This window comes from Pseudomonas bharatica, assembly GCF_048586865.1.
GTDB classification, from domain to species: domain Bacteria; phylum Pseudomonadota; class Gammaproteobacteria; order Pseudomonadales; family Pseudomonadaceae; genus Aquipseudomonas; species Aquipseudomonas bharatica.
This window is the reverse complement of sequence record NZ_JBMAWR010000001.1, coordinates 225,596-283,045: the sequence shown is the minus strand read 5'-3', so window position 1 is coordinate 283,045 and position 57,450 is coordinate 225,596. Positions and strand designations below refer to the sequence as shown.

Below are 57,450 nucleotides of genomic sequence, written 5' to 3'. Positions count from 1 at the left end.
TATCACCGAGCGGCGCCAGGCCGAGGAGCGCGTGCGCGAAGGCGAGGAACGCCTGCGCCTGGCGGCCGAAAGCACCCAGGACTTCATCATCCTGACCATGGATGCCCAGGGCCTGATCACCACCTGGAACCGCGGCGCCGAACGCACCTTCGGCTACAGCGAGGAAGACGTGCTGGGCCGCAGCGCCGAATTGATCTTCCTGCCCGAAGACCGGGAAAACGGCGTGCTCCAGGAAGAACTGCGCCTGGCCCGCAGGGATGGCCGTGCCGACGACGAGCGCTGGTTGCAGCGCAAGGACGGCAGTCGCTTCTTCTGCAGCGGCGTGACCACCGCCCTGCACAACGGCCAGCACGGCTTCGCCAAGATCGGCCGGGATGTCACCGACAAGAAGCGCCAGGAGTCCGAGCAGGTCTGGCAACTGCAGCAGAGCCGTAACACCAGCAAGCTCAAGGACGAGTTTTTCGCGGTCATGTCCCATGAGCTCAAGCACCCGCTCAACCTGATCCAGCTCAACGGCGAACTGATGACCCGCCTGCCCCTGGTGCGCGGCAATGCCGTGGCCGGGCGGGCGCTGGATACCATCCTTGGCGCGGTACGCAGCCAGGCGCGGATCATCGACGACCTGCTCGACCTGTCCCGGATCAATACCGGCAAGCTCAAGCTCAACCGCGGGCCGGTGCTGCTCCAGCAATTGCTCAGCGATATTGCCGCGGTGGCCAAGGACGACGCGGCCGAGGAACGTATCCTTATCGAACTGCAATTGCCCGAGGATGCCCAGGAACCCCTGGTGATCGACGCCGACCCGGTGCGTATCGAACAGATCATCTGGAACCTGCTGAACAACGCCCTGAAATTCACCGATGCCGGCGGTCGCATCTGCCTGCGCCTGGTAGATGAAGGCAGCCATGTGCGATTCGACGTGCAGGACACCGGCCAGGGTATCGCCGCCGAATCGTTGCCGCTGATCTTCGACCTCTTCGGCCAGGTGCCGGAGCACCGCCACGGGCAGAACCGTGGCGGCCTGGGCATCGGCCTGGCGCTGGTGCGCGAGCTGGTGGAGGCGCATCACGGCCGGGTCGAGGCCAGGTCTGCCGGGCTGGGACTGGGTGCGACCTTCAGCGTCTGGCTGCCGCACTACAGCCGTGACGAACAGCCAATGGTCGGCGAGCTCGACCTGACACCGGGCGATTTCAGCGGGCTCAAGGTACTGATCGTCGATGACTCCGAGGACATTCTTGAAATCATGAAAGCGCTGATGGAGCTGGAAGGCGCCGAGGTGACCCTGGCAAGCAACGGGCTCGAGGCGCTGGAGCGGCTGGACGGCGATAGCGTCTTCGATCTGGTGTTGTCCGACCTCGGCATGCCGGTGATGAACGGGCTGGAGCTCATAGGCCGGATACGCGCCGACTCACGCTTCAACGCGCTGCCCGTGGTTGCGCTGACCGGCTTCGGCGCCAGCCAGGACAAGGCCGAGGCGCTGACGGCAGGGTTCAATGCCCACGTCGACAAGCCGGTGGCGTTCGAGGTGTTGCAAGAGACGGTGCGGGCGGTGCTGGGGCGCTAGGGCGCTAGGCGCCGGACTCGGGGTCACTGGCCGGCACGCCCCTGGGTTCCTCCTGCTCGTCGCCAAGCGAGGGGTCGGCGTCCGGATCCGGTGCCTTGTCGTGCTCGTCGGGAATCTCGACCTGCGGTCTTGACGGTTCCAACTGGCCGGGTGGCATGTCGTGATCGGGCATGCGGGTTCTCCTGAGAAAAAGGGCCGCGAAGCGGCCCTTGGTAGCTTAAGGCTTGGTCGTTTCCGAATGGTCTTTAGGGGTGGTCGGAACGCCGCCTGGACCAGGCACCACCGGATCGGTCGCATCGCGGGTGGTCGCCCCCGAACCTACCGAACTGCCCCCATGGGCTGCAGCCAGTTGGCGGGCTTTTTCCAGGTGAGCCTTCAGGGTGGGCAGGGTCTCGGCGGCGAATGCCTTCAGTTCCGCGTCCTTGCCATCCTTCGCGTAGTCATCGAATAGCTTGATGGTCGCTTCATGGGCGTTGACCTGGTTGTTGGCATAGGCCTGGTCGAACGACTTGGCGCCGCGCAGTTCCAGGATCATGGCCTTGGCCTTGTCGATCAGGTCGGCGTCGCTCGACACTTCAAGCTTCTTGCTTGCGGCCAGGGACTTCAGCTTCTCGTTGGCCGCGCCGTGGTCCTTGAGCATCATCGCCGCAAAGGATTTCACATCCGCTGCGGTGCCTTTCTCCTGGGCCAGCTTGGCCGCTTCCACCTCGGCGACGCCCTTGGCCGAGGCGTCCTCGACGAAGTCATCGGCATCCTGGGCGGCATGCACCGCGCCCGCCAGGGTGAAAGCCAGGGCAAAGCCCGCGCTACGCAACAGTGTATTCATCGTTGAATCCTCGCTTCAGTTCCGGTTCTGGTGTTGCAACCTGTTTAGGTGTCGCTAACTGTTCTGAGCCGAAGGCTTGGCCCGAGGTTCATCTTTTTTGCCCGGGGGCTATGATGGTTGCCCTTTTTGCACACGCCACCGTCCCCCCCATGAAGAAACTGGACAACTACAAGACCATTGCCGACTGCATCGCCACCCTGCTGTTCCCCCACGCGGAGGTGATCGTTCACGATCTGGCCAGCCAGACGGTCGTGCATATCGCCAACAACTTCTCCAAGCGCCAGCTTGGCGACGATTCGGCGCTGGACGAACTGCCCGGTGACTTCGACCAGGCATCCAGCCTCGGCCCCTATGAAAAGCTCAACTGGAACGGCCAGAAAATCCGTTCCATCACCAGCGTGCTGCGCGATGAGGCAGGCAAGGCCGAGGCCTTGTTGTGCATCAACCTGAATTTCTCGGTGCTGGACCAGGCCCGCGAGGCACTGAACGCCTTTTTCCAGGTCAGTCGCCTGCTGCCCCAGCCGGAAGCGCTGTTCCGCGACGACTGGCAGGAGCGCATCAACACCTTTCTCCACGCCTGGCTCGCCGAGCGTCAGCTATCGCTGAGCCTCCTGGGGATGAAGGACAAGCGCGCGCTGGTCGAAGCCCTGTATGCCGAAGGGGCTTTCGAGGGGCGCAGCGCTGCCGACTACGTGGCCAGCGTTCTGGGCCTGGGGCGGGCGACGGTGTTCAAATGGGTCAAGCTTTTGCGTGAGAGTGCTCCTATAACTCATTGATTTTCAGGAGATTATGTGGGAGCGGGTTTACCCGCGATTGCAATGGTGAATTCACCATCGCAATCGCGGGTGAACCCGCTCCCACAGGGTACGCGTTGTTCTTTGAAAGAGACTTGTTGTCTACGGTGGACTTTAAGGCTATAAATGGCTTTACCCGGGTCCTACCAACCTGCTTCAAGAAAGCGAGACAACGTTATGAAGATCAAGGAATTTGGCGTCGAGATCTGGATGAACGCCTATGAGACCCAGTGCCGCTACAACCTGGCGGAGACCTGCGTCGACTCCATAACCATCGGCCAGTTGCTGGAGTTCGCCGGCAAGACCGGGACCATCCTCGGCGAATTGCTGCCGATGAAGATGACCTACGGCGCCATCGAAGGCTCTGAGCGCCTGCGCGACCTGATTGCCTCGCTCTACGACAATCAGCAACGGCACAACGTGATCGTTACCCACGGCGCCATCGGCGCCAACGCACTGGTCTATGAAACCCTGGTGGAGCCTGGCGACCATGTGGTGTCGGTCGCACCCACCTACCAGCAGCACTATTCGATTCCGCAGAGCTACGGTGCCGAGGTGTCGATCCTGCGCCTGCGCGAAGAAAACGCTTTCCTTCCCGATCCCGACGAGTTGCGCGGTATGGTCAGGGCCAATACCAGGGTCATCGCCCTGAACAACCCGAACAACCCGACCGGTTCGCTGATGGACCGGGCGCTGCTCGAAGAGGTCGTCGAGATCGCCCGCTCGGTGGACGCCTGGCTCCTGTGCGACGAGGTGTATCGCGGTACCGACCAGCATGGCGATGGTTTCACCGTATCGATCGCCGACCTGTACGAGAAAGGCATCAGTACCGCGAGCATGTCCAAGACCTACTCCCTGGCCGGGCTGCGCCTGGGCTGGATCGTCGCGCCGCAGGCGCTGATCCATGCCGTGTCGATCCATCGCGACTACAACACGATCAGCGTCGGCATGCTCGACGATCACTTCGCCTGCATCGCCCTGGAGAACCGCCGGTACATTCTCGATCGCGCCCACGCCATCACCCGGGAGAACCTGGCGCTGCTGGAGGCCTGGGTGGAGAACGAACCGCGGGTGTCCTGGGTCAAGCCCAGGGCCGGTACCACTGCCCTGCTCAAGATCGACGTGGACATGCCGTCACGAGCGTTCTGCGTGAAGCTGCTGGAGACCAAGGGGGTGATGTTCACACCGGGCAGTGCCCTGGATATCGAGGGGTATGTGCGCATTGGCTTTGCCAATGATCGGCAGGTGATGGAGCAAGGGTTGGCGCTGGTATCGGAGTTCCTCCGGGAGATCTGAGCCATCGGGTTCCAGGACCGCCAGGCGGCCCTGGAACCATCCGCCTCACGGCAACGGATTGCCCCCGGTCACCCCGAACACCTCCCCGGTGATATAGCTCGATTCCTGCGACGCCAGCAGCACGTACAAGGGGGCGCATTCGGCCGGCTGGCCGGGCCGTTTCATCGGCACCTGCTCGCCGAAATGCGGGATCTTTTCCGCAGGCTGGCCGCCGCTGGGCTGCAGCACCGTCCAGATCGGCCCAGGCGCTACCGCATTGACCCGGATACCGCGCTCGACCACCTGCTTGGCCAGGGCCTTGGTGAAGGCAACGATGGCCGCCTTGGTCGTCGCGTAGTCCAGCAGCGTCGCCGAAGGCTGGTAGGACTGGATCGAGGCGGTGTTGATGATGGTCGCCCCCGCCGGCATCAAGGGCACGGCCGCCTGGCAAAGCCAGAACAGTGCGTAGACATTGGTCTTCATGGTCGCGTCGAACTGCTCGCTGCTGACCTGCCCTACGTCCTTGCGCGCCACCTGCTTGCCGGCCACGTTGACCAGGATGTCCAGGCCGCCCAGTTGCTCATGGGCCTGGTCCACCAGGCTTTTGCAGAACTGCTCGTCCTTGAGGTCGCCGGGAATGGCGACGGCGCGACGGCCCTCCGCCTCGATCAGCTTGACCACTTCCCTCGCGTCGGCCTGTTCGACCGGCAGGTAATTGAGCGCGATATCCGCCCCCTCGCGGGCAAAGGCAATGGCCACCGCGCGACCGATGCCCGAGTCGGCACCGGTGATCAGCGCCCTGCGCCCGGCCAGGCGACCGAAGCCCTTGTAGGTCGCCTCGCCGTGGTCCGGTTCGGGATTCATCTTCGCATCCAGCCCTGGCGCCGGCTGCCCCTGGGCCGGAAACGGCGGCTGCGGGTATTGGGTCAGCGGGTTTTGCATGCTGAACTGATCGTGTTTTTTCGTCGACATCGGAACACCTCCACGGAACGGAAAACGTCAGGCTCGTGGAGGTGAGAGCGAATGCGGCCGGGGAAGGTTTGTCCGGGCCGGGATCAGTACCGACAGGCGGTCAGTCCGCGGCGTTGCGCCATTCGCGGATCTGTTCGATGGATGCCGTGACGCCGCCGCATACCACCACCAGCACGCGCCGATACCGGCGTAGCGCTTCGCTCGGGGCATAGGCCAGGGCCAGGGCGGCGCCACAGGCCGGTTCGACCAGCACGCGGTGATCGGAGAGGAAGCGTTCGCAGGCATCCAGCGCCTGAACGTCGCTGACCACGTGGCTGATCACGTTCATCTGCTGGCTGATCCGGAACGCCTCGTCGCACACTCGCTTGGCGCCAAGGCTGGTGGCCACGGAAGCGATGCTGTCGATGCTGACCAGTTCGCCCTTGTCCATGGCCGCCGCCAGGGATGCGGCGCCGCGGGTTTCCACCGCGAAAACCGGCACATCGGACCAACCATTGCGCCGCAATCCTTCACCGACGCCCGACAGCAGGCCGCCGCCGCCGACCGCCACGACCACGGCATCGGGCTTCATTCCGGCCTTTGCCACTTCATCCACCAGGCTGGCATGCCCCTGCCAGAGCAGCGGGTTGTCGAACGGATGGATGAAGGCATCATCGGCGCCCACCAGCGACAGCGCCAGTTCATTGGCCTCCTGCCACAGCTTGCCGTGGACGATCACCTCGGCGTTTTCCTGGCGGATCAACCGGCGCGCGCGTTCGGTGGTGGTTTGCGGTACGACCACGGTGACCGGCAAACCCAGGCAGCGCCCGGCGTAGGCCACGGCGATCCCGGCATTGCCGCCCGACGAGGAGACGAAGCGGCGCTTGCCCTGGCGGGCAAAATGCTCGCAGGCCAGGCCGATCCCGCGCAGCTTGAACGACCCGCAAGGCTGCAGGGCGTCCATTTTCAACCAGATCTGCTGCCCGTTCGCCAGGCTCAATGGCCGCGACTCCAGCAGCGGCGTATCGATATGCAAGCTCATTCGGCCACTCCCAGGTACAAGGTGCCGCGCATGTACAGCGCGCCCCGTCCACTGATGATGATCCGGCCGTTGCCCGGCAACTCGCAGTGCAACTGCCCCTGGCGTGCCCCGCCCTGGCGGGCGTTCAGGCGGGTCTTGCCCAGTCGCTGCGACCAGTAGGTCGCCAGCGAGGTATGGGCCGAGCCGGTTACCGGGTCTTCGTTGACCCCGACCTGCGGCCCGAACCAGCGCGAGACGAAATCGAATTCGCCCACGCCCGGCGCGGTCACGGCCACACCCCGTACGTCATGACGGCTCAGTGCCGCGAAGTCCGGTTGCAGTCCTTCGACCACCTCGGCGCTGGCCACCACGGCGATGTAGTCGTCGCTGCGGTGCAGTTCCAGAATCTCGCAGCCCAGGGCCTCGGCCAGCCCCTCCGGCAGTGGCGCCGGCTGCGGATCCTTGAGCGGGAAGTCCAGCGCCAGGCGCTCCCCGTCACGGCTGACGCGCAATTCGCCGCTGCGCGTGAAAAACCGCAGGGTCTGCTCGGTGGCGCCGAGTTCGTTGAAGAGCACCCAGGCCGAGGCCAGCGTGGCATGGCCGCACAGGTCCACTTCCGTACCCGGGGTGAACCAGCGCAGCCGGTAGCCCTCGCCCTCGGCGACGAAGTAGGCGGTCTCCGAGAGGTTGTTTTCCTCGGCGATGCGCTGCAGGGTCGCGTCGTCCAGCCAGTGCTGGAGCGGGCACACCGCGGCCGGGTTGCCGCCAAAGATGCCGTCGCTGAAGGCATCGACCTGATAGATCGGAAGTTGCATGGGATTCCTCATCCGTTGCGGATTTCTTCGAGATAGTTGTAGACCGTATAGCGGCTCACCCCGAGGGCTGCGGCGGCCTTCTCCACTGCGCCCTTGACGATGAACAGCCCGCCGTCGTGCATCTGCCGCACCGCTTCGAGCTTCTGCGCCTTGCCAAAGCGTACGCCGCGGGCACGGGCGTCCTGCAGGGCGCCGTCGATGATGCGGGTCATCAGCTGTTCCAGGTCAGGGGTTTGTGCCGGGGGCTGGGCAGGGTCCTCGGCGGTAGCCAGCAGTTGCTCCAGGCAGGCCTGCGCAGCGGCGATGCCGCTCAGATCGGTGTTGACGCACAGGCTGGCGAAGGGCTCGCCGGCAGCATCATGGAAAACCGCGGTGGCGCTGCGAAAGGCTTTGCCGTCGTGGCCCAGGGTCGGGTAATTGCCGATCACCACCGGCGCCTGGCTGCCCTTTTCCAGGGCGGCGTGGAGCACAGCGTCGAAACCGCGGTCATGGCGAGGTCCGGCAAGGATCGGACTGCCTACCTGGCGGCCGCTGAGATGACCATTGACGATGGCCAGCACCGAGTGTTCAGGGCGTGTCAGGTCGTGCAGGACCACCTCGGTATTACGGCCCAGTACGGTGCCAAGCATGCGCACCGTGGCGTGGAGGACGTTGAGGACCAATTGGCGTTCTGAGGGCATGGGGAAACTGTCCGTTGCAGGCGGACAGGGAAAATATCAACACCAAGTTGATATTTCAACAAAAGGCCAGTTTTTCAGGCTGCGATGTCGCCCAGAGAACAGTTCCAATGCATGACGCGTATCCTGTGGGAGCGGGTTTACCCGCGATTGCTGTAGTGAATTCAACATAGCAATCGCGGGTAAACCCGCTCCCACAGGGTCCTTGCAAATCAAAGAGTTATGTTTTGCTCTACCGACCTCTGTGGGGGACGGTGGGGCCTACTTTTCTGCCTCGACCACCTGGTTCAGCACCTTGCCGTCGATGGTCAGCGACGCCGTGTTGAACATGCCTGCGACATAGTCCTTGGCCGCCTGCTCCTGGCGCTGGGCACGCAGGGCATCGCGCAGTTGCGCGCGCATCTCGTCGAAGGTCGCGGTACGCGCCGGCATTTGTTCGGTGAGCTTGATGATATGCAGGCCCAACGAGCTTTGCAGCGGCTCGCTGACGCTGCCCACCTTCATTTTCGACACCGTGCCGCGCACTTCTGGCAACAACTGGTTCAAGGGTTGCAGGCCGGTATCGCCACCGCGGGTGTTGCTGCCGGCGTCCTGTGAGTAGGACCGTGCCAGTTCGGCGAAGTCGGCATCGCCGGCCTGGGCCCGCTTGGCCAGTGACTGGGCCTGCTTGCGCACCGATTCCAGGGCGTTTTCATCCGGCACGGCAAGGAAGATCTGGCTGACACGGTACAGCGCTGGCACCTGGAAGCCCGCCTTGCCGTTTTCGTAGGCCTGTTTCAGCTCCTCGTCGCTGGGATAGTCCTGTGGCACCGCAGTCACGCTGTTGAGGTAGCTACGCAGCACGATCTGCTCGGTCGCCGCGCGGGTCTGGGCCTGTACTTCCGGGCGCTTGGACCAGCCTTTGGCTTCGGCCTGCTGGTACAGGGCCTTTTCCGCGAGCCGGGCGCGAATCCAGGTTTCCAGGGCCGGCCGGTCGTTGCTCAGTTGCTGACGCGCTTGCACCGGCAATTGCGCGAACAATGCCTTGAGCTCCTCGGCGTCGATCTTCTGCTCACCAAGACTGGCCAACGCAGTGCCGCCCTGCCCCGCTTCAGGTACCGCGCGACTGGCCGCGACCGGATCGGTACCCGGGCGCAGCGCCAGCCCCACTGCCAATGCCAGGACGGCCAGGGCCCCGACCCCGGCCCAGAGCTTGCGGCTCACGACGCGCTGGCCGTTTCGGCGGCGGCCTGGGTGGCAGCAGCGTTGCGGCTGAAGTCACGCAGGTAGGTGACGAACTCCTGCAGCACGCGGTCCCACAGCAGCAACGAGCCCGCCAGATGCTGCGCACTGACGCCGTCGGCGACCACCACGTCCTGCTCCAGGACCAGGAATTCACCCTGGACCGACAGGCGCGAAAAGCGACGGGAATAGTTCCATTGGTTGGCCAGGTTTTCCGGCAGTTCGCCTTGTACGCGCAAGGCGCAGCTGAAGGTGAAGTCGAGGAACTCGCCCGTTTCCTTGCCCTGGTTGCCGAAGCGCACCGAGTAACCGATGCCCTGGCTGGCGGTCTGCAACTGCACGACCTGGTTCTGTTCGATGCGATTGACCCGGCACCCCGCGTCCTGCAGCAAGGTGGTCAGGGAATCGGCGGTGACGAACTGGATCAGGGTGGTTTCAGTCATGAATCAACTTCCTTGTGCGGTTAATGGTTTGAACTGCAAGGCAAAATTTGTAGCACATTGATAGTAGTCGGTATAGCGCGTACGCAAACCTTCCTGCGCCGATCCAGGCTGCCGTTCATCCATTTCGTGGTCCATCGCCCAGGCGCCTGAGCAATCCGTCCTCGGTCAGCAACGGCGCGAAATAGCGCCCCTGGCCCTGAAGGCAACCCATTTCCATCAGCAGCAGATGCTGTTCGGCGCTCTCCACGCCGGTCACCGTGATGCCGAGGCCCAGCCTGCTGGCCATGTTCAGAGCCGCCCTCAGGACTGCGCGATGGCGCGGGTGGTTTTCCAGCTCATGCATGAACCGGGCGGAGGTCCGGATCTCGTTGAACGGCAACTGGCACAGGCGCTGCAGCGAGCCGGCGCGGGTGCCGAACTCGCCCAGCACCAGTGCGCAACCGAGCAGGCGCAAGCGAACCAGGCCTTCGAGGTGAATCATCGAGGGTTCCGCCGGGCCATCGAACACCAGTTCGAAACCGATACCCTGCCCCATCGAGCGCTGGAACTGCATCAGCGACTTGATCCTGCGGGTCAGGCTGCGATTGTCCAGTTGCTTCAGGTGCAGGGCGAAGCACATGCGCAGTACCTGGCCGCGCGACATCAAGGCCCGTTGCAGCTCCAGCCCTTGTTCGAGCAACACCACCAGCAGATCGTCGAGCAGGCCGCAGTGCTCGACCATCGGCAGGAAGCGGTTTTGCGCCAGTGTGCCGAGGTTCGGATGCTGCCACTGGGCAATCACGTCGACGCCGCGAATCTCGCCGTTGCCCAGGTCACAGCGCGGCAGGTAGCAGGCGACGAATTCCTTGTACGACAGGCCGCGGCGAATATCCGCCTCGCTGATCGGCGCTGCCCGCTGCGGCGCCGGCAGCGACAGCACAACGGGCTGGCGGCCGAGGTCCAGGGCCTGGCGCATGCTGCCCAATTGCAGCGGCTTGCCGACATCGCCAAGAAAGGCCAGGCCCAGGCCGTTGACCAGTTGTGCCATGGCCCGACGTACTTCCGGGTGCAGGCCGCTGCTGACGATCACCCCGCCGATCAGCGCCGCCTGCGCTGCACGATGGATGAATTCAAGGCCGTCCATGCCCTCCATGCGCACATCGCAGACCACCAGGTCCACCCGACCGATGCGGTCAAGCAAGGCCAGGGCCTCGCTGCCGCCGCAGGCTTCGAAGATCTCCCGGCAACCCAGCTGGCCGAGGATCTTCACCGCGATGGCGCGCTGGAACGACTGGTTTTCAAGAATCAAGACACTCAATGACTTGGCAGGCACGTCCACTTTCCTCACAAAGGTCCCAGGCCTCACGGTGCTATCGCTTCGCTGCGGTTGAATCAGGCGACTTCCCTGCAGCAGCCGAAAAATCTCCTGTACTCGCTCATGCCTGGCACACCTGTTCCAGACGCTGGCCAAGGCTGGTCATGGCCAGGCGCAGGTCGTCCACCAATGGGTCGATAGGCTGCACCGGACGCTGGCCGTTGACCGCCTGCTCGATGTTCTCGCAGGCACGCAGCAGGCGGCGGGCCTTGATGATCCGTGCGCCGCCCTTGACCCGGTGCACCAGGTCGGCCAGCCCGCCGAGGTCGTCGGGGTGCAGCTGGAGCAGGCGGACAAGGTCGTCACGGTTGCTGACCAGCAGATCGCGCAGCAGGTCCTTGATCGCCTGGTCGTCACCGCCCGTAAGCTGGCGCAGGCCCGACAGGTCGTGGCCCGCTCCCAATCCACCCTCGGCGCCGGGTTCCACGGTTCGCCGGCCCCTGGCACAAGGTGCCAGCCTGGCGGCCAGTTCCGTGAGATCGAGAGGTTTGAACAGGCAATCGTCCATCCCCGCCAGCCGGCAGCGCAGGCGTTCCTCCGCCTGCGCATTGGCGGTACAGCCCAGCAGCAGCGCGGCCGGCCTGGCCTTGCGCCGCTGGTCCTGGCGAATCGCCCTGACCAGGGCGTAGCCGTTCATGCCGGGCATGTTGCAGTCGGTGATCAGCACGTCGAAGTGCTGGCGCAACCAGGTGCGCAAGCCTTCGTGGCCGTCGGCTGCGGTGGCCACGCGGTGACCGAGGTAGCTCAATTGCTGTTGCAGCAACAGGCGGTTGGGCGGGTAATCGTCCACCACCAGGATGTCCAGCGCGGCCATGTCGCCGGCCTCGGGCTGCGGCAGGCTGGCCAGCACCCCCGGGCAAGGGGTCAGGCGCGGCAGGTCGAGATGCAAGCGCGCCTGCGTGCCGACGCCGAGGGTGCTGCACAGCTGCATCTCGCCGCCCATCATGGCGCACAGCGCATGACTGATGCTCAGGCCCAGCCCCGATCCGCTGCGCGCGCCCTGCTGGTTGTTGCTGGCCTGGCGGAACGGACGCCCCAGTTGCTCCAGTTCGTCGGCCGGAATGCCGACCCCGGTATCCTCCACCGAGAGGTGCAGGCCAACCCGTTCGCCGCCGATATCCAGGGCCAGGCTCACGCAGACCTGGCCCTCGTCGGTGAACTTGATCGCATTGCTGATCAGGTTGGAGAGTATCTGCTTGAAACGCAGCGGATCGAGCAGTACCTGCACCGGACCCTGGCCGTCCATGTCCAGCTTCAATTGCAGGCGCTTTTGCCGGGCCTGGCCCTCGAACAGGCGTACCGTGCTTTCCACCTCGCGATACAGGTCGACCTGCTGCGGTGATAGGGTCAGATGGCCCGACTCGATCCGCGTGATGTCGAGAATGTCGCCGACCAGGTCACGCAAACCCCGTGCCGCGCCGGAAGCGACCTCCAGGGCCAGGCGGTCGAGAACACCGTCCTCGGACTTGCGCAGCGCCAGCTCCAGCATGCCCAGCAAGGCGTTGAGCGGATTGCGGATTTCGTGGCTCATGGTCGCCAGGAAGTTGGTCTTGGCCCGGTTGGCCGCCTCGGCGTCGTCCTTGGCCACCTGCAGTGCATCGTAGAGCTGCTGGCGCTCGGAGATATCGATCCAGCCTCCAATCAACCCGTTGACCTCGCCGTCGCTGCCGCGGTACGGCAGCATCCAGTGGTAGATGGTGATGCGCCGGCCGCCGAGCACCAGTTCGCGATCCTCGACCACCGCCTCGCCAAGGGCGATGACCTGGCGGTAGGCCTCGCGGCAATGCCGGGCCTGGGCGGCGCCGATCAACCATTCCGGGAGTGCCTGGTCGATTACCGCTTCGAAGGAAACGCCAAGGGCGTCCAGGTAGCTGACGTTGCAGGTGATCAAGCGGCCCTTGCGGTCGCGCACGTAGATCGGGTTGGGCGTGCCGTCGATCATGACCCGCATGAATTCCACCTGTTCGTTCAACGCCTTTTCCGCCGCCTGGCGCCTGCGCACCTGCCGGCGCAGGCCGCGGATCCAGTACACCGCGAGAAACAACAGGGCCGCGGCCATCAGGAAGGTCTGCAGGATCATGCCGCGGTACTTGCGCCAATAGGTGTCGGCGACGATCACCTCGTTGCGCCAGCGACTGGTCAGCTCGTCCATTTCCTGTGGGCTGATGCTCAGCAGTGCCTTGTTCAGGATCGACAGCAGCTGATGGTCATCGCGCCGGCCGGCGAAGGCGAAATGCAACGCCGGCACCGGCAGCGCGGCACTGATCTGCAACTGCCCGCGGTAAAAGCGGGCGATGCTGTAGCGCGCGCCTATCAGGCTCACCACCGCACCATGGGCTTCACCGCTGGCGACCCGCTCCAGGGCCTGCAGCGGGCCGTCGTTCCACAGCGGGCGAATACCCGGGTGCTGCTCGCGCAGGTAGTCCTCCAGCACGCTGCCCTCGACCAAGGCCAGGCGTTTGCCCTCCAGTTGGTCGAGGCTGTCCAGACGGGTCCCGTCACGGGTTACCAGGACCAGGCTGTTGCTCAGCCAGGAGCGGGTGAAACCCACCTGCTGCTGGCGGCGCTGGCTGAATGGCAGCGCCGCCAGCAGATCGACCTCGTTCGCCTCCAGGCGCCGGGCCATGTCGTAGAAACCACCGTTATCGACGATATCGAAGGCCAGCCCGCTGCGCTGGGTGATGAGGTCCAGCAGGTCGGCGGTGATACCGCGAAATGCGCCGTTGTCGTCGCGGTAACTGATTGGCAGGAACTGGTCGTCGATGGCCACCCTGACCCGTGGATTGCGCTGCAGCCAGTCCTGCTCGGCCAGGGTCAGGTCCAGTTGTTCGCGCTCGATGAACTCGCGGGTGCCGGCGTTCCAGCGTTGCAGGATGTCCAGGCGGGTCAGTTCGGGAATCTGTGCCAGGGCCAGGTTGACCAGATCCTTCAGGCGCCGGTTCGCGGGGTTCAGGGCAAAACCGTAATGGCCATCCTGAAAGGGATCGGCCGGCGTCAGCTGCAACTGGTTCAGGTAGCTCTTGTGCAACAGGTAGCGCGTGCCCAGGGCGTCGCCGAGAAACACATCGGCCTGACCGAAGGCCACGGCGCCGAGGGCGTTAAGCATCGATGGGTAGAAGGTTGGCAACGCCTGGGGGAACAGCTCGCGCACATGCGCCTCGGACAGATAGCCCTCGCGCAGGGCCAGGCGCACACCGGGTTTGCGCAGGTCCGGGGCTTGCGCGCTGTCACTGCGACTGGCCAGCATGGGCCGGTTCTCCGCATAAGGGCGTGACAGCAGCAAACCGCTGCGAGCTGCTTCGTCGGCATTGGCGGTGCCGAGCAGGTCGATTTCGCCGCGGTTGAGCGCATCCAGGGCGGCGCTTCGGCTGGCATAGCGGCGTACACCAATCTCGACGCCGAGCAATTCTCCCAGCAGGCCGGCATAGTCGGCGGTCAGACCCTCGTAGTCACGTCCGGTGGTGGTGATATCGAACGGCACCCGGTCCGGACGGCTGACCCCCAGCCACAGGGTGCGCCGCGCCCGGAGCCACTGCCGGTCATCATCCTTGAGGTGCAGGTGCAGGCCGTCACCGAGGCTGGAGCGGGCCAGCAGGCTCGGTGTTTCACCCCAGCCCAGGGCAGCGCCAAGCCATAGGCAGGGACCGAGCACGAGCAGCCACCTGAGGATGCGTTTTATCGGCCTGCGCCCGTCAGATAAGTTCATGACGCCTAGCCAGATCGGCCAGGTCGACCTGGGAATCGACCCGCAGCTTCTCCAGCAGGCGGGTCTTGTAGGTGCTGATGGTCTTGTTGCTGAGCAGCATGGCTTCACCGATCGCCTTGTTGCTCAGGCCACGGGCCAGTTGCTGGAGAATCAGCAACTCGCGATCGGTCAGGCGCTCGATGCGTTGCGACTCGGTGGCCTGGCAGTCGTAGCGGTTAACCGAGCTCAGGGACACCTCGGGAAAGTAGGTGTAGCCGGACATCACCGCCATCACCGCCTTGCGCAACTCGGTCAGGTCGTCATTCTTCGAGACGAAGCCCGAGGCTCCCAGGCGCATGCAGCGCAAGGAGAAGTAACCGGGGACCTGGGAGGTCAATACCAGCATCTTCATGGCCATGTTCGCCGCCTTGACCCGGGTGATGATCTCCAGCCCGTCCATACGTGGAATGGAGATATCGAGAATGGCGATATCCGGTTCGTGCTCACGGATCATGCGCAAGGCATCGACGCCGTTATCGGCCTCGGCGACGATGATGATGTTCTCCTGACGCAGCAGCATCCTCACGCTGGCGCGAATGAACGGATGATCGTCCACGATCATGGCTCTGTACATGAATCCCTCACTTTCTGGGTGACGTACCTGTCGGCGGGTAATACTGAATGGCAACCAGTCGCAATAGCATCAAAGTGCCACCACCTTATGGCCAGCAGTATCGGTTGCCGGACAGGCCTATGTGCATCGGACAATTCCCATCTGGTTGAGGGAAATTTCCGATAGCGCGCTTCAACCCTTGATTTCGACACGTCGCCGCTCTTCTCCCTCGATCAATTCGAAGCGGTACACCCGCCCCGGCGCCCGGGCGAACAGCCGGGATACGCCGGGGCGGATATGGTGCTTGGTGGCTACGGCACATTGCTTGCCGCTGCGATCACAATCATTGAAATGATCGAGCACCACGGTGGCGCTGCCCTGGTTGCTGACCCGGAACTGATCGTCCAGCTCGGCGATATCCGTGTCATAGCGGGTTTGCTGGGGACGGATGAACAGCAGCGACCCGTAGCCGGCCAGGATGTTGACCCCGGCCTTGAGTTCCTGCTCGTAGCGCTCGGCCTCTTCATCGCTGATGGCGAAGCCATCGCCGTGCTCGGGCAGCACCGGCACGAAGCGCAAGCGGAAGTAGCGCTCCTGCTCGCGTGCGCCGCGGTAGAGCAGGCGCACGGCCTGCATGCCTCCGGCCGGGACGATCAGGCGGGCCGGGCTGGCGATCAGCGGGCGTTCGGCCACGGGCAGGTGTTCATGGGAGATTTCCCGGGCGGGCCCCTGCCCGTCATGGATCACCTCGACCACGCTGACCTTGACGAAGGCGGTGGTGTCGCCCAGGTTGCGCACGCGCTTGAGCAAGGTGCTGGTACCGCCGTCGAGGTAGTCGTAGAGACCGCCGACATTGATCTGCGGGCCGGCCTGTACCGTCCCCGCCAGCAAGGCCAGGGCCAGAGTGAACAGCAGGTTTTTCATGAGCGCTCCTGAGCAAAACCTAGAAATCGGCATCGAACACCACCGTGACATCGCCCTCGTAGCGGGCGCCGGGATAGCGGGTCATCTCGCTGACCGCGCTCTTGTCCACCTGGAAATGCAGGCTGCCACCGCGGTTGATTGCCGGTTGCGTGGCGTCCATCTGGATTGCCGTGGCCTCCCCTACCGGCAACGGCAGGCGGCTGACCGGCTGGCCGTTATGCAGGATGACGCTGGGCAGGGTCAGCGCGACCTGCACCGGCACCTGGTGGTCGTTGGCGTCGTTGCGGATGGCGCACTGGCCGCCCAACGGGTACTCGCAGCGGGTGTGCACGGTGAACGGCCCCGACGACCAGATGCGCAGCGGCAGGTCGCGGTACAGGCGCTCGGGCAGGCGTTTATTGTTCAGCCATTGCGTCCAGCCGCCCGGTGGTTCAAGCACCACCCGCTCGGAGCCGGCCGGGAAATCGATGACGAAGGCGTGGACCACGTCCAGTTCGAAGTTGATGGTCAGGGTATTGCTATTGAGGTTGCTGACGTCGTTGCCGAAGTCGAAGTCGGCGCCCGGGCCCACCTGGTAGGTGACCTGCCCGCGGTACATGCCTTGCTTCATGCGCAGTGGCGACGGGGTCACCAGGCGATAGGCCACGCCGAAGTCACTCACCGACACGTTCCGCTCCATTCCAGGGCTTCCGGGGCTACCGACGGGATAGCAATAGTCCGGATTCCCGGGGTTTTTCACACTCCACAGGTAAGATGCCCAGGCCCCCGTTCCCAGGGTGTACAGATAATTGCAGCCGCCCCGTACATAAAGCGTGTACACCGGGCTGTTGCTGGTCGTTGCAACGTACTGGCTGATGGCGAAGATTTCGAACGTCAACTGGTACGCCTCCCCCGTCAGCTCATGGGTCACCGTCACCGTGCGGCGCCCTGGCACCCTGATGTAGAACAGGTCGCGGTGGTCCGGCGCGCTGTGAGTGGTCTTCTTGTCATAGGTAAGCGGGATCCCGACGGTTTCCACGCCGTTGCAGTAATGCGGCCAGCGCCCGCAGAACGCGGCCTGCGGCGTTGTATTGATGAATTCGTTGCCGCCGCCGTGATACTCCGCGGTGACGGTGACCTCCGCCGCCTGTGCGTGCAAGGCGAGCAGCAGCACGAGCAGGGCAAGGCCGATCAACAGGGTTCTGGTCATGATGGATTGCTTGCAAGGCATCAAGCGTCACCTCCCGGGTTGCGTGGGGCATTCGCTGCGAGGCTGTCGGGCGAGCAGACCTGGTCGCCAGCCAGCACGACGTCGTCCTGGCGCTGGGCGCCGGTGTCGAGGCGCAGCAGGCACAGGCGCTGGCCGCCCTGGCGGACTTCCAGGGTTGGCGTCGATTCGCTCATTTCAACGGCGAAGAAGCCATCCGCTTCGCTGACACTGCGGCTGGCATGGTTGATGACCATGGCGCCGCGCAGCGGCTGGCCATGGTGGTCGAGCAGGCGGCCCAGCACGGTCACCGTGCGCATGACCCGCAGCGTGCGGTAGTCGACACCGCCACGGTTGAGGTGATAGCTCAGTGAGGACGGCTGGATCACCGCCGTCGGTGCGCCTTCGCCTTCGAAGTCCAGTTGCACGCTGCCGGACTTGTAGGCACTCACCGGAATGACGTTGCGCCCCGGCCTCAGCAGGCTGGTGTGGCCGTCCAGGTCGTCGACCCGCAGCTTCAGCTCCGGGTAGTCCGATTCCACGTCGACGATCAGCCCCGCCTCGTAAGGCAGGTATTGGCCACTCAGGGCTGCCTTGCCGCCACCGATGGCCAGGGTGCTTTCCAGGTTGAGGCCGCCGCTCACTTGATTGTTGTAGGAGGAATTCTGCACATAGGCGTCGCCATGCAGCGCGCGGTTCTCGAACTGCGCATTGGCGGCCAGGCCGACACCGTAGCGGTCACCGTTGAGCGTTCCGCCGACGCTGCGCAAGGTGCTGCCGTCGATGTCCTGCTGGTAGGTCAGCGAAGTGTTCAGGTCACGCCCGCCATCGCGCGACGTGCGGGTGCCGACACTCCCGGAAATGCGCCGGCCGGGACCGCCCAGGCTCATGCTCAGGCTGAAGTTGACGCCACGGTTGCGCTGGTTGCCGCTGCTGGAGTTGCCCGGGCGGTCGAACAGCGCCACCCGCCAGTTGGCATCCGAGCCCATCACCTGGCCATGATGCGACCAGCCTAGGTCAAGGGCTACGCCGCTGTTGCCGTAGCCTCCGTCGCTGTGGCTCAGGCGCACGGTCGCGGTACTTTTGCGGGTGACGCGCTGGCTGACCGACAGGGATGACTGGCGCAGCTCGCGACTGCCTGTCTGGTCGCGGTCGCGCCCATAGTCCTCGCTGTTCTCATAGCTATCCAGGCGGCGCTGTCGCGGGTATTCGAGCCAGGACCGGTTGTGGCTGAGGACCACGCTGCCCGACGCGTGGTGCCACACACCTTGCAGGTCGTAGCCATTGCCGCGCTGGTCGGTGTGGAACACATTGCCGAACACCTTGAGGCGGTCAAGCGCATCCCAGTCCAGCGAGGTGCCATACTGCATCTGTCCATCGATGCGCTGGGCCGAAGCCCCGGCCACCAGGCGCGGGTGCAGCAGGTAGTTGGTGATGACACCGGCGGCCAGGCCGCCGTAGTCCTCGTCGTCCCAGTTGCTGAGCAGTTCGCTCTGCTTGCCCAGGTACAGGTTGTAGCGCCAGGGCGAGGCGTTGTTGCTCCAGTTGTTGGGCTTGTAGATGAATTCCTCGTTGCGCGAAGTGACCTGGCCATCCTCGACCAGACGCACTTCCACCTCGTAGATGCCCCCCGGCAGCACGCGCGTATCGATGGCCTGCAACCCGGGCTGTACAGGCTGGCTGTTGATCAACTGGCCATTGCGGTAGATCTCGACGATGCCGGGACGGTTGGGGGTGACATAGATGGGCGTGGCGCTGGCCTTGCCGTTGTCGATCGCCAGGCTGTCGCTGCTGCCGTACATCAGGCCCAGGGTGGTGTCCGGACTGTTGCCGAGCAGGCGCGGTTGGCGACTCATGGCCTGGGCGCCGGGGGTGAAATAGCCGAGCCGGAAGAAGTTGTCCTGGTGCACGCGTTCGGCGAACAGTTCGTCCACCCGGTGCCGGGTTTGCGGCCGGTCTTCGTTGCTGCGGTCGACCTGGGCCTCGGCCACCGTGGTCCAGTTGCCGACACTGCCCTGCCCGCGCAGGGCGTAGCGGCCGACGGTTTCCTGGCCGTCGCGGCTGAGGTTGAGCTGGTTGCGCAGGATCACGCCCTGGCTGCCCTGTTCGGGCAAGACGTGCCAGGCCGCCTGCTGGTCGCGTTCGGCATTGCGGGTCAGGATCGACAGCTGCGAATTGACCAGGCTGTAGTGCACTGCCACCAGGTCCTGGGGGCAGGCCTTGATGCAATTGCCCAATGCCTGCCCGGCCTGCAGTACCTCGCCCCAGCGCTGGCGCACGGTTTCCGGTTCGCGGCTTTCGTGGGTTTCGGTGAATTCCAGCAGTTGAACCCGTTCGTCACGGCTCAGTACCACCATGGCTTCGCCGAGCAGGCGACCGTCAAGGTCGATGCGCACGGCAAGGGGTACATCGAAAAAGTGTTCGTCGAATTCCTTCGGCAATCCTTCGGCCTGTCGCAGGATGCCAAGCTGACTGGTATTCCCCGTCTCTTCCCTGGCGCTGACGTCGGTCAGCCAGACGGCGGCCATGCAGCAGCCCACCGCCATTCGTATGGATGTCGCAAGAGACATGTGTGATTGCTCGTCGCGGATGGAAGCATGACCGATCACCCCCGGCCCGACATGGGGAGCGCCGGACCGGGGACGATCGGAAAGGGAGGGACTGGCCCGGGTTTACTCGGCGGTGGTCTCGAACATCATGTTCACCACGCCCAGGTAGTTGCCCGGGACATAGCCGCCGGTACCTGCAGCCTTGGCAGCTACCTCGAAACCGACGATGGCGCCGGGCGCGGCCAGTTCCTTGCTGATCACCTCGGCGGAGGTGAGGGTCAGGGACTTGCCGGCGACGCTGACGTCCAGGCCGATGGTGTCGGCGCCACTGGTGATGGTCGCCGGGTTGGTCAGGTAGGCCGAGATCGGTCCGGTGGTGCTGCGTACCTGGAGCTGCTTGCGAATCGGTTGCAGGGTTTGCTGGAAGGAGTTCCAGGCCATGTCCTGCGGCTCGTTCATCCAGTTGCCGCCTACCGGCTCGACGTAGAAGCTTTCGGTCGGGATGCTCGCGGTCACGGTGACCTGTTTCTCGATCGGGTCGGCGGCCAGGGCGGTACCAGCCGCCATCATCAATGCCAGTGGGAGTGCGAGAACGCTGTATTTCATGACCAATTTCCTTGTTGGGTGGCAAATTTTCCGATCGCCCGGCGAGAGCGCCGGACGGGGCGAATTATTTGCTATCAAGGGAAATGGCTTACATCAGACGTATCCCAGCGAGACGAGGAAATTTCCCACCGTCTTCCGTTGAAAGGCGGTGAGGGACTACCCCAGAGTGGATAGGACAAGCAGAGACGATTGCGTAGGAGCTGGTTTACCTGCGCCTACACTGACCGCGTTGGCAGGAAGATGCTGAAGCGCGCCCCGCCCAGTGCGGACTGCCCTACCGTCAACAGCCCCCCCTGGCTCTCGATCACCCGCCTGCTGATCGCCAGGCCCAGGCCAAAGCCGCCAGTGGCCCGGTCGCGGCTGCGATCCAGGCGATAGAACGGCTGGAAGATTCGCTCGCGTTCCTGCTCGGGTATGCCGATGCCGTCATCCTCCACGCTGATCAGGCAGTTGCCCTGTCCGTCCAGGCTCAGGTCCAGCAACAGGCGCCGGTGGCAGTAGCGCATGGCATTGCGGATCAGGTTCTGCACCGCCCGCGCAGTCATCCGCGGGTCGAGGGCGAAGCGCTGGTCGCCGCCGCGCACTTCCCAGCAGATATCCCGGCTGTCCAGCTCTTCGGCAAAGCTGCCGAGCACGCTGTCGACGAACTCCAGCAGCGACACTTCCACCCGCTCGACGCTCTGCCCGGGCGTTTGCAGGCGGCTATAGGACAGCAGTTCGAGCACCAGCTCATCGAGTTCGCGGACGTGCCCGACCAGTTGCATCAGGCGCTTGCGGCTGGCTGCCGGCAGTTCGTCGTACAGCAGTACCAGGCCGAAATCCAGGCGGGTCAGCGGCGTGCGCAACTCGTGGGACACTGCGTTGAGCAGCTCGCGCTGCTGGGTGAGCAATTGCTCAAGATCATGGGCCATGGTGTCGAACACTGCGGCCAACGCGCCGATATTCGAGCGCGGCGAAATCAGCGTGCGTTCGGAGAGCTGGCCCTGGCCAAGCAACTGCGCCGTGGCCTTGAGCCGCTGCAGGTCGCGCCAGTGCGGCCATAGCCAGAGCAACAGGCAGCCAAGCAGCGCGGCGCCGATCAGCACAGTGATGCCCCAGGACAGCAGGTTGATGTCCAATGGGTCCGGCGGATTGCGCAGGGCCACCAGCCATTCGCCGCCAAGCGGGGCGATGGCGGTCTCGTAGTAGCCCCAGTCGCCCAGGCGCACTACGTTGTTGCCGGCATCGAGACGCTCGCGTTCCGCCTCGCTCAGGCCCATTTGTTCGCGGGTGCGCAGTTCGATCGCCAGCGGTGCGAAATCCGCCGCCAGCGCTTGCGCCACCCGCGGCCATTGGTTTTCCGGGACCTGGCGAAACTGCTTGACGATCAAGCTCTGCACGCCCCGGGCCTGGTCGAGGTTGTAGGCGACGTAACGCTCGTTGAACAGGTGCAGGATGGCGTCGGGGATCAGGAAAATGCCGCCGGCGTAGGCAACGATGGTCAACAGGTACAGGCGAATCAGGATCTTGAGCATGGCAGGGCCTCAGACTTCCCATTCCACACGGCTGAACAGGTACCCCTTGCCCCACACCGTCTTGATCTTGCGCGCTTCGCCGGCGTTGTCATCGAACTTGCGCCGCAGCTTGGAGATCGCCACGTCCACCGAACGGTCGGTACCGTTGAACTCGATCCCTCGCAGGTGCTGGAGGATGTGGTCGCGGCTGAGCACCGTTCCAGCATTGCGGGCCAGCACCACCAGCAGATTGAACTCGCCACTGGACAGCTCCACCGGCAGGCCGCGCCAGGTCACGGTGCGTTCGGCCAGGTCGATGCACAAGGCGCCGACCAGGATGCGATCGCTTTCCAGATGAGGCTCGGCAATGCTGCTGCGGCGCAGCAGGGTACGCACCCGGGCCAATAGCACCCGCGGTTCGCAGGGCTTGGTCACGTAGTCGTCGGCGCCCATCTCCAGGCCCAGGACCTGGTCGTGGCTGTCGTCGCGGGCGGTCAGCATGAGGATCGGCAAGGTCTGCGACTCGCCGCGCAACAGCCTGCAGACCTGCAGGCCATCGAGGCCCGGGAGCATCAGGTCGAGAATCACCAGGTCGGGCTTGTCCCGGCGCACCTGCTCCAGCACCAGGTCACCGCGGGCGATGACGCTCACGGTGAACGCATTGCGTTGCAGGTAGCTGGCGATCAGTTCGGACAGGGCGCAGTCGTCTTCGACCAGTAGGATAGTGGGCATGGTTCGGATTGTTCGGTGGGCGTGGAAAGTCGGCAGGATATAGAAGCGGCAAAGGTAAGAAGTTATTTCTTCACACTTTTTAACAGACGTTCTACAGAGCTTCACAGCCCGGGGCCGCGTGCCTGCGTACCATGCGACGGTCATTTATGGAAGATCCCTATGTTTCCTTCAAGCCCCGCCCGTCTGCGCCTTTTTCCCTTGGCTGGTGCCTTTCTCCTGCTTGCTGCCTGTGGCGCCGAACAGGCCGCCGAAGACGCGCAGATGCCCGCCCCCAACGTTTCGGTGGAAACCGTGCAGGTTCAGGCGCTGGCCATCAGCAGCGAACTGTCCGGTCGTATCCAGGCGCCGCGCATTGCCGAGGTGCGGGCGCGGGTGGCCGGTGTGGTGCTCAAGCGCGAGTACCGTGAAGGCAGCGATGTGAAGCAGGGCGATGTGCTGTTCCGTATCGACCCGGCCCCCTTCCAGGCCGACTACGACAGCGCCCGCGCGACCCTGGCCAGGGCCGAGGCCAATCGCTACCAGGCCAGGTTGCAGGACCAGCGCTACGCGGAGCTGATTGCCATCGATGCGATCAGCCGCCAGGACCGCGACAACGCCCGCGCCGCAGCGATGCAGGCGGAGGCCGACGTGGCCGCGGCCAAGGCCGCAGTGGAACGGGCCAGGCTCAATCTAGGTTATGCGACGGTCACCGCACCGATCTCCGGCCGCATTGGTCGCGCGCTGGTAACCGAGGGCGCGCTGGTGGGCCAGAACGAAAGCACCGCGCTGGCGACCATCCAGCAACTCGACCCGATCCATGCCGACGTCACCCAGTCGACCCGCGAAATCAACGCTCTGCGCCGTTCGTTGCGGGCCGGCCAATTGCAGCAGGTCGGCCAGGAGGAGGCCAAGGTCACCCTGATCCAGGACGACGGCACGCCCTACCCGCTCCCCGGCAAACTGCTGTTCTCGGATATCGCCGTGGACCCGGGGACGGGTCAGATCACCTTGCGCAGCGAGTTCCCCAACCCCGATCTCGACCTGCTGCCGGGCAGCTTTGTCCGCGTGCGCGTCGAGCAGGCCGTGCAGCCCCAGGGCATCAGCGTGCCGCAACAGGCGATCCTGCGCGACAGCGCCGGCCAGCCACGCGTGCTGGTGGTCGACGACGAACACCGCATCGTCGAGCGTGCGGTGGTTTTGGGCGCTGCGCAGAACAATCGCTGGATCGTCAGTGACGGCCTGAGCCCGGGCGAACGGGTGGTCACCGAAGGCCTGCAGCACGTCAAGGCCGGTGACCAGGTGCAAGTCACCCCCGCCGCTTCCGCCCACCAGCCCATCGTCCAGAATTCCGGCCAGTGAGGGCCTGATCCATGCCACGGTTTTTCATCGAACGCCCGGTATTCGCCTGGGTGGTCGCCCTGTTCATCCTCCTCGCCGGCGCCCTGGCCCTGCCCAAACTGCCAGTGGCCCAGTACCCCAACGTCGCGCCGCCGCAGGTGGAAATCTATGCGGTGTATCCCGGCGCATCGGCACAAACCATGGACGACAGCGTGGTCAGCCTGATCGAGCAGGAGCTCAACGGCGCCGATCACCTGCTGTATTTCCAGTCCCAGAGCAGCCTGGGCAGCGCTACCATCACCGCCACCTTCGAGCCCGGGACCAACCCGGAGCTGGCCCAGGTGGATGTGCAGAACCGCCTGAAGATCGTCGAGTCGCGCCTGCCCCGGGCCGTGACCCAACAAGGCCTGCAGGTGGAAAAGGTGTCCACCGGTTTTCTCCTGCTGGTGACCCTCAGTTCAGAGGATGCACGGCTCGACGAGACGGCCCTGAGCGACTTTCTCGCGCGCAACGTGATGAACGAGATCCGCCGCCTGCCTGGCGTAGGCAAGGCGCAACTGTATGGCTCCGAGCGGGCCATGCGCATCTGGATCGACCCGCGCAAGCTGATCGCCTTCAATCTTACGCCCGAGGACGTCAACGCTGCCGTTGCCGCGCAGAACGCCCAGGTGGCACCGGGCAGCATCGGCGACCTGCCCGGTCGGCCAGGCCAGGAAATCACCGCCAACGTGCTGGTCAAGGGGCAGTTGTCGAACCCCGAGGAGTTCGCCGCCATCGTCCTGCGCGCCAATCCGGACGGCTCCAGCGTGACCGTCGGCGATGTCGCCCGGGTCGAGATCGGTGCCCAGGAATACCAGTTCGGCACCCGCCTCAACGGCAAGGCGGCCACTGCGTTCAGCGTGCAACTGGCGCCGGGAGCCAACGCCATGCAGACCGCGACTTTGGTGCGCGAGAAGATGGACGAGCTGTCGCGCTACTTCCCGCCAGGTGCGAAATACGACATACCCTACGACACCTCGCCCTTCGTCAAGGTCTCCATTACCCAGGTGATCCACACCCTGGGTGAAGCCATGGTCCTGGTGTTCCTGGTGATGCTGCTGTTCCTGCAGAACATCCGCTACACCCTGATCCCGACCCTGGTGGTGCCGGTGGCATTGATGGGCACCTTCGCCGCCATGCTCGTCCTGGGGTTCTCGATCAACGTGCTGACCCTGTTCGGCATGGTCCTGGCCATCGGCATCCTGGTGGACGATGCCATCGTGGTGGTGGAAAACGTCGAGCGAATCATGATGGAGGAAGGCCTGCCGCCGAAGGAGGCGACGCGCAAGGCGATGGGGCAGATCAGCGGTGCCATCGTCGGCATTACCGTGGTGCTGGTGGCGGTATTCCTGCCGATGGCCTTCATGAGCGGATCGGTAGGCGTGATCTACCAGCAGTTTTCCATGTCCATGGCGGTGTCGATCCTGTTCTCGGCCTTCCTCGCCCTCAGCCTGACCCCGGCCCTCTGCGCCACCTTGCTCGAGCCGGTGGCCAAGGGCGAACAGCATGCGCGCCGCGGCCTGTATGGCTGGTTCAACCGGCGTTTCGAGGCCATGAGCGACGGTTACCAGCGCTGGGTGGTGCAGGCCATCGCCCGTAGCGGCCGCTACCTGCTGGTCTACGCCCTGCTGTTCGCCGCGCTGGTGTTCAGCTTCGGCCAGTTGCCGTCGTCGTTCCTGCCGACCGAGGACCAGGGCTACACCATCACCGACGTGCAGTTGCCGCCAGGCGCCAGCCGCGAGCGTACCGAGCAGGTGGCCGCGCAGATCGAGGAGCACAACGCTGCCGAACCCGGAGTGGGCGATACCACGGTAATTCTCGGTTTCAGCTTTTCCGGCAACGGGCAGAATGCGGCGCTGGTGTTCACCACGTTGAAGGACTGGTCGGAACGGGCCGCCGATGACGCTGCAGCGGCCATCGCCGAGCGCGCCACCATCGCCTTCAGCCAGTTCAAGAATGCCATCGCCTACTCGGTGCTGCCGCCGCCGGTGGACGGCCTGGGCACCTCGACCGGTTTCGAGTTTCGCCTGCAGGACCGCGGTGGCCTGGGCTATGCCCGGCTGATGGCGGCGCGCGATCAGTTGCTGGCCGCTGCGGAAAAAAGCCCGGTGTTGGTCAACGTGCGCGAGAGCGCCCTCGCGGAAAGCCCGCAGGTGCAACTGGAGATCGACCGCAAGCAGGCCAATGCGCTGGGCGTGTCCTTCGCCGATATCGGCACGGTGCTGAATACCGCCGTGGGCTCCAGCTACGTCAACGACTTCCCCAACCAGGGCCGCATGCAGCGGGTGGTGGTTCAGGCCGAGGGCGACAGCCGCAGCCAGGTCGAGGACCTGCTGCAGATCCACGTACGCAACAGCAGCGGCAAGATGGTTCCGCTGGCAGCCTTCGCCAAGGCAAGCTGGGTATCCGGGCCGGTGCAACTGACCCGCTACAACGGCTATCCGGCGATTGCCGTGAGTGGCGAACCGGCGCCAGGCTACAGTTCGGGCCAGGCCATGGCCGAGATCGAGCGACTGGTGGGCGGGCTGCCGCTGGGCTTCGGCCTGGAGTGGACCGGATTGTCCTTGCAGGAACGCTTGTCGGGTAGCCAGGCGCCATTGTTGATGGCCCTGTCGCTGCTGGTGGTGTTCCTCTGCCTGGCGGCCCTCTATGAAAGCTGGTCGATCCCGACCTCGGTGCTGCTGGTGGTACCGCTGGGAATCCTCGGCGCGGTGCTGGCCGTGACCCTGCGCGGCTTGCCCAACGACGTGTTTTTCAAGGTCGGCCTGATCACCCTGATCGGTCTGTCGGCGAAGAACGCCATCCTGATCATCGAATTCGCCAAGAGCCTGGTGGATGAAGGGTATGACCTGGTGGACGCGACGGTCCGGGCGGCACGCCTGCGCTTGCGGCCGATCGTGATGACCTCGCTGGCCTTCATCCTCGGGGTGGTGCCGCTGGCCCTCGCGACCGGAGCCAGTTCGGCCAGCCAGCAGGCGATCGGCACCGGCGTGGTCGGCGGCATGCTCAGCGCGACCCTGGCGGTGGTGTTCGTACCGGTGTTCTTCGTCGTGGTAATGCGGGTGACGGGGTATCAGAAGAAGAAAGCCGGGACTGAGGTGCCTGCGGGCGAAGTGAACTGTTGAAGATGTACCGGCCTCCCACAGGTACATCGCGGAACCTGTGGGAGCTGCGGTTCGGCGCCCCGACTTGCCAGCGATGAGGCCCTCAAGAACGACACAGTTGAAACCTGCCTGCCGCCCATGGGATGGTGCCACCCTCGTCCAGCAGGAAATCCCGCTCATGACCCTTCTCCCTCCCTGCTCCATCCTCATCCTCGCCGGCGGCCGCGGCCAGCGCATGGGCGGGCGGGACAAGGGGTTGCTGGAGTGGCGCGGCGAGCCGCTGGTTGCCCATCTGCACCGTACCCTGCGCCCGCTGACCGACGACCTGATCATCTCCTGCAACCGCAATCTCGACCGCTACCGCCCCTATGCCGATACCCTGGTGCAGGATGCCGAAGGCGATTTCCCCGGCCCCTTCGCCGGTGTCCTGGCGGGCCTCGCGGTGGCACGGCATGACTGGTTGCTGGTGCTGGCCTGTGATGCACCGAAGGTCGATCGGCCCTTGCTGGAGTCGCTGTTGAAGCTGGCAACCGATGCGTATACGCCGGTAATGGTCCGCCAGAACGGCCACTGGCAACCCATGTTCAGCCTGCTCCCGCGCGCACTTGCACCCACACTTTCAGCCGCCTGGGAAAGTGGCGAACGCAGTCTGTCGTGGGTGTTGCGCGGCGGGCCTTTGCTGGCACTGGACTGTGCCGGGGACGATCCCCGACTGGCCAACTTCAATACGCCGGATTGCCTGGACGACGCCGCTTCAGCGCAATCGTGAGCGGATCTGTCGGCAGGTGTCGAGCATCTGCTGCATGTTGCCGGGCTCCAGGCCAAGCTTGCCGTTCATGCAATCGAGCAGTTGCGCGGCTTCGAGCTTGAGCGCCCTGCCCTTTTCGGTCAGCAGTACCTTGCGTCGACGGCGGTCGCCTGGGTCCAGGTAGACCGTGATGAAGCCGGCGTCGCTCAAGCGACGGATGATCGGCGTCAGGGTGCCAAGGTCGAACAGGGTCACCGCACTCAGGGAACTGATGGACATGTCGTCCTCGCCCCACAGCCCGATCAGCACCAGCAATTGCGGGTAGGTCACGCCATGCCGGCGCAGCGGCTCGCCATAATCGCGAACCATGGCATTGGCCGTGGAGTACAGGGTGAAGCACAGCATTCTGTCGAAATCGAAGGTAGGTTCTTCCATAGGCGTCTCTCGTGCGGTGTTCATGCAGCCACCGCGGCTTGCTCGTAGCGTGCCCGGTTCCGCAGCAGAACCAGATCCACTGGCCTGCGACCCGTGCCGGGCATGGTTGTGGTGAGTGTTGTCCGCTTCCCGCGCGCCAGCATCAGGCAGGCGTGGCACTCGCCCGGGAACAGCCGGTGCAGGGTCGTGGTCGGGAAATGGGGATACGGGCTGTTCATCCTTGATGTCCGGTGGCGATACGACCCGGGATACCGGGGTGCATCCGATGCCGCGCGATGCTGTCCTTCGATGGCGCGGACAATGGCAGGCGGCCCGGGACCTTGTCAGTGACTTCGCGGGCCAGATTAATGCGCAACGAGTCCATTACCGAAACACCCTTCATGGGTCGCCTCATTGGTTTGTGTAAAAAGTAAAGACGCAGTTGGTCGGAAATGTCTTGAAATGTGAACTGGATCCGATTTTTCCCAAGATTGCCCCATCCGAACGAATATAGCCAGTTGCCATTGCGGCGAATAAATGACGTCAAGAAACGGCGAAAGCCCGTCTGGGACGGGCTTTCGGGGTCATAGGGAATGGCTCGGTGCGTTCAGCCCAGGCTATGCCAACTGCGCTTGTCCTTGGCCAGCAGATCGTCCGCTGCCGCCGGGCCATCTTCTCCGGCAGCGTAACTGTGCACCTCGCCAGCGTCTTTCCAGGCGTCGAGGAAGGGTAGCACTGCGCGCCAGCCGTTCTCGATATTGTCGGCACGCTGGAACAGGGTCTGGTCGCCGGTCAGGCAGTCGTAGATCAGGGTTTCGTAACCGGTGGCCGGCTGCATCCTGAAGAAGTCCTTGTAGGCGAAACCCAGGGCGATGGTTTCCATTTCCAGGGCCGGCCCGGGACGCTTGGCTTGCAGGTCGAACCACATGCCTTCGTTGGGCTGGATCTGGATCTTCAGGTAGTTGGGCTTGGGCCGTTCGGCATCGCTGTCGCGAAATTGCGAATACGGTGCAGGCTTGAAACAGATGGCGATCTCGGTGTCGCGCACGCTCATGCGCTTGCCGGTACGCAGGTAGAACGGCACGCCGACCCAGCGCCAGTTGTCGATCATCACTTTCAGCGCGACGTAGGTTTCGGTCTGGCTGTCCGCCGCTACCCTCGGCTCCTGCCTGTAGCCCTTGAGCTTCCTGCGCCCTTGCTTGCCCTCGGTGTATTGGCCGCGGACCGAGTTCTTCAAGGCCATGGCCTTCGACCAGGGACGGATCGCGCCGATGACCTTGGCCTTTTCGCTGCGCACCGCGTCGGCACCGAAGGCGGCCGGCGGCTCCATGGCCACCATCGCCAGCAACTGGAACAGGTGATTGGGCACCATGTCGCGCAAGGCACCGGTGTGGTCGTAGAACGCGCCGCGCTCCTCGACACCGACGGTTTCCGCCGCCGTGATCTGTACATGATCGATGTAATGGTTGTTCCAGAATGCCTCGAACAGACCGTTGGAAAAACGGCTGACCAGGATGTTCTGCACCGTCTCCTTGCCCAGGTAGTGATCGATCCGGTAGATCTGCTTTTCGCTCATCACGCGCAGCAGGCTGGCGTTGAGCATCTCGGCGCTGGCGAGGTCGGAGCCGAACGGCTTTTCGATCACCACCCGGCGAAAACCCTCGGTTTCGCTGAGCAAGCCGGCGTCGCCGAGACGTTGCACCACATCGGTAAAAAACCGCGGCGCCGTGGCCAGGTAGAAGATCGCATTGCCGTTGCGCGACTTGCCGATCTGCTTGCCAATGGCCTGGTAGGTGGCCGCCTCGAGAAAATCCCCGGTCAGGTAGTCGATGCGCTTGGCCAGGCGCGCCCAGCGCTTCGGGTCGAAGCATTGCGCGCCTTCGCCGGAGCCCTTGTCGCGCTCGCGCATGAAGCCCTCCAGGCGCTGGACGAATTCGCTGGCGCTGGCCGGGTTGTGATCGACCCCGACGATGCGCAGGTTGTTGTCCAGCAGGCCGTCGCGACTCAGGTTGTACAAGGCCGGCATCAACAGGCGCTTGACCAGGTCGCCGCTGGCGCCGAACAGGAACAGGGTGCAGGGTGGCGCGGTTTCGACGTTGTACTGGTTCATTCAGGACGCTCGACATGGCCGCCGAAACCGAAGCGCATGGCTGACAACAGCTTGTCGCCATAGGTGCCCTGCTGTTGGCGCGAGCGGAAACGGGCAAACAGTGCACTGCTCAGCACCGGCACCGGAACCGCCTGTTCGACCGCTGCATCGATGGTCCAGCGGCCCTCGCCACTGTCGGCCACGGCGCCGCTGTAGTGCTCCAGGTGCGGGTCGGCCGCCAATGCGTCGGCGGTCAGGTCCAGCAGCCATGAGGTGACCACGCTGCCACGCCGCCAGACCTCGGCGATCTGCGCCAGGTCCAGCTCGTAGCGCTGGTCTGGGGGCAATGCCTCGCTGGCCTTGCCCCGCAGAATGTCGAAACCTTCGGCGTAGGCCTGCATCAGGCCGTATTCGATGCCATTGTGGATCATCTTGACGAAGTGCCCGGAACCGGCCGGGCCGGCATGGATATAGCCCTGCTCGGCGCGACCCGGTTCGCCGCTGCGACCGCGGGTGCGAGGAATGCTGCCGATTCCCGGGGCCAGGCTGGCGAACAGCGGATCGAGGCGTTCGACCACTGCCTGCTCGCCGCCGATCATCATGCAATAGCCTCGCTCCAGGCCCCACACGCCACCCGAGGTGCCCACGTCGATGTAGTGCAGGTGGCGTTTTTTCAAATCGCTGGCGCGGCGTATATCGTCCTTGTAGAAGCTGTTGCCACCATCGATCAGGACGTCGCCGGCGTCCAGCAGGTCGGCCAGTTGCGCCAGGGTCTGCTCGGTCGGCTCGCCGGCGGGCAGCATCACCCAGATCGCCCTGGGCCTGGCCAGATGGCCGACCAGGGCTGGAAGATCATTCGCGCCCTGTGCGCCCTCGACCGCCAGCGCGTCGATCGCCGCCGGGTTGCGGTCGTTCACCACCACCTGGTGACCGTTGCGCATCAGCCGCCTTGCAATGTTGCCGCCCATGCGGCCCAGTCCCACGATTCCCAGTTGCATGTGCCGATGCTCCAGTCCGAGGAAGAAGTCCTCAAGGTTAGTCCAGCATGGGCAGCGATGGTTTCACGACGAACGGCGAGACAGCGGCCAATAAAAAAGTTCCCTTGGCGAAAAAAAGAATTCAGAATCCCGCCCCGTCAAGCGTCTACGCTTCAGTTGTGTGACAAGCCATTAGTGAGGTGCCCTATGCAAACCCTGATCTCGGCAGCCCCGCCCCAGACGCTCTACGTCTCGATCCGCCGTGACGAACTGCAGCGCCTGAAGCAGGAGCGTGACGCCCTCCAGGAACAGGTCGCGCAACTGAACCTGCTGCTGCAGCAAGCCCGGCTGGGCGACCACGCGCTGACCCGCTGACTCAGCCCAGCAGCACACTACACCAGTAGATCACCCCCAGCGCCGCCAGCAGCAACAGCATCCACGCTGACAAGCGCGACACCCACGCCCTGTAGCGTTGCGCCAGGGCGTGACGCATCAGGCCGATGTACAGGGCCAGTATCCCCAGGTCGACAAGCAGCCACAGCAAGGCCAGAAGGCCGACGCTGGTGCCGAACGAGCCGGTCACCGGGATGAACTGGGGAAACAGGGCAACGAAGAACAGGATGTCCTTGGGGTTGGAGATCCCGATCAGAAAACCCTGCCACCATCCATTGGCCTTCCGGTCAGGGCTTGTCTCTCCCTCCCCGCCATCGCGCAAGCCACTGAACCCCAGCCAGCCGATGAACAGGCACCCAGCCAGGGCGCCCCACTGCAACAGGTGCGGGCTCAACGCCAGGGCCCCGGCCAGCACGCCCGCTGCCGCCGCCACCAGCACCAGCGACGCCGCATTGGCGCCGAGCGCCGTACGGATTGCACTGGCGGTGCCGCTACGACTGGCCGCATCCACGACCAGCAGCACGACCGGCCCAGGTGTCGCGATCAACAGGACAATGGTGCCCAGATAGGCAATCAGCAAGGTGGTGTTCATGTCATCTCCCGGATTCTTTGATCGCGGGCATTCTGGTTAGCCGACGGCTCCTTGAAAAACGCAAAATGCGCAGGCCTACTATGACTCCAGCTCATAGTGGACTCTGTTCAGTGGCCGATCGCCTGCCTCCCCTCTACGCCCTGCGCGCCTTCGAAGTCGCGGCCCGCTCCTGCTCCTTTACCCGTGCCGCCGACGAGCTGGCCCTGACCCAGAGCGCAATCAGTCGGCATATTCGTAGCCTGGAAAGCCATCTCGGCTGCCGCCTGTTCGAACGCCATGGGCCGCGCCTGCGCCTTACCGATGTCGGGGAGCGCCTGGCCAGGCAGCTCAAGGCCGGCTTCGGCCTGATCGAGCAAGCTTGTCAGCCGTTTCGCGAGGGTGGCCGGCAGTTACGCCTCAAAGCGCCCTCGACCCTGACCATGCACTGGCTGCTGGACTGCCTGGCGCTTTTTCGCCAGGAACCGGAGCCGGTCGGTGTGCAGCTCGCCAGTGTGTGGATGGATCAGGACAGCGTGGACTTTTCCAGCGAGCCCTACGACTGCGCGGTATTGCTGGGAAACGGGCATTTCGGCGAACGGGTGAAATGCCGCTTGCTGTTCGAGGAGTGGCTGATTCCCATCTGTTCACCCGCCCTGCTGGGGAACCGGGCGTGGGACGCCGCGCACCTGGGCGAGTCGCCGCTGGTGCATCCCTCGGCAGATCGACGTGACTGGCAACGCTGGCTGCAGGGCGCCGGCCTGGGTGCACAGGTGCAACTCGATCGTGGTATCTGCTTCGATACCCTGGACCAGGGCATGGGGGCGGCGATGGCCGGGCATGGCGTATCGATCGGGGATCTGGCGCTCGTTGGCCGGCATGTACGCGACGGGCGCCTGGCGCTGCCGTTCAAGCAGGCGGTGGCGACCGGGGACGGCTATTACCTGGTGTGGCCGCAAGGCAGTGCCTGGGAAACCGCAGTGCAGCGGCTGGGGGACTTTCTGCTGGAGCACCGCCCGCAGTCGGCATCGGTACAAGAACCCGGGTAACATGCCCTCATGCAAATCGACCTCTTCACCCCAGCGCCAGCAAGCGCACCGCAATGGCTCGGCCAGCAGGTCGCCCTATTGCCAGGCTTCGCCCTTGACCGGGTCGAGCTACTGCTGCCCGCCTTGCGCCAGATCGTCCTCGCCGCCCCCTTTCGCAACATGATCACGCCCGGCGGCCGGACCATCGCCGTGCGCGTAACCAACTGCGGCGAACTGGGCTGGATCAGCGATCAGCGGGGCTACCGCTACAGCCCTGTAGACCCGCTCAGCGGCCAGCCCTGGCCGGCGCTGCCACCCGTATTCAGCGACCTGGCCCGGGCCGCTGCGCAGGCAGCCGGCTTTGCCGATTTCATCCCGGACGCGTGCCTGATCAACAGCTACCTGCCAGGCAATCGCCTGACCCTGCACCAGGACCGCAACGAGCGGGACTTCAGCCAGCCGATCGTTTCGGTATCCCTCGGCCTGCCCGCCACCTTCCTGCTCGGCGGCCATGAACGGGCCGAGCGCACGCAGAAAGTCGGCCTGCAGCATGGCGACGTGCTGGTCTGGGGCGGCGAAGACCGCCTGCGCTTCCATGGAATCCTGCCACTGAAGGACGGCGCTCACCCGGTGCTGGGGGCGCGCCGGATCAACTTCACCCTGCGCAAGGCCGGTTGATGACCATCCGCCCGGCCCGTCCCGACGATGCCGTGGTGCTTCCCGCCATAGAGCGCTCGGCGGCACAGTCGTTCGCTGCGATCGCCCACCTCGCCTGGCTGGCCAGGCATGAGGTGCTTGGCGTCGAGCAGCACCTGGCCTTTATCGCCAACGGCCTGCACTGGGTGGCGGTGGATGATGAGGATCGCCCCGAGGGTTTCCTGTGTGCGAGCGCGCAGGGGCACGCGCTTCATATCGAGGAACTCTCGGTTGCCCGAAGCAGCCAGGGGCGAGGCTTGGGGCGTGAGCTGATCATGCACGTCCAGGACCAGGCCGCCGCCGCAGGCTTCCGGGCCTTGACCCTGACGACCTTTGCCGACGTGCCCTGGAATGCGCCCTTCTATGCCCGGTTGGGCTTCGAACGCGTGGACGCACATCACGCCAGCGACTTTCTTCGCCAGCAGTTGCAGCATGAGCACGCGCTCGGGCTGCCGGGGCGTTGCGCCATGGTCAAGCGCCTGTAGCCGTTATGCCTGGGTCGATTGCTGCTGCGCCGCACGCAGTGCTTCGATGCCGGCTTGCAGGTCCTTCACCTGGCTGACCAATTGCAGCCGTTCGGCGTCGACCTGTACCAGTTGCACCGCCTGATCCTGCATCTGCCGCTGCAATTCGTCCCGGGCTCCCTGGGACTGGGCCAGGTTGGCGCTCAGGGTGCGGGTTTCGAGCACGTGCTGTTCGCACTGGTCCTTGAGCTGCTGGACTTCGCGCTGGATATGGCGCGCCTCCACCAGCAAGCGTTCGTTGTCGCGGTTGAGTCGGGTGGTTTCGTCCTGCTTGACGATCAGGGTCTGCTGCAACTGACGCAGCTCGACCTGCAACTGCTGCACCTGGGCTTCGTGGCGGCGCTGGTCCTGCTCGCGTTGTTCGCGACTGGCGCTTCGGTAATGTTCAAGGGCATCACGCGCATGCTGATGCTTGTCTTCCAACGAAGCGATCTGTTCGTCCTTGTCGGCCAGGCGCACGTTCAGCTCGCCCACCGCCTGGCTCAGCGTGGCATTGCGCGTGTGCTCGCTCTGCAAGGTGCTGCGCGTGGTCGCCAGTTCGGCGGACTCGGCCGCCAGCGCCGCACCCTGGATCTGCAACTGCTGCTGCGCCGCAGCCAGTGCCTGCTGGCTTTCCTGCAACTGCGCCTTGAGCGCTGTGGTTTCCACATCGAAAGACTTCTGCGCCTCATCGATCTTCGCATCGCTTTCTTCTTTCAGTTGCTCGGCCAGCTGGCGCACCAGAGCGCTGATGGACTCGCTCAGGTCCGGCACGCTGGTGGTGGCCGGCGGCTTCTGAATGTCCAGTTCCTTCAGGTACCGATGAATGGTGGTTTTCGAACCGGTATTTCCCAGTTCAATGCGCACCGCATCGATGCTCGGGTGCTCACCCCGGGCAAGGATCGCCTGACGAGCCTTGTGCACTACCGCCTTGTTGATACCACCACGCGCCATGTTGCAATTTCCTGCGATTTCATAATGTGGTACGTATGGTGTACTTACATACTGAATTAGTCAATTTGGAAGAGCTTAATTTTTAAAATAAAACATCAAATAATCACGACTTATCAGATGTCAGGATGTTTTTGGTCGTGCCGAAGCGCGCAAAGGGGTGTACCTGCGTGTCCTGCAGCCCGTCCGGCGAGATGCGCTGTTTTTACAAGCGTCCACGCGCACCGCTGCACAACACTCGCGGCTCCCACTGCTCTGGAGCCGCGAAATGCGCTTTATCTACGCCCCGCTGTTTTTCTTCGTGTTCATCTGCGCCGCCGTGATCATCGTCACCATGAGCGGCGGCTTCGTCTGGCTGCTACCGCTGCTGCTGGTGGCGATCGGCATCAGCGCCTTCTGCGAATGGCGCTGGCCTTACCGCGACCGATGGAACCGCGACCATGGCGACCGCCTGCGCGACGTGCTCCATGCCAGCGTCAATGAATCCTTGAATGTCCTCAGCATCGCGGCGATTCCGCTGATCGCTCCCTGGCTCCCCGGTCTCGGCATCTGGCCCACGCATTGGCCGCTGGGCCTGCAATTGCTGTTGGCGATCCCGATCGCCGATCTCGGCATCACCCTGGTCCATTACGCCAGCCATCGTTCGGCGCTGTTATGGCGGCTGCATGCGGTGCATCACAGTGTCACCCGCATGTATGGCTTCAATGGCCTGATGAAACATCCGCTGCACCAGTTGCTGGAGGCCCTGGGCGGCACCCTGCCCCTGCTGCTCTGCGGCATGCCCCAGGACGTCACTGCATTGCTGGCGTTCAGCATTGCCATCCAGTTGCTGTTGCAGCACAGCAACGTGGACATGCGCCTGGGCGTGTTGCGTCATGTATTCGCCTGGGCGCCGCTGCATCGCCTGCATCATCTGAAATACGGCCATCATGGCGATGTGAATTTCGCCCTGTTCTTTGCGTTCTGGGATCGGCTGCTGGGGACGGCACTCTACCTGCCGGACTATGAGCTGGCGGACGACGACCTGGGCATCGGAGATCAGCCGGATTACCCGTCGGGCTACGCTGCACAGTTGCGTCAGCCGTTCAGCGCCACCCAGGCCAGCCATCCGCCGGCCGTGTTGCCAGCGGGCCTGCGCGATGCGCTAGCCGATTACGCGGAGCTTTAAATGACGCAGGTTGCGATCAGCGCGAATACCGAAGTGCTGGCGAATGCTGCGGGAAAGATGGGCGGAGTCGGCGAAACCGGCGGTAGCCCCGGCATCGGTCAGGCTGTAGCCCGACAGCGCGAGTTGCAGGGCGAAGCGCAGGCGTTGCCAGAGCACCAGGCGACGTACCGACAAACCCAGTTCGCCGGTGAACAGGCGTTCCAGCTGGCTGAGGGACAGCGCCGCTTCCCGGGCGATCTCGGCGGCTGGCAACGCATCGGCATCAAGTTGGCGGATACGCAGCAGGGCCTTGGCCAGGCGCGGCTGCAAGGGGCGGCGTGGCAAGGTGGCTAGTGCTGCGATCAGACGTTTGGCGTCCGGCCCGGTTTGCCTACAGAGCTGACGCAATCCGGGCAGGTCGAAGGCCAGTGGCTCGGCGTAAAGGGTCAGGGTTGGCTGGCCGGTCGCAATGATTGCATGGGGCTGGCCCGATGTGATGGACAGCACCGGGCCGCGCGCAGGGACACCGTCGATCAGGGCCTCGACTTCGCAACTGCTGGCGATCAGCAGTTGGTGCGGGTAGTGGGCGTGGACGCCGGTCTCGCCTGCGCTGCCGGCGATCAGGCAGTAGTCGGTGGCCAGCCAGAGCTCGCCTTGCCAGGATTGGGACATTTGGGCTCCAGGGGTGGCTTGGTGGGCAGAGTAGCACTGGAGGTTGTGCATTGGCTTTCAGGACCTCATCGCTGGCAAGCCAGCTCCCAAAGGTTCTGGGAGGTGGCTTGCCAGCGATGAGCATGGGTATCTACATATCTTTTGAGGTGAGAGGGCCTGTCAGTAGATCGCATCAGGGCTGACAGGTGCTTGTCATGACTTTTTTGGCGCCCTTGAGATCGAGCGCCGCCCACGCGGCGCATCGCGGGTGAACCCGCTCCCACATTTGTTGCAACGTGCCATGGCCTGTCAGATCTCCGTTGTTCGCCTTTGGATGTCCGGCGATCTATCGTGGGGAAGCTGTTGGGCTCGGCGCGATATCGCGTCGTACGAACAAGGCGGTCAACCATAGCCTGACAGGCATAGGCACGTTGCAACAAATGTGGGAGCGGGTTCACCCGCGATGCGCCGCGCGGGCGGCGCTCGATCTAGAGGGCGCTGAAGATCTACCGGCATGCATCTGGTGGCCATGACGCGGTTCTCTGACAGGCACCTCGCCACCGCCACTGCTCAGAAAAGATGTGTAGATACCCATGCAGCGATGAGGCCATCCGCCCCACCCCACCTCCCCATGTCACGCACAGTCAAACCCGCTGACACGCAGGCTCAAGACTTGCCTACCGATCGTTAGCAACACTTCCCTCCATTGCTCCGCACGCCAGACCGGCGGCGCAGAGCCCTTCACCTGTCCTCGCCGACAACCAGAACAACACCCGCCGTACACGAGATCGTGCCATGACTACGAAAATCGACTTCATCTACCTTTCCGAGCAGGACATGATCCGCGCCGGCGTTACCGATATGCCGGCCTGCGTCGACACCATGGAGGAAATGTTCGGGCTGCTGTACCGGGGCGATTACCGTATGGCCGGGCCGAACAACGATTCCCACGGGGCGATGATCACCTTCCCGGAGCATTCGCCCTTCCCGGCCATGCCCAAGCCCACCGCCGACCGGCGCATGATGGCCATGCCCGCCTACCTCGGCGGCAATTTCCGCACCTCCGGCTGCAAATGGTATGGCTCGAACATCGCCAACCGCGAAAAAGGCCTGCCCCGTTCGATCCTGATGTTCACCCTCAACGATGCCGACAGCGGCGCGCCCCTGGCCTACATGTCGGCCAACCTGCTCTCGGCCTACCGCACCGGGGCGATCCCGGGCGTCGGCGCACGCCACCTGGCGCGCAAGGATTCCAGGGTCATCGGCCTGCTCGGCCCCGGCGTGATGGGCAAGACCACCGTCGCCGCGTTCATGGCCGCCTGCCCGCAGGTGGACACCATCAAGATCAAGGGCCGCGGCCAGCGCAGCCTCGACAGCTTCATTACCTGGGTCGAGCAGACCTACCCGCAGATCACCAGCATTCGCATCGTCGACAGCCTGGAAGAGGTGGTGCGCGATTCCGACCTGGTCACCTACTGCAGCACCGGCGAAGTCGGCGACCCGAGCACGTACCCGCTGGTCCGCCGCGAGTGGGTCAAGCCCGGCGCTTTCCTGGCCATGCCGGCGCCGTGCAGCATCGATGCCGGCATGGAGCGGGACGACATCCGCAAGGTGGTGGACAACACCGGCCTGTACGAGGCCTGGTTCGAGGAACTGCCCAAGCCTGCACACAACCATGTGCCGCTGGTGGGCGTGCGCTTCATGGACATGATCGCCGAGGGCTCGCTGCAGGCCGGGCAGGTGGAAGACATCGGCAAGATCGTCGTCGGCGACGCCCCGGGCCGCCTGAATGACGAGGAAATCATCCTGATGTCGGTGGGCGGCATGCCGGTCGAGGACCTGGCCTGGGGCACCGTGGTGTACCGCAAGGCCATGGAGCTTGGCATTGGCGTGAAGCTCAACCTGTGGGACGAGCCGGTCCTGCGCTGATCCCCCTTCCCTGATAACGAGGATTTCCCCATGACCCGCATCATCAAAGTCAAAAGCGGCTCCATCTTCGAGGAAAAGGCCAGCTACTCGCGGCTGGTTGCCGTCGATAACTGGATCCATGTGTCCAATACCGCCGGGCGCAACCCGGACACCAAGCTGATTCCGGAAGACGTGATCGAGCAGGCCGAACAGGTCTTCGACAATATCGAGCGGGCCCTGGCCGCGGTCGATGCGACCCTTGCCGACGTGGTCTGCTCGCGCGTGTTCATCCAGGACCCGGCCGACGTGCCCAGGGTCATGGACTACATCGGTACCCGGTTCCGCGGTATCGACCCGGCCTGCACCGCAACCTGCCCACCGCTGGGCTCCACGGTCTACAAGGTGGAGCTGGAGGTCACCGCCTATCGCGGCGCCTCGCAAGCCGAAGTCGTGCAGATCAATCTCGGCCAGTAACGTCCTTTATAGAGCCTCGCCCATGTCGCCCAGCATCGACCCCGTACAAACCAGCCAGCAACTGCCCGCCGCCACCGGCGTGGTGATCATCGGTGCCGGCATTATCGGCCTGACCGCCGCCCTGACCCTCGCCGAGCGCGGGATCCCGGTTGTGGTCGTGGAAAAAGGCCGGATCGCCGGCGAGCAGTCGTCGCGCAACCTCGGCTGGGTGCGCAAGACCAGCCGCCATGCCGATGACATTCCGCTGGCCCTGGCCGCAGACCGCCTGTGGGCACGGATGCCGGAACGGGTCGGTGCCGACGTCGGCTACCGCCAGGCCGGCATCATGTTCATCGCGCGCAACGAGGCGCAGATGGCCATGCATGCCAACTGGCTGAAGACCGTCGAGCACCTGGATCTCGACAGCCGCCTGCTCGGCAGTCGGGAAATCGCCGAGATGGTGCCTGGCGGCAAGGGTAACTGGGCCGGCGGGATCTTCACCGCGTCCGACGCCCGCGCCGAGCCGACGCTGGCCTCCAGCGCCATCGCCAGGGCGGCGATGGCCAAGGGCGCGGTCATCGTCGAGCACTGTGCGGTGCGCAGCCTGGTCACCTCGGCCGGCAGGGTCAGTGGTGTGCTGACCGAGCGCGGCGAAATCCGTTGCGACCAGGTTTTGCTGGCCGGTGGCCTGTGGTCGCGGCGTTTTCTCGGCAACCACGGGGTAGACCTGCCGACCTTGCCGTTGACCTGCTCGGTGCTGCGTACCGAACCCATGGAAGGCCCCACCGGGATCGCCGTCGGCGCCCCGGACTTCTCCTTCCGCAAGCACAAGGACGGCGGGTTCATCATCACCCAACGCGGCAAGCTGGACGCCTTCCTCACCCTCGACCACCTGCTGCTGGGCCGGCGCTACCTGCCACAGCTCAAGGCCCAGCGGGATTTCCTGAAGATTTCCCTGGGCAAGTATTTCCTCGATGACCTGAAGGTGGCCCGACGCTGGAAAGCTGGCGAGGTCAGCCCTTTCGAACAGGTCCGGGTGCAGGATCCAGCGGCCAATGAAACGCTCAATGGCGATGCCCTGCGCAACCTGCGCGCCGCCTGGCCGGTGTTCGAACAGGCGCGGGTCGCCCAGAGCTGGGCCGGTACCATCGATGTCACCCCGGATTCGAATCCGGTGATCAGCCCGGTCACGGCCATTCCCGGCCTGACCCTGGCCACCGGTTTCTCAGGCCATGGTTTCGGTACTTCGCCCGCTGCGGGCCATCTGGCGGCCGACCTGGTGTCCGGGAATACCCCGATCATCGATCCGGCGCCCTACCGCTTCGAGCGCCTGGCCTGAGTGTCCACGCCGTGCCCTAGGGAATAGCGCTAGGGCCCTGGCGTAAGGGGCTGAATCGAATCACTCATTTGAAACATTCATTCATCAATAAGGGGTAACCTTGGGGAACGATGTCTAACTGACATCATCGAAGAAAGGCGCCAGCGCATCGGTCCGTCACGACAAGGTCCGACGCTGCGTGACCGGGCGGTCGCCCGGTGACTGCCAGCTTTTTCCCAAGGAGTACCCATGCAGTTCAGGCAAATGAAAATCGGCAAACGGGCCGCCAGCATGTTCACCCTGCTCGGCCTGTTGGTTCTGGCCCTCGGCCTGGTGTCGTTGTACGAGACCCGGCAGATGGACAAGGCCTCTTCGGAGATCCGCGAAACCTGGCTGCCCTCGGTGGTCGCCATGGGCCAGGTCGGCACCGACCTGAACCGTATCCGCGCCATCACCATGCGCAGCCTGCTCGAAGACCAGCCCGAGATCCGCGCGGCAACCCTCCAGCGCGCCGAGCAGCTCAACCAGGCCTTGCAAAAGCCGCTGGACGACTATGAAAAGACCATTTTCGAAGCCAGGGATCGCACGCTGTTCGATACCTTCATGAGCGCCCGCGAGCGCTACAACGGCATCCAGGCCAGTGTCACCGATGCGGTGATCAACAACCGCATGGACAATGCCCGGCAGTTGATCAACGGCCCCTTGGCCGACGCCACCGACGCCATGCAAGGCAGCCTGCGCGAACTGGTCAAATACAACGTCGACGGCGCCGATCAGGCAGCACAACGCAGCGCCGATGCCGCCGAGGAATCCTTCCTGCTGATCACCCTGGTCCTGGTGGTGATCATGCTGGCCCTGGCGGCGATTGCCACCTTGCTGACGCGCAGCATCGTCGTGCCATTGGCCGACGCCGTGGCCGTGGCCGAACGGGTCGCGACCGGCGACCTGACCAAGGACATCCAGGTCGTGGGCAAGGACGAGCCGGCGCTGCTGCTGGGTGCCCTGGGCCGCATGCAAACCAGCCTGCGCTCGACCCTGGCACGCATCAGCGCCTCATCCGACCAACTCGCGTCGGCCTCGGAAGAGCTGCATTCGGTTACCGAGGACACCAGCCGTGGCCTGCATCAACAGAGCGCGGAAATCGAACAGGCCGCCACTGCGGTCAACCAGATGACCGCCGCCGTGGAGGAAGTGGCCAACAATGCGGTGAGCACCGCCGATGCGTCCAAGGGCGCCGACCAGACCACCCGCGACGGGCGCGACCAGGTCAACCAGGCCTTGCAGTCGATCCGCGCACTGGTCAGCGAAGTGACCAGCACGGCGGGCGACATCGAACAACTGGCGGCCAGCGCCAATGAAATCAGCCGGGTGCTGGATGTGATCGGTTCCATTGCCGGGCAAACCAATCTGCTCGCCCTCAACGCCGCCATCGAGGCTGCCCGCGCCGGCGAAGCAGGCCGCGGCTTCGCCGTGGTCGCGGATGAGGTACGGGCGTTGGCGCACCGCACCCAGGAGTCCACCGGCGAGATCGAACAGATGATCGCCGACATCCAAAGCGGCACCGAACGTGCGGTCGGTGCCATGCGCAGCAGCCAGGGACGAGCCAGTGGCACCCTGGACATCGCCCAGGCCGCCGGCGAGGCGCTGGAACTGATCGCCGAGGCCATCGCCTCGATCAACCAGCGCAACCTGGTGATCGCCAGCGCGTCAGAGGAACAGGCCCAGGTGGCCCGGGAAGTGGACCGCAACCTGGTCAATATCCGCGACCTGTCGATGCAAACCTCGGCCGGGGCCAACCAGACCAGCGCCGCAGCACAGGACCTGTCGCGGCTGGCGGTGGAGCTGAACGCGATGGTGGCGCAGTTCAAGGTCTGAAGGTTGACATCCAACCCTGTGGGAGCTGGCAAGCCCCCCACAGGGTTCCTCGGTGCATTCACTATCCGATTTCGGCAAACCCTCCTTCCGGTAACCGGCGACGGAGCAAAACTTGCTTCATCAGCACTTTCCCGCAAAACGGTTACCGAAATGCCCAGCAGCGTTCTGCACCACCAGACCCTGGATATCGAGGAGCACGCCAAGCGCCTGGCCGGTTGGCAGTTGCGCTATGACCAGCTCACCCCCGGGCGTTTCGCCGGCCAACTGAGCGAGCTGCGCCTGGACGGAATGCAACTGGTCCGCGACCGGGCCAACCAGGCCATGGTCAAGAACGGCGCGACCTGGCCCGGAGCGATCAGTTTCAGCATGCCCCTCGAAGCCCACTCCGGGGATTTCCACTGCGCCGGCCATGCCATCAGCGGCCAGAACCTGCTGGTGGCGCGCGGCCAGAACCTGCCCGAACTGCGTGCCCCGGCCGGGCTCGACCTGCTCAGCGTCAGCATCGACGAAACGCTGCTTGAACAGACGCTGCACCAGCAACGGCACAGCTTCGACCTGGAGGCCCTGCCACGCTGCTACCGCCTGCAGGAAGGTGGCAGCCAGACGGGCCTTATCGAGCTGCTCCAGGGGCTGTTCGCCGAAAACGCCCTGCAGGCGTCATTGCTGGGGCACCAGGCCATCCGCGACGGCATCCGCGATACCGTGCTGATGCACCTGCTCGACCTCGTCGACCAGGACGCTGTCCAGCCCCTGCCGCCGAGCGCCCGCAAGCGCATGGTCGACCGCGCCCGCGAGGTGCTGCTGGCCACCCCGGACAACCCACCCTCCATCGTCGAACTGTGCAACCGTATCGGCGCCAGCCGGCGCAAGCTGCAGTATTGCTTCCAGGAAACCCTCGGCATCAACCCCCTCGCCTACCTGCGCACCCTGCGCCTCAATGCCGTGCACCGCGCCCTGCTCGAAGACCACCCTGCACCGGTACAGGACGTCGCTGCCCATTGGGGTTTCTGGCACCTGAGCCGCTTCGCCAGCGACTATCGCCAGTTGTTCGGCGAGCTGCCTTCGGAAACCCGCCGGCGCAACCGCGGTTGTGCCGATTCCGGATAACCCGCCAGCGGTCCCCGGCCCCAGCATCGAGGCACAACAACGCCAACGACCGGGGATCATCATGTTCACCAGACCAACCACAGCGCTGCTCGCGCTGTGCCTTAGCAGCAGCGCCATGGCCGTGGAAAACGGTTCGCCCACCACACCCAATGGTGTCTACGACTTCGGCGCCGGCTTCACGCCACCACCCACTCCGACAGGCACCTTCGGCCTGCGTACCGCCTTCTACTCCGCCAATCGCCTGAAGGATGGCGACGGCCACAAGGCACCCGTGGACTTCTCCATCGACGTGCTGTCGATCGGGGCCTTCTACGGACGCATGACCGAGCATGAACTGTTCGGCGCCCGCTACGGCTTCGCAGCCGTAATGCCGTTCTTCAGCATGAGCGCCTCGCTGGACGTACCGACGCCTTTCGGTACCTTGTCCCGGGACGCCCGGGTGTTCCGCCAGGCCGACGCCCAGTTGATTCCGCTGATCCTGCAATGGACCCCGGCGCCGAACCTGGGCATCAACGCGCAACTGCAGATCCAGGCGCCGACGGGCGACTACGACAAGGATCGCTTGGTCTCCCCGGGCCTTAACCACTGGACCTTCTCGCCGATCCTCAATGCCACCTGGATCAGCCCGACCGGCCTGGAGCTGTCGTCGAGCTTCGAGGTGGACATCAACACCCGCAACCACGCGACCGACTACCGCAACGGCGTCGAGTACCGTCATGAGTTCGCTGTCGGTCAGCACGTCGGCCCCTGGACCCTGGGCATCGGCGGCTACTACTACCGCCAGTTGAGCGACGACGATGCGCCAAATCTCACCGGTGGCAACCGCGCCCGGGTGCTGGCCGTGGGGCCGGCAATCGGGTGGTTCAAGCCGGGGATGCCGCCGGTCTGGTTGCATGCCTACAAGGAATTCGACGCGGTCAACCGCGCCGAGGGCTACACCGTCGCCCTGCGCTTCGCCCACAGTTTCTGAGGATCTGACCATGCATGCACACATCCCCCGGGTGGGCCGCGAAGGCACCGTACTGGTACTCGGCAGCAGCCTGACGATCATGGGCGCGGTGATGGTCGCGCCGATCCTGCCACGGCTGGCGGCCGAATTCGGGCCGGTCACGGCCCATGCCGAAGCCCTGGTTCCGCTGGCGGTCACCGGCCCGGCGCTGGCCATCGCCCTGTGCGCGCCTTTGGCCGGCTGGATTGCCGACCGGGTCGGGCGCAAAGCCCTGTTGATCGTCGCCACCGTGCTCTATGCATTGTTCGGCGTCTTGCCGGCGCTGCTTGATGACCTGCCTTCCATCGTCGCCAGCCGCCTGCTGTTCGGGTGTGCCGAGGCGGCGATCATGACCTGCTGCGCCGCCTTGATCGCCGATTACTGGAAGGGTGAACAGCGCCTGCGCCTGATCAACTACCAGGTGGTCAGCATCGGCCTGGTCGGCGCGCTGTTCTTCGTGATCGGGGGCGCGGCGGGCGAGCATGGCTGGCGCACGCCCTTCTATCTCTACCTGCTGCCGCTGCTGCTGGTCCCGGCGATGCTGCGCTGGTTGTGGGAGCCGCAGCGACAGCTGCACGCCGGGCCGGACGATCCGGCGCGCAGCGCCATCCCCAGCATAGCCCTGGGCTACCTGCTGATCTTTTTCGGCATGGCGCTGAACTTCATCGTACCGGTGCAGGCACCAGCCTTGCTGGTGAGCATCGGCGTCAACTCCAGCACCCTGATCGGCCTGGCTGCCGGGCTGGGGCTGCTGGCCAGCCTGGCCGGTTCGCTGCTGTGGCCGCTGGTGCGCAGCTACCTGGGCATTCGCGGCGGCAATGCCCTGCTACTCGTCCTGCTGGCCGCCGGTCTTTGGTGGCTGGGCGCTGCACGCAATTACGCCGACGTGCTCTGGGCCGTGCTGATCCACGGGATCGGCGCTGGCCTGCTGGTGCCCAATGCCATGGCGCCGGTAATGAACGCCCTCAGCGCCCGGGCGCGGGGCCGCGGCCTCGGCGGCTTCACCGCCTGCCTTTATCTGGGCCAGTTCGCCAGTCCGCTGCTGGTCATGGCCCTCGGTGCCGATCTGCGCAGCGCCATTCACTGGCTGGCCTTCGCCAGCCTTGCCGGCGCCCTGGCCTGGGGCCTTGGCGCAACCCTGACCCGCTCCGGCGCTTCTTCAACTGCCCAATGATCCGGATATCACCATGCACGACATTCAAGCCCTGATGGACCAACACGACGCCACCGGCCTGGCCGGTCTGATCCATGATCGAGAGATCAGCCGCGAGGAACTGCTGGAGGCTGCCATAGCCCGCCTCGAACAGGTCGAACCGCAACTCAACGCTGTCGCCGAAAGGCTCTATGACAGCGCCCGCTGCGCAGCCCCCGCGGACGGAGCGTTCTCCGGCGTGCCGACCCTGGTCAAGGACCTGTTCTCGCCCCTGCGCGAGGCGCGGATGAGCAACGGCTCCCTGGCGCTGGGCGAAGCGCGCCCGGGTCTCGACGATGCGCTGGTCGGCCGCCTGCGCGAGGCCGGTTGCCAGTTTATCGGGACCAGCACCTCGCCAGAGTTCGGCACGTCCTACACCACCGAATCGACCCGTTTCGGCGCCACCCGCAATCCGTGGGATACCCGGCGCAGCGCCGGCGGCTCCAGTGGCGGTGCGGCAGCGCTGGTCGCGGCGCGGGTGGTGCCCTTCGCCCATGGCAACGATGGCGGCGGCTCGTTGCGCGTGCCGGCCTCCTGCTGCGGCGTGTTCGGGCTCAAGCCCAGTCGCGGGCGCATGCCCAGCGGTCCGCTGGTGGGTGAAGGCTGGGCCGGGATGGGCACACCCCATGCGATCACCCTGTCGGTGCGCGACAGCGCCGCCTTGCTGGATATCACCGCCGGCGCGGATCTCGGCGCGCCTTATGCCGCGCCCTGGCAGGACATGCCTTTCGTCGACTCCCTGCACCAGCCGTTGCGGCCATTGCGCATTGCCCTGGTGGAGCACCTGGCGCCCTGGACCAGCAGCCCGCAAGCCCTGGCGGCGGTACGGCATGCCGCGCGCTTGTGCGAATCACTCGGCCATCGGGTCGAACCGGCGCGGTTGCCGGTGCAGCCCCTGGCGTTTCTCGACCAGGTGTTCGATGTGATCGGGGCCAGTACCCGCAGCTACATAGACCTGCTGGGTGAACTGCGCGGTCGGCCCGTGGCGCTGGAAGAACTGGAGCCGCGAACGCGGATCATCCTGCGGGAAAAAGGCGGGATCAGTGGTGCGCAGTATTCGGCGGCGGTGGCAGGGATTCATGCGCTGGGGCGGCAGCTTGCCGGCTTTCTGCAGGACTACGACCTGATCCTGACGCCGACCTTGACCCGCGAGCCGCCGCTGATCGGCAGTCTCGACCGCTTCGACGACAGCCTCGATCTCGCCACCTTGATCGATGACTTCCACAGCTATTCGCCGTTCACCGCGCTGTTCAATGCCAGCGGCCAGCCGGCGATGTCGGTGCCGCTGTACTGGACGCCGGAAGGATTGCCGATCGGGGCGCATTTCGCCGGACGCTTTGCCGAGGAAGGGACATTGCTGGCCCTGGCTGCGCAGTTGGAGCGGGTGCAGCCTTGGGTCGGGCGGGTTCCGGAGGTGAATGCGTGTAAAGGCTGATGGCCTCATCGCTGCAAATACTATGGCCAACACAAAACCAGTGGGAGCCGGCGTTGCCGGCGATGAGGCCTTGGAAAACACCACAAGATCCGGCTTAATGCCCACCTCCTCACCCGGGCAAACCCATGCTTTCCAGCTGGCGCATCCACATCCTCCTGCTCGCAGGCTTCGCAGTGCTGTTCAACCTGCTGGCCATGCCGCTCGACCGTGCCCTGCGCCCTGCCAGCCCGATCGATGAGTCGCTGATCCTCGGCAGCTTCTGCACCCTCCACGGCGTACAGAGCCTGCCCAACTCCCTGCTGGCCGAGCTCAAGGCCCAGTTTCCCGACCTCGGCGAGCAATCGTCCGGCAAAGTGCAAAGCGGTGATTGCTGCTGCGGCCATGCCGGCCAGTCCGCCTTGCCGGGCGACTATTTCAGGCATCTGTTCCCGCGCTACTGGCCTGAACGCCTGCTGCTCGGCCAGAACCCTCCGTTGCCCCTGCCCCGGGAGCAATGGCCAAGACTCAACCCCCGCGCCTCCCCCGCTTTCCTTGCCGTGATCTGACATCGCCCGCGCCCGGACGGCGCGTGCCTCTCGAATCCGTACAGGAAGCTTTTGCATGTTTCGCCTGACTTCCCTGGCACTGCTGATCGGCAGTGCCTCGACCTGCGCCCTTGCCCAGGACGCCAGCCTGACCCTGCCTGCCAGCACCATTTCCGCCGAGGGCGAGGTGCCCGCCGAAGGTACCCGCCTCGACCTCGACAAGCCCGCTGAAGCCGGTTCGCGCCTGAACCTGACACCACGGGAGAATCCTGCCTCGGTCGCCGTCGCCGATCGCGCCACCATGGAGCGCATCGGCGCGCGCACCTTCCAGGACGCGGCCAATGCCCTGCCCGGTGTGAACGCTTCGGCGCCGCCCGGCTGGGGCGGCTATGTGTCCTATCGCGGCTTCAACGGTGCGCAGATCGCCCAGTTGTTCAACGGCATCAATCTGCAATACGGCGCCGCCGCGCGCCCCGTGGGCGCGTGGATCTATGACCGCGTCGAACTGCTCGGCGGCCCTTCGTCCTTCCTTAACGGCAGCGGCGCGGTGGGCGGCAGCCTGAACATGGTGACCAGGCTGGCCGACCGGAGTGAAAACCGCGTCGAAGGCCGTGTCAGCTACGGCCGCTACGACACTCTGGAAACCGCCATCGGCATCAACCAGGCGCTCAACGAAGGCGACGGCCCGCGCCACTACGCCCGCCTCGACTACAGCCGCACGGGCAGCAACGGCTACATCGACCGCCAGGAAAACAATGCGGGCAACCTGGCCTTCTCCCTGCTCAGCGACTTCAACGAGCGCCTGTCCCACACCCTGGCCATCGAGTACCTGGAAGAACAGGAAGACAGCCCCTACTGGGGCTCGCCGGTGCTGCGCCCGCTGAGCGGCGAGCTGCATATCGACCGGCATGATCGCTTCGCCAACTACAACGTCGAGGACGGCCGCTACGAGCAGCGTACCCGCTGGCTGCGTTCCATCACCGAGTACCGTTTCGATGACGCGACCCGGCTGCGCAACACCTTCTACCACTACAACGGCCAGCGCGATTACCGCAACCTCGAGGTCTACCGCTACACCACCGATAACAGCGCGGTACTGCGTTCCGGAGGCTATCGCCAGCGGCACGACCAGGAGGTCAATGGCAACCGCCTGGAACTGACCCGCCAGGACCAGCTATTCGGCCTGCCCAGCGACTGGGCCTTTGGCCTGGATTACAACCGCAACCAGCAGACCAACTACCCGCTGTCCATCGGTGGCACCTTCGACACGGTGACGCCGGGCAACTTCCAGCCCGGACATTTCCTCGATATCCCCGGCATGGCTGCGCCCCGGCGCAAGGGCCGCAGCACCTGGACCGACACCCGTTCGGCCTTTGTCGAGAACCGCACCCGCCTTAGCGAACGCCTGGCCTTGGTCAGCGCCCTGCGCTACGACCACCTGGACTTCGAAGTGCGCGACCATGTCGTCGGCACTGGCCTGGAGCGGCGCTGGGATGCCCTGACCGGCCGCCTCGGCCTGGTCTATGACCTGAGCGAAAGCCTCAGCCTTTACAGCCAGTTCAGCACTTCGGCCGAACCACCGGGCGGCACCCTGACCAGCGCGTCCATCGCCCAGGTCCGTGACATGGACCTGAGCAGCGGCCGGCAGATCGAGGCGGGCAGCAAGTTCGACTTTCTCGACGGTCGCGGCAGCGCCACGGCGGCGGTGTATCGCATCGTGCGCAAGAATATCCCGGTGCCCTCCTCGACACAGGCCAACGTCACCGAACAGGCCGGGCAACAGACCTCCACCGGGGTCGAACTGGCGGCTTCGTTCAAGATCACCCCGCAACTGCTGGCGGCGGGCAACTTCGCCTGGGTGCGAGCGGAGTACGACGAGTTCAACGAGAGCGTGGCTGGCGTGGTGTATTCACGGGAAGGCAAGACGCCGGTAAATATCCCCGAGCGCACCGCCAACCTGTGGCTGACCTGGGATTTCGCCCCGGGCTGGCAGGTAGGGGCCGATGCGCGCTATGTGGCGTCGGTGTATGCCGACACGGCGAACACCCTGTGGGTACCGTCCTACACCCTGTACGGGTTGTCCATGAGCCACGACCTGGACCGGCACACCAAAGTCAGCGCACGCCTGCGCAACCTGACCGACGAGGTGTATGCGCGGTTTATCCACCAGAGCAATACCCAGTACTACCTGGGTGAACCGAGAAGCCTTGAGATGGCGGTGGACTGGCGATTCTGAGTAGAGGGATGCAGAGCGCGGGACGGTTTTCCGGGGATCTGTCAGGACCGACAAAGGTGAAAAAGCTGGCTACAGTCATTTTGATATCACTCAGTCGTCCTGCGGATTCACGGAGGAACCATGCACGTAAAGCATCTGATGGCCTTGATCACCCTGGGTGCGGCCCTTGCGGGCTGCACGTCCACGGAACGGGTCATGACCCCCTACGAAGAAAAACTCGCCGTCGATAGCTCGAACGCGGTCAAATTCCACAGCATGCTGTACTTCCCCTCCGGCACTTCCCTGCAGTACCCAGGGTATGTGGTGGCGCTGGAGAAAAGCCCCCAGGCGATCATCGGCGGCCCCAAGGCCAATCCGGGGGCGGCCTTCCTCCACGCCGACGCCTCTTACTTCAAGGGCGAGGACGGCAGCTACAACACCACTCGCGAACATATCGAGCGCTTCCAGAACAAGGACTGGAAGGCCATGTTCGTCTCGCACATCCTGAAAAACGCGGTCGTGGAGTACAAGAGCGTGGAAGCTGCGAGCTACTTCGCCAAAAGCCACTGCTTCGTCTACAACGCCTACGCCGCCAAGCCCCTCGCCGACGTGCGCAATGACTACGACCTGAGGAAGATCAGTGACTGGAACGCCTGTCCAACAGCGATCAACCTCGAGGAAAAACCGCTGGCCACCCTTAACCAGTTGTACGCCTACGGTGGGGTCGCCCTCGATGCTCTGCAAAAGAACCTGACCCGGGACCTGCATGGCGACCGCTACACCCATGTGGTCATCGTAGTGATGGGCTGGAACACCGCACAGGACGAGGCCATACGCAACATCAACGACATCACCGGCAACCTGATGGCCGCGGCCGAAGAAGCGCGCGGCGCGCAAATCAACGAACTGGCCACCAGCCCGAAAGCGCAGACCGTTGCCATGAGCCGTTTTCGGCCTCTGGTGATCGGTGTGACCTGGCCCTCGTTCTGGAGCAATTCGTTGAGCAATTTCTTCAGCTACGGAAACAAGGCGAACGACGCCGACGAAATCGGGCTGTCCTGGCTCAACAAGTTGATCAACCAGACCGTACCCAACGCCCTCGACGCGTCCGGGAGCCAGGCCCGGGTCGTCGCCATCGGCCACAGCTTCGGTGCCCGGGCCATGACCCGGGCCTTGTTCAGCTCGCCCGCACTGGATCCCGGTTCGGATGGCCCCAAAAGCCGTGTCGACCTGGCGATCGGTCTGCAAGGCGCCGTCAGCATCAATCGCTTCATGCCGGGAAAAGGTATCGAGGGCGCGCCGTACCGCGACTTCGCAAAACTCGGCAAGACCCATATTGCCCTGACCGCGTCGCAATATGACGGCGCTGCCGGAGGCCGGGTGTTCTGGTACGACCCGTCCGGCTCGATCAAGTCCTGGCACCTGGCCTGCGACGGCCGCGATGCCCAGATGGCCGCGACCTTCGACTGCCTTACCGCCAGCGATACCTCGGCATCGCCCGGAGGTGGCTTCAGCCTTTGCAAGGCCGGCGACGACCGCTGCAGCACGACGCCGGTCAGCCAGGGCAAGGTCAGCTATATCGACGCCTCGAACGGGATTACCCAGTTCAACTCGCCCGGCTCCGGCGGCGGTGCGCACAGCGATATCTATCGCTTGCCCATGGGCAGGCTGTTATGGCGGCTCGTGGAAGAGTACGCTCTGGCGCCATGAACAAGATCGACCATTACCTCCAGGCCGCCGTGCGCGACAACACGCGGCGCAGCTACCGCGCCGCCGTCGAGCATTTCGAGGTGACCTGGGGCGGCTTCCTGCCGGCCACGGCAGACAGCATCGCCCGCTACCTGGCTGATTTTGCCGCGGAGCATTCGCTCAACACCCTGCGCCAACGCCTGGCGGCGCTGGGGCAATGGCATGTCAGCCAGGGTTTTCCCGACCCGACCAAGGCGCCGCTGGTACGACAGATGCTCAAGGGCATCCGTGCCATGCACCCGGTGCAGGAGCGCCAGGCCACGGCACTGACCCTGGAGCATCTGCAGCGCACCATCGGCCATCTTGAACAGCAGGCGCTGGTTGCCCAGCGCGAGCACTGCCTGCCCGACCTGCTGCGCGCGCGGCGTGATGCGGCGCTGCTGCTGATCGGTTTCTGGCGCGGGTTTCGTGGCGACGAGCTGGCGCGGCTGCGGGTCGAGCACATCCAGGCCCTGGCCGGCGGCGGCATGCAGCTGTACCTGCCACAGAGCAAGGGCGACCGCCAGGGGCGCGGCGTTACCCATCGGATGCCGGCATTGAAGCGTCTTTGCCCGGTACAGGCGTATCTGGAGTGGATCACGGTAGCCGGGATCGCCCGCGGACCGGTGTTCCGCAAGCTGGACCGCTGGGGCAATCTTGGTGAGGAGGCGTTGAACAGCGGAAGCCTGATTGCCCTGCTGCGCCGGATTTTCGCCGGCGCCGGATTGCCGGCCGAGACCTATAGTGCCCACTCGCTGCGACGCGGCTTTGCCACCTGGGCCAGCAGCAACGGCTGGGACACCAAGGCACTGATGAGCCATGTGGGCTGGCGGGATGTAAAGTCGGCGCTGCGCTATGTAGACGCCAGCGCTTCGTTCGGGGAGCTGGCGTTGCCGGTATCCTCTGAGCCAAAACAGATCAATTGAACCTGCCGGCCTCATCGCTGGCAAGCCAGCTCCCACAAGATCCAGCGGTGCACGCAAATCCCTGTGGGAGCCGGCGTTGCCGGCGATGAAGGCGCCCACGGGTTCAGCAGTGTCTCGCTATCTGCCACAAACGCACGATATCGCCGGCCCGTTCCGCCAGTAATTGCGCGGCATTGCCACACGCCTGCTGCAGGGTCATCGGCCCGTTGGCAATGGCGAAGGCGGCATCGATGCCATGGCCGTACAACGCTTGGTAACCCTCACCCAGCGTCCCGGCCAGCACCACCACCGGCACGCCATGGCGCTTGGCGATCCGCGCGACGCCGAACGGCGTCTTTCCGCGCAGGGTCTGGGCATCGAACCGGCCTTCGCCGGTAATCACCAGGTCAGCGCCCTGCACCGCCGCCTCCAGACCGGCCAGTTCGGCCACCACTTCGATTCCCGGACGGAACTGCGCATCGAAAAACGCCTTGGCCGCGAAACCCATGCCGCCGGCAGCCCCGCACCCGGGGAAGTCACGCACATCACGGCCCAGCAATTGCGCACAATGATCGGCGAAATGCCCCAGGGCGTGGTCCAGCAGCTGCACCTGCTCGGGATTGGCGCCCTTTTGCGGGCCGAAGATCGCCGAGGCACCGTTGCTGCCGCACAGCGGGTTGTCGACATCGGCTGCGACTTCAAGGCGTACCCCGGCCAGGCGTGGATCGAGCTGGCTGGCATCGATACGGCCGACATTGCACAGCGCCAGGCCGCCTTCTTCCAGTTCCGCACCCTGGGCGTCGTAGGTGCGCAAGCCAAGGGCACGCAGCATGCCACTGCCGGCATCGTTCGTAGCACTGCCGCCGATGGCCAGGATGATCCGCTCGGCACCGGCGTCCAGCGCTGCGCCGATCAATTGACCGGTGCCGTAGGTGCTCGTGCGGCAGGCATCGCGCGTGCTCGGTTCGAGCAGTTGCAGACCGCTGGCCTGGGCCATCTCGATGATCGCGGTACGGGACTCGGCGAGCCAGCCCCAGTGGGCAGCGACTTCCCGGCCCAGCGGCCCGCGCACGTTCAGGCGGCGTTGCTCACCGTGGCAGGCCGCGACGATGGCTTCCATGGTGCCCTCACCGCCGTCGGCCATGGGGCAGCAGACCACCTCGGCCTGCGGCAATACCCCGGCAATGCCCTGGGCAATGGCCGCGGCAACCCCCTCGGCGCTGAGGCTGTCCTTGAACGAGTCGGGGGCGATGACGATCTTCATGTGGGGCTCCTGTTGCAGATGCCTGCATGCTGCCAGTTGTCAGGCTGGCTCGCTTCTGTCGCCTGCACAAGTCGGGGTGTGGGTTGTTTGGTCAGTTGGACAAGAAATGGTTTAGGCCCCCCCCTGTGGGAGCGGGTTCACCCGCGATTGCGATGGCGGGCGCACCGCCGTCATCGCGGGTGAACCCGCTCCCACAGGGTCCGTGCAAACAGCCTATTCGGCAGGCAACAACTGCAACCCCAGGTACAGGCTCAACATCCCCTCCAGCCTCAACGGATCCACCCCGCTCAACTCACCGATCCGTTCCAGCCGGTACCTCAGGCTGTTGCGATGGATGCCCAGCGCCTCGGCACACGCCTGGCTCTGTCCGTCATGGCTGCACCAGGCGCGTAGGGTGGCCAGCAGTTGCCCGCTGACATCCTTGGCACGAATGCGCTGCAAGGGCTCGAGCAACTCGTCCAGGGCCTCATCCTGGCGATGACGCCAAAGCAGGGCCGGCAGGCGATAGCGGCTCAGGCTCAGCAACTGTTCACCGGGCAGCACCTCTCGCCCGTAGGCCAGCAGGTCGCGCACCCGGCGATAGCCCCGGCGCAGCTTTTCTACGCTGTCCGCAACCCCGCCCAGCGCCAGGCGCTGCACCTGCCAGCCCTGGATGCGCAAGCGCTCCAGCAGCCTGGCTTCGTCCAGCGCCAGTCCGGCAGGGCGACACCAGAGCAGCGAATGACGCGCCGGGCTGACGCACCAGCTGTCCGGGTAGCGCTGCATCAACCACACCGCCAGGGCTTCCGCGCCCTGCCCTTCATCCAGTTCGAACAGGCACGGCACCCGCGGCAGTTGTGGCTTGAGGCCCAACTGCCGGGCTTCATCCACCAGGCGCGGGGCATCGCCACTGCCGCCCAGCAGCAGGGCCAGCAGGTCGTCGCAGCGCTGCCGCCGCCATTGCTGCTCCACCTGGAGGTGACGCTGGGCCAGGAGCATTTCCGCGGTCATCCGTACCAGTTCGGCATAGGTGCGCAGTTGCGCAGGCTCCCCGGTGATGCCGAGCACGCCGATCAGCCGGCCATCGAGCATCAACGGCAGGTTGACGCCGGGCTGCACGCCCTTCAGGCACTTGGCCGCTTCACTGTCGATCTCGACGATGCGCTCGTTGGCCAGCACCAGTTGCGCGCCTTCGTGGCGGGTGTTGATGCGCTGGGCCTCGCCGCTGCCTAGAATCAAGCCCTGGCTGTCCATGACGTTGACGTTCCAGGGAAGGATGGCCATCGCCCGGTCGACGATATCCTGCGCCAGGTCATGGTCCAGTTCGAACATTGGGGGTTCCTTGCAGGTCCACAGGTTGGTCGGCGGCACAGCCAGGCGCCGCGAATGCTGTGCAAAAGCACAAAGACAGGCATCCCGCGCTCGTCGAGACTTTTCACCAGCGCCCGCCTCGACGCGGGATGCCGCACAACCATAACAACAGAGAGAGAACCATGTCATCCAGCCCTGCCCCTGACCAAGGCCACGGCATCGACCGCGACGCGCTGTACCGGCGCATCACGCTGCGGTTGATCCCGTTCATTTTCGTCTGCTACCTGTTCAACTATCTCGACCGGGTCAACGTCGGCTTCGCCAAGTTGCAGATGCTCGACGCGCTGAACTTCAGCGAGACCATCTACGGCCTCGGCGCCGGGATCTTCTTCATCGGCTACGTGCTCTGCGGCCTGCCCAGCAACCTGGCGCTGAACAAATTCGGCCCGCGGCGCTGGATCGCGCTGATGATGATCACCTGGGGCACGCTCTCCACCTGCCTGCTGTTCGTCACCACGCCGACCCAGTTCTACGTGCTGCGCCTGTTCACCGGTGCCGCCGAGGCCGGCTTCTTCCCCGGAATCGTGCTGTATCTCTCGCAGTGGTTCCCCGGCCAGCGGCGCGGGCGGATCATGGCGCTGTTCATGTCGGCGATCCCGGTGTCGGGGTTGCTTGGCGGGCCCTTCTCCGGCTGGATCCTCAACCACTTCGCGGCCGGGCAAGGCGGCCTGGCCGGCTGGCAGTGGATGTTCCTGATCCAGGGCTTGCCGACGGTGGTGCTGGGCTGCCTGGCCGTGTTCCTGCTCAGCGACAGCTTTGCCAAGGCCGGCTGGCTCAGCGCAGCCGAGCGCCAGGCGGTGGCCGATGACCTTGCCGCCGATGCCGCCGGCAAGCCGAAGACCGTCAGCGACAGCCTGCTTTCGGTGCTGACCAACCCGCTGATCTGGACCTTCGGTTTCGTGTATTTCTGCATCCAGAGCGGCGTGTATGCGATCAACTTCTGGCTGCCCTCGATCATCAAGAACCTCGGTTTCAGCGACGCCCTGCTGATCGGCTGGCTGAGCGCCATTCCTTACCTGCTGGCGGGCGTGTTCATGCTGCTGGTGGGCCGCTCGGCAGACCTGCGCAACGAACGGCGCTGGCACTTGGTGGTACCGATGCTGATGGGCGCCCTCGGCCTGCTGATCGCGGTGAACTTCGCCCATAGCCCGGTGATCGCCATTCTCGGCCTGAGCATCGCGACCATGGGCGCACTGACCGGACTGCCGATGTTCTGGCCGATGCCGACCGCGCTGCTGACTGCCGGAACCGCGGTGGCTGGCCTGGCGATCATCAACTCGGTCGGGCAGATGGCCGGCTTCCTCAGCCCCTACCTGGTGGGCTTCATCAAGGACCAGACCGGCTCGACCGATGCCGCGCTGTATTCGCTGGCGGGGTTGATCGTGTTTGGTAGCCTGGTGGCGTTGCGGGTTTCGCGGCAGCGTTGAGTCATCAAGCCTGTTGGGGGCTGGGCGGGCCTCATCGCTGGCAAGCCAGCTCCCACAGGGTTCAGCGGTGACACCACAAATTTGCAGTCAGCCTTTCCCACCTGTACAAAAGTCCCTTCCACCTGACGCGAAGGGATTTCCGACCATGATCTACCGTCCACTGGGCCGCAGCGGCCTGCAAGTCTCCGCCCTGACCCTGGGCAGCATGATGTTCGGCGAGCAGACCAGTACCGAAGAATCGCTGCGCATCATCGACAAGGCCTGGGACCAGGGCATCAACTTCATCGACACCGCCGACGTCTACAACGGCGGGCGCTCGGAAGAGATCGTCGGCGAAGGCATCGCCGCCCACCGTCATGACTGGATCCTCGCGACCAAGGTCGGCTACGGCCCGGCGGACGGGGTGC

The 57,450-nt window shown here is 64.7% G+C and carries 48 protein-coding genes and 2 pseudogenes (2 of these 50 only partly in view); 25 read left to right on the top strand and 25 right to left on the bottom strand.

The genetic code is table 11. The features are described from left to right. A protein-coding gene (locus ACKLLE_RS01245; protein ID WP_420056493.1) for a CheR family methyltransferase crosses the window boundary here: on the top strand, window positions 1-1,564 show its 3' end. Its footprint begins 2,558 nt before the window's first position; the window shows 1,564 of its 4,122 coding nt (coding positions 2,559-4,122); the start codon falls outside the window, past its left edge; the stop codon is at window positions 1,562-1,564. 4 nt (window positions 1,565-1,568) lie between these two features. Here the strand turns inward: ACKLLE_RS01245 and ACKLLE_RS01240 are convergent, their stop codons facing one another. Then, window positions 1,569-1,736 carry a hypothetical protein gene (locus ACKLLE_RS01240; protein ID WP_158467808.1) on the bottom strand — a complete coding sequence of 56 codons (168 nt, stop codon included), beginning with the start codon at window positions 1,734-1,736 and terminating at the stop codon, window positions 1,569-1,571. A gap of 150 nt (window positions 1,737-1,886) precedes the next feature. Further along, window positions 1,887-2,390 (bottom strand): annotated as a pseudogene (locus ACKLLE_RS01235) (DUF4142 domain-containing protein); the annotation flags it as partial. Between the two features lie 149 nt (window positions 2,391-2,539). On the opposite strand from ACKLLE_RS01235, the gene ACKLLE_RS01230 reads away from it, so the two are divergent. Then, window positions 2,540-3,166: a helix-turn-helix transcriptional regulator gene (locus ACKLLE_RS01230; protein WP_064304508.1), complete on the top strand. Its 627-nt coding sequence runs from the start codon at window positions 2,540-2,542 to the stop codon at window positions 3,164-3,166. Between the two features lie 195 nt (window positions 3,167-3,361). After that, window positions 3,362-4,480, top strand: a complete 1,119-nt coding sequence (locus ACKLLE_RS01225) for an aminotransferase (RefSeq protein ID WP_420056492.1) — start codon at window positions 3,362-3,364, stop codon at window positions 4,478-4,480. Between the two features lie 45 nt (window positions 4,481-4,525). Here ACKLLE_RS01225 and ACKLLE_RS01220 read toward each other — a convergent pair whose 3' ends face one another. The 15 genes from ACKLLE_RS01220 to ACKLLE_RS01150 form a co-directional block, all read right to left on the bottom strand. After that, a complete protein-coding gene (locus ACKLLE_RS01220) occupies window positions 4,526-5,431 on the bottom strand; it encodes an SDR family oxidoreductase (protein ID WP_009402199.1) in 906 nt (301 codons plus the stop codon). Between the two features lie 100 nt (window positions 5,432-5,531). Further along, on the bottom strand, window positions 5,532-6,452 hold the full coding sequence (locus ACKLLE_RS01215; protein WP_420056491.1) for a pyridoxal-phosphate dependent enzyme: 921 nt from the start codon (window positions 6,450-6,452) through the stop codon (window positions 5,532-5,534). Further along, window positions 6,449-7,246 carry a PhzF family phenazine biosynthesis protein gene (locus ACKLLE_RS01210; RefSeq protein ID WP_420056490.1) on the bottom strand — a complete coding sequence of 266 codons (798 nt, stop codon included), beginning with the start codon at window positions 7,244-7,246 and terminating at the stop codon, window positions 6,449-6,451. Before ACKLLE_RS01210 ends, ACKLLE_RS01215 begins: the two co-directional genes overlap by 4 nt. Window positions 7,247-7,254: 8 nt before the next feature. Next, window positions 7,255-7,926, bottom strand: coding sequence for a helix-turn-helix transcriptional regulator (locus tag ACKLLE_RS01205; protein WP_420056489.1), 672 nt, complete (start codon window positions 7,924-7,926; stop codon window positions 7,255-7,257). A 258-nt stretch (window positions 7,927-8,184) separates the two neighbouring features. After that, window positions 8,185-9,126: a peptidylprolyl isomerase gene (locus tag ACKLLE_RS01200; RefSeq protein ID WP_064304513.1), complete on the bottom strand. Its 942-nt coding sequence runs from the start codon at window positions 9,124-9,126 to the stop codon at window positions 8,185-8,187. Further along, on the bottom strand, window positions 9,123-9,587 hold the full coding sequence (locus ACKLLE_RS01195; RefSeq protein ID WP_009402208.1) for a YbjN domain-containing protein: 465 nt from the start codon (window positions 9,585-9,587) through the stop codon (window positions 9,123-9,125). Before ACKLLE_RS01195 ends, ACKLLE_RS01200 begins: the two co-directional genes overlap by 4 nt. 115 nt (window positions 9,588-9,702) lie before the next feature. Continuing rightward, a complete protein-coding gene (locus ACKLLE_RS01190; protein WP_420056488.1) occupies window positions 9,703-10,899 on the bottom strand; it encodes an EAL domain-containing response regulator in 1,197 nt (398 codons plus the stop codon). A gap of 103 nt (window positions 10,900-11,002) precedes the next feature. Beyond that, window positions 11,003-14,593, bottom strand: coding sequence for a transporter substrate-binding domain-containing protein (locus ACKLLE_RS01185; RefSeq protein ID WP_420056487.1), 3,591 nt, complete (start codon window positions 14,591-14,593; stop codon window positions 11,003-11,005). Window positions 14,594-14,633: 40 nt separating this feature from the next. Beyond that, entirely contained in the window at window positions 14,634-15,260 is a 627-nt protein-coding gene (locus ACKLLE_RS01180) for a response regulator (protein ID WP_420056486.1), read from the bottom strand. Window positions 15,261-15,431: 171 nt separating this feature from the next. Further along, window positions 15,432-16,163 (bottom strand): molecular chaperone, encoded by a 732-nt coding sequence (locus tag ACKLLE_RS01175; RefSeq protein WP_420056485.1) that lies wholly within the window; start codon window positions 16,161-16,163, stop codon window positions 15,432-15,434. Between the two features lie 19 nt (window positions 16,164-16,182). Beyond that, window positions 16,183-17,352 carry a hypothetical protein gene (locus ACKLLE_RS01170; RefSeq protein WP_420056484.1) on the bottom strand — a complete coding sequence of 390 codons (1,170 nt, stop codon included), beginning with the start codon at window positions 17,350-17,352 and terminating at the stop codon, window positions 16,183-16,185. A gap of 20 nt (window positions 17,353-17,372) precedes the next feature. Continuing rightward, window positions 17,373-19,877 carry a TcfC E-set like domain-containing protein gene (locus ACKLLE_RS01165; protein ID WP_420056483.1) on the bottom strand — a complete coding sequence of 835 codons (2,505 nt, stop codon included), beginning with the start codon at window positions 19,875-19,877 and terminating at the stop codon, window positions 17,373-17,375. Window positions 19,878-20,021: 144 nt separating this feature from the next. Continuing rightward, window positions 20,022-20,504, bottom strand: coding sequence for a CS1 type fimbrial major subunit (locus ACKLLE_RS01160; RefSeq protein WP_064304519.1), 483 nt, complete (start codon window positions 20,502-20,504; stop codon window positions 20,022-20,024). A gap of 215 nt (window positions 20,505-20,719) precedes the next feature. Beyond that, window positions 20,720-22,018, bottom strand: a complete 1,299-nt coding sequence (locus ACKLLE_RS01155; RefSeq protein ID WP_420056482.1) for an ATP-binding protein — start codon at window positions 22,016-22,018, stop codon at window positions 20,720-20,722. A 9-nt stretch (window positions 22,019-22,027) separates the two neighbouring features. After that, entirely contained in the window at window positions 22,028-22,729 is a 702-nt protein-coding gene (locus ACKLLE_RS01150) for a response regulator (RefSeq protein ID WP_009402221.1), read from the bottom strand. Window positions 22,730-22,888: 159 nt separating this feature from the next. On the opposite strand from ACKLLE_RS01150, the gene ACKLLE_RS01145 reads away from it, so the two are divergent. From ACKLLE_RS01145 to mobA, 3 genes are all read left to right on the top strand, one after another. Beyond that, window positions 22,889-24,067, top strand: coding sequence for an efflux RND transporter periplasmic adaptor subunit (locus ACKLLE_RS01145; protein WP_420056481.1), 1,179 nt, complete (start codon window positions 22,889-22,891; stop codon window positions 24,065-24,067). An 11-nt stretch (window positions 24,068-24,078) separates the two neighbouring features. After that, complete coding sequence (locus tag ACKLLE_RS01140; protein WP_420056480.1) at window positions 24,079-27,210, top strand: multidrug efflux RND transporter permease subunit; 3,132 nt, start codon at window positions 24,079-24,081, stop codon at window positions 27,208-27,210. A 157-nt stretch (window positions 27,211-27,367) separates the two neighbouring features. Continuing rightward, window positions 27,368-27,958: a molybdenum cofactor guanylyltransferase MobA gene (mobA, locus tag ACKLLE_RS01135; RefSeq protein WP_420056479.1), complete on the top strand. Its 591-nt coding sequence runs from the start codon at window positions 27,368-27,370 to the stop codon at window positions 27,956-27,958. Here the strand turns inward: mobA and ACKLLE_RS01130 are convergent. From ACKLLE_RS01130 to gnd, 3 genes and pseudogenes are all read right to left on the bottom strand, one after another. Continuing rightward, on the bottom strand, window positions 27,944-28,372 hold the full coding sequence (locus ACKLLE_RS01130; RefSeq protein ID WP_009408122.1) for a MarR family winged helix-turn-helix transcriptional regulator: 429 nt from the start codon (window positions 28,370-28,372) through the stop codon (window positions 27,944-27,946). The two genes, mobA and ACKLLE_RS01130, sit on opposite strands and share 15 nt — an antisense overlap. 586 nt (window positions 28,373-28,958) lie before the next feature. Continuing rightward, window positions 28,959-30,461 (bottom strand): glucose-6-phosphate dehydrogenase, encoded by a 1,503-nt coding sequence (zwf, locus tag ACKLLE_RS01125; protein WP_420056478.1) that lies wholly within the window; start codon window positions 30,459-30,461, stop codon window positions 28,959-28,961. Then, window positions 30,458-31,462, bottom strand: a pseudogene (gene gnd / locus ACKLLE_RS01120) (phosphogluconate dehydrogenase (NAD(+)-dependent, decarboxylating)); the annotation flags it as partial. The pseudogene gnd and the gene zwf, both read right to left, overlap by 4 nt. 162 nt (window positions 31,463-31,624) lie before the next feature. On the opposite strand from gnd, the gene ACKLLE_RS01115 reads away from it, so the two are divergent. Next, a complete protein-coding gene (locus tag ACKLLE_RS01115; protein WP_420056477.1) occupies window positions 31,625-31,792 on the top strand; it encodes a DUF6026 family protein in 168 nt (55 codons plus the stop codon). A gap of 1 nt (window position 31,793) precedes the next feature. Here ACKLLE_RS01115 and ACKLLE_RS01110 read toward each other — a convergent pair whose 3' ends face one another. After that, on the bottom strand, window positions 31,794-32,402 hold the full coding sequence (locus tag ACKLLE_RS01110) for a LysE family translocator (protein ID WP_420056476.1): 609 nt from the start codon (window positions 32,400-32,402) through the stop codon (window positions 31,794-31,796). Between the two features lie 110 nt (window positions 32,403-32,512). Between ACKLLE_RS01110 and ACKLLE_RS01105 the strand changes: the two genes are divergently transcribed. Genes ACKLLE_RS01105 through ACKLLE_RS01095 form a run of 3 tightly spaced genes read left to right on the top strand, consistent with a single transcriptional unit; the run spans window position 32,513 to window position 34,587 of the window. Next, window positions 32,513-33,427, top strand: a complete 915-nt coding sequence (locus tag ACKLLE_RS01105; protein WP_420056475.1) for a LysR substrate-binding domain-containing protein — start codon at window positions 32,513-32,515, stop codon at window positions 33,425-33,427. A 9-nt stretch (window positions 33,428-33,436) separates the two neighbouring features. Continuing rightward, window positions 33,437-34,084, top strand: coding sequence for a DNA oxidative demethylase AlkB (gene alkB, locus ACKLLE_RS01100; protein WP_420056474.1), 648 nt, complete (start codon window positions 33,437-33,439; stop codon window positions 34,082-34,084). Continuing rightward, window positions 34,084-34,587: a GNAT family N-acetyltransferase gene (locus ACKLLE_RS01095; RefSeq protein WP_420056473.1), complete on the top strand. Its 504-nt coding sequence runs from the start codon at window positions 34,084-34,086 to the stop codon at window positions 34,585-34,587. Before alkB ends, ACKLLE_RS01095 begins: the two co-directional genes overlap by 1 nt. 3 nt (window positions 34,588-34,590) lie before the next feature. On the opposite strand, the gene ACKLLE_RS01090 is transcribed toward ACKLLE_RS01095, so the two are convergent. Then, window positions 34,591-35,559, bottom strand: coding sequence for a DNA-binding protein (locus tag ACKLLE_RS01090; RefSeq protein WP_064304529.1), 969 nt, complete (start codon window positions 35,557-35,559; stop codon window positions 34,591-34,593). A 265-nt stretch (window positions 35,560-35,824) separates the two neighbouring features. Here ACKLLE_RS01090 and ACKLLE_RS01085 point away from each other — a divergent pair, with 265 nt between their 5' ends. Then, a complete protein-coding gene (locus tag ACKLLE_RS01085) occupies window positions 35,825-36,724 on the top strand; it encodes a sterol desaturase family protein (RefSeq protein ID WP_420056472.1) in 900 nt (299 codons plus the stop codon). On the opposite strand, the gene ACKLLE_RS01080 is transcribed toward ACKLLE_RS01085, so the two are convergent. Beyond that, window positions 36,701-37,375 carry a helix-turn-helix domain-containing protein gene (locus ACKLLE_RS01080; protein WP_064304531.1) on the bottom strand — a complete coding sequence of 225 codons (675 nt, stop codon included), beginning with the start codon at window positions 37,373-37,375 and terminating at the stop codon, window positions 36,701-36,703. The genes ACKLLE_RS01085 and ACKLLE_RS01080 overlap by 24 nt on opposite strands. 774 nt (window positions 37,376-38,149) lie before the next feature. On the opposite strand from ACKLLE_RS01080, the gene ACKLLE_RS01075 reads away from it, so the two are divergent. The 12 genes from ACKLLE_RS01075 to ACKLLE_RS01020 all read left to right on the top strand — a co-directional run bounded on the left by ACKLLE_RS01075 (window position 38,150) and on the right by ACKLLE_RS01020 (window position 53,023). Continuing rightward, window positions 38,150-39,283, top strand: a complete 1,134-nt coding sequence (locus ACKLLE_RS01075; RefSeq protein ID WP_420056471.1) for an ornithine cyclodeaminase family protein — start codon at window positions 38,150-38,152, stop codon at window positions 39,281-39,283. Window positions 39,284-39,313: 30 nt separating this feature from the next. Beyond that, a complete protein-coding gene (locus ACKLLE_RS01070) occupies window positions 39,314-39,736 on the top strand; it encodes a RidA family protein (RefSeq protein ID WP_064304533.1) in 423 nt (140 codons plus the stop codon). A gap of 22 nt (window positions 39,737-39,758) precedes the next feature. Then, window positions 39,759-41,054 carry an NAD(P)/FAD-dependent oxidoreductase gene (locus ACKLLE_RS01065; RefSeq protein WP_420056470.1) on the top strand — a complete coding sequence of 432 codons (1,296 nt, stop codon included), beginning with the start codon at window positions 39,759-39,761 and terminating at the stop codon, window positions 41,052-41,054. Between the two features lie 228 nt (window positions 41,055-41,282). Beyond that, window positions 41,283-42,908, top strand: coding sequence for a methyl-accepting chemotaxis protein (locus ACKLLE_RS01060; protein WP_064304535.1), 1,626 nt, complete (start codon window positions 41,283-41,285; stop codon window positions 42,906-42,908). 150 nt (window positions 42,909-43,058) lie between these two features. Then, the gene (locus ACKLLE_RS01055) at window positions 43,059-44,015 is read left to right on the top strand and encodes a helix-turn-helix domain-containing protein (RefSeq protein ID WP_420056469.1); all 957 of its coding nucleotides are present in this window, start codon (window positions 43,059-43,061) and stop codon (window positions 44,013-44,015) included. A 61-nt stretch (window positions 44,016-44,076) separates the two neighbouring features. Then, window positions 44,077-44,985 carry a SphA family protein gene (locus tag ACKLLE_RS01050; protein WP_081263274.1) on the top strand — a complete coding sequence of 303 codons (909 nt, stop codon included), beginning with the start codon at window positions 44,077-44,079 and terminating at the stop codon, window positions 44,983-44,985. Window positions 44,986-44,995: 10 nt separating this feature from the next. Then, window positions 44,996-46,177 (top strand): MFS transporter, encoded by a 1,182-nt coding sequence (locus ACKLLE_RS01045; protein WP_420056468.1) that lies wholly within the window; start codon window positions 44,996-44,998, stop codon window positions 46,175-46,177. Between the two features lie 13 nt (window positions 46,178-46,190). Continuing rightward, entirely contained in the window at window positions 46,191-47,630 is a 1,440-nt protein-coding gene (locus ACKLLE_RS01040; protein ID WP_420056467.1) for an amidase, read from the top strand. Window positions 47,631-47,755: 125 nt separating this feature from the next. After that, the gene (locus ACKLLE_RS01035) at window positions 47,756-48,175 is read left to right on the top strand and encodes a DUF2946 family protein (RefSeq protein ID WP_420056466.1); all 420 of its coding nucleotides are present in this window, start codon (window positions 47,756-47,758) and stop codon (window positions 48,173-48,175) included. Between the two features lie 55 nt (window positions 48,176-48,230). After that, complete coding sequence (locus ACKLLE_RS01030) at window positions 48,231-50,390, top strand: TonB-dependent receptor (protein WP_420056465.1); 2,160 nt, start codon at window positions 48,231-48,233, stop codon at window positions 50,388-50,390. A 120-nt stretch (window positions 50,391-50,510) separates the two neighbouring features. Beyond that, window positions 50,511-52,079 carry an alpha/beta hydrolase gene (locus ACKLLE_RS01025; RefSeq protein ID WP_420056464.1) on the top strand — a complete coding sequence of 523 codons (1,569 nt, stop codon included), beginning with the start codon at window positions 50,511-50,513 and terminating at the stop codon, window positions 52,077-52,079. After that, a complete protein-coding gene (locus ACKLLE_RS01020) occupies window positions 52,076-53,023 on the top strand; it encodes a site-specific integrase (RefSeq protein ID WP_420056463.1) in 948 nt (315 codons plus the stop codon). The genes ACKLLE_RS01025 and ACKLLE_RS01020 overlap by 4 nt, the downstream gene beginning before the upstream one ends. A 103-nt stretch (window positions 53,024-53,126) precedes the next feature. Here ACKLLE_RS01020 and ACKLLE_RS01015 read toward each other — a convergent pair whose 3' ends face one another. Both ACKLLE_RS01015 and ACKLLE_RS01010 read right to left on the bottom strand, forming a co-directional pair. Next, window positions 53,127-54,266, bottom strand: coding sequence for a glycerate kinase (locus tag ACKLLE_RS01015; protein WP_420056462.1), 1,140 nt, complete (start codon window positions 54,264-54,266; stop codon window positions 53,127-53,129). A 213-nt stretch (window positions 54,267-54,479) separates the two neighbouring features. Further along, on the bottom strand, window positions 54,480-55,577 hold the full coding sequence (locus tag ACKLLE_RS01010; RefSeq protein ID WP_420056461.1) for a sugar diacid recognition domain-containing protein: 1,098 nt from the start codon (window positions 55,575-55,577) through the stop codon (window positions 54,480-54,482). Between the two features lie 161 nt (window positions 55,578-55,738). Here ACKLLE_RS01010 and ACKLLE_RS01005 point away from each other — a divergent pair, with 161 nt between their 5' ends. Together ACKLLE_RS01005 and ACKLLE_RS01000 are read left to right on the top strand one after the other, a co-directional pair. Beyond that, entirely contained in the window at window positions 55,739-57,043 is a 1,305-nt protein-coding gene (locus tag ACKLLE_RS01005; protein ID WP_009408002.1) for an MFS transporter, read from the top strand. Window positions 57,044-57,188: 145 nt separating this feature from the next. Continuing rightward, window positions 57,189-57,450, top strand: the beginning of a protein-coding gene (locus tag ACKLLE_RS01000; RefSeq protein ID WP_279897465.1) for an aldo/keto reductase. The gene runs 746 nt beyond the window's last position; the window shows 262 of its 1,008 coding nt (coding positions 1-262); its start codon is at window positions 57,189-57,191; the stop codon falls past the right edge of the window.

Bases quoted from the DNA above. Each gene is read 5' to 3' on its own strand.
- ACKLLE_RS01165 (WP_420056483.1), bottom strand. From the start codon at position 19,877: ATGGCCGCCGTCTGGCTGACCGACGTCAGCGCCAGGGAAGAGACGGGG.
- ACKLLE_RS01215 (WP_420056491.1), bottom strand. From the start codon at position 6,452: ATGAGCTTGCATATCGATACGCCGCTGCTGGAGTCGCGGCCATTGAGC.
- ACKLLE_RS01075 (WP_420056471.1), top strand. From the start codon at position 38,150: ATGACTACGAAAATCGACTTCATCTACCTTTCCGAGCAGGACATGATC.
- ACKLLE_RS01145 (WP_420056481.1), top strand. From the start codon at position 22,889: ATGTTTCCTTCAAGCCCCGCCCGTCTGCGCCTTTTTCCCTTGGCTGGT.
- ACKLLE_RS01110 (WP_420056476.1), bottom strand. From the start codon at position 32,402: ATGAACACCACCTTGCTGATTGCCTATCTGGGCACCATTGTCCTGTTG.
- ACKLLE_RS01010 (WP_420056461.1), bottom strand. From the start codon at position 55,577: ATGTTCGAACTGGACCATGACCTGGCGCAGGATATCGTCGACCGGGCG.
- zwf (WP_420056478.1), bottom strand. From the start codon at position 30,461: ATGAACCAGTACAACGTCGAAACCGCGCCACCCTGCACCCTGTTCCTG.
- ACKLLE_RS01050 (WP_081263274.1), top strand. From the start codon at position 44,077: ATGTTCACCAGACCAACCACAGCGCTGCTCGCGCTGTGCCTTAGCAGC.
- ACKLLE_RS01065 (WP_420056470.1), top strand. From the start codon at position 39,759: ATGTCGCCCAGCATCGACCCCGTACAAACCAGCCAGCAACTGCCCGCC.
- ACKLLE_RS01160 (WP_064304519.1), bottom strand. From the start codon at position 20,504: ATGAAATACAGCGTTCTCGCACTCCCACTGGCATTGATGATGGCGGCT.
- ACKLLE_RS01080 (WP_064304531.1), bottom strand. From the start codon at position 37,375: ATGTCCCAATCCTGGCAAGGCGAGCTCTGGCTGGCCACCGACTACTGC.
- ACKLLE_RS01225 (WP_420056492.1), top strand. From the start codon at position 3,362: ATGAAGATCAAGGAATTTGGCGTCGAGATCTGGATGAACGCCTATGAG.
- ACKLLE_RS01025 (WP_420056464.1), top strand. From the start codon at position 50,511: ATGCACGTAAAGCATCTGATGGCCTTGATCACCCTGGGTGCGGCCCTT.
- ACKLLE_RS01090 (WP_064304529.1), bottom strand. From the start codon at position 35,559: ATGGCGCGTGGTGGTATCAACAAGGCGGTAGTGCACAAGGCTCGTCAG.
- ACKLLE_RS01130 (WP_009408122.1), bottom strand. From the start codon at position 28,372: ATGGAAGAACCTACCTTCGATTTCGACAGAATGCTGTGCTTCACCCTG.
- ACKLLE_RS01140 (WP_420056480.1), top strand. From the start codon at position 24,079: ATGCCACGGTTTTTCATCGAACGCCCGGTATTCGCCTGGGTGGTCGCC.
- alkB (WP_420056474.1), top strand. From the start codon at position 33,437: ATGCAAATCGACCTCTTCACCCCAGCGCCAGCAAGCGCACCGCAATGG.
- ACKLLE_RS01015 (WP_420056462.1), bottom strand. From the start codon at position 54,266: ATGAAGATCGTCATCGCCCCCGACTCGTTCAAGGACAGCCTCAGCGCC.
- ACKLLE_RS01180 (WP_420056486.1), bottom strand. From the start codon at position 15,260: ATGTACAGAGCCATGATCGTGGACGATCATCCGTTCATTCGCGCCAGC.
- mobA (WP_420056479.1), top strand. From the start codon at position 27,368: ATGACCCTTCTCCCTCCCTGCTCCATCCTCATCCTCGCCGGCGGCCGC.
- ACKLLE_RS01035 (WP_420056466.1), top strand. From the start codon at position 47,756: ATGCTTTCCAGCTGGCGCATCCACATCCTCCTGCTCGCAGGCTTCGCA.
- ACKLLE_RS01115 (WP_420056477.1), top strand. From the start codon at position 31,625: ATGCAAACCCTGATCTCGGCAGCCCCGCCCCAGACGCTCTACGTCTCG.
- ACKLLE_RS01240 (WP_158467808.1), bottom strand. From the start codon at position 1,736: ATGCCCGATCACGACATGCCACCCGGCCAGTTGGAACCGTCAAGACCG.
- ACKLLE_RS01070 (WP_064304533.1), top strand. From the start codon at position 39,314: ATGACCCGCATCATCAAAGTCAAAAGCGGCTCCATCTTCGAGGAAAAG.
- ACKLLE_RS01195 (WP_009402208.1), bottom strand. From the start codon at position 9,587: ATGACTGAAACCACCCTGATCCAGTTCGTCACCGCCGATTCCCTGACC.
- ACKLLE_RS01220 (WP_009402199.1), bottom strand. From the start codon at position 5,431: ATGTCGACGAAAAAACACGATCAGTTCAGCATGCAAAACCCGCTGACC.
- ACKLLE_RS01170 (WP_420056484.1), bottom strand. From the start codon at position 17,352: ATGACCAGAACCCTGTTGATCGGCCTTGCCCTGCTCGTGCTGCTGCTC.
- ACKLLE_RS01150 (WP_009402221.1), bottom strand. From the start codon at position 22,729: ATGCCCACTATCCTACTGGTCGAAGACGACTGCGCCCTGTCCGAACTG.
- ACKLLE_RS01205 (WP_420056489.1), bottom strand. From the start codon at position 7,926: ATGCCCTCAGAACGCCAATTGGTCCTCAACGTCCTCCACGCCACGGTG.
- ACKLLE_RS01055 (WP_420056469.1), top strand. From the start codon at position 43,059: ATGCCCAGCAGCGTTCTGCACCACCAGACCCTGGATATCGAGGAGCAC.
- ACKLLE_RS01210 (WP_420056490.1), bottom strand. From the start codon at position 7,246: ATGCAACTTCCGATCTATCAGGTCGATGCCTTCAGCGACGGCATCTTT.
- ACKLLE_RS01085 (WP_420056472.1), top strand. From the start codon at position 35,825: ATGCGCTTTATCTACGCCCCGCTGTTTTTCTTCGTGTTCATCTGCGCC.
- ACKLLE_RS01230 (WP_064304508.1), top strand. From the start codon at position 2,540: ATGAAGAAACTGGACAACTACAAGACCATTGCCGACTGCATCGCCACC.
- ACKLLE_RS01005 (WP_009408002.1), top strand. From the start codon at position 55,739: ATGTCATCCAGCCCTGCCCCTGACCAAGGCCACGGCATCGACCGCGAC.
- ACKLLE_RS01175 (WP_420056485.1), bottom strand. From the start codon at position 16,163: ATGAAAAACCTGCTGTTCACTCTGGCCCTGGCCTTGCTGGCGGGGACG.
- ACKLLE_RS01045 (WP_420056468.1), top strand. From the start codon at position 44,996: ATGCATGCACACATCCCCCGGGTGGGCCGCGAAGGCACCGTACTGGTA.
- ACKLLE_RS01040 (WP_420056467.1), top strand. From the start codon at position 46,191: ATGCACGACATTCAAGCCCTGATGGACCAACACGACGCCACCGGCCTG.
- ACKLLE_RS01095 (WP_420056473.1), top strand. From the start codon at position 34,084: ATGACCATCCGCCCGGCCCGTCCCGACGATGCCGTGGTGCTTCCCGCC.
- ACKLLE_RS01155 (WP_420056482.1), bottom strand. From the start codon at position 22,018: ATGCTCAAGATCCTGATTCGCCTGTACCTGTTGACCATCGTTGCCTAC.
- ACKLLE_RS01020 (WP_420056463.1), top strand. From the start codon at position 52,076: ATGAACAAGATCGACCATTACCTCCAGGCCGCCGTGCGCGACAACACG.
- ACKLLE_RS01030 (WP_420056465.1), top strand. From the start codon at position 48,231: ATGTTTCGCCTGACTTCCCTGGCACTGCTGATCGGCAGTGCCTCGACC.
- ACKLLE_RS01060 (WP_064304535.1), top strand. From the start codon at position 41,283: ATGCAGTTCAGGCAAATGAAAATCGGCAAACGGGCCGCCAGCATGTTC.